Annotated in this window: 53 protein-coding genes (1 of these 53 running past the window's edge); 32 read left to right on the top strand and 21 right to left on the bottom strand. The window is 74.4% G+C overall.

The window, feature by feature from the left end:
* Positions 1-922 carry the 3' end of an acyl-CoA dehydrogenase gene (locus PH190_RS26310; RefSeq protein WP_274234502.1) on the top strand. 938 nt of this gene lie to the left of the window's left edge, so 922 of the gene's 1860 nt are visible here — the last part of the coding sequence; its start codon lies off the left edge, out of view; its stop codon occupies positions 920-922.
* A 47-nt stretch (positions 923-969) separates the two neighbouring features.
* Positions 970-1836: a DUF72 domain-containing protein gene (locus PH190_RS26305; protein ID WP_274234501.1), complete on the top strand. Its 867-nt coding sequence runs from the start codon at positions 970-972 to the stop codon at positions 1834-1836.
* A 3-nt stretch (positions 1837-1839) separates the two neighbouring features.
* On the opposite strand, the gene PH190_RS26300 is transcribed toward PH190_RS26305, so the two are convergent.
* The 5 genes from PH190_RS26300 to PH190_RS26280 all read right to left on the bottom strand — a co-directional run bounded on the left by PH190_RS26300 (position 1840) and on the right by PH190_RS26280 (position 9048).
* On the bottom strand, positions 1840-2643 hold the full coding sequence (locus PH190_RS26300; RefSeq protein ID WP_274234500.1) for a DUF1206 domain-containing protein: 804 nt from the start codon (positions 2641-2643) through the stop codon (positions 1840-1842).
* 74 nt (positions 2644-2717) lie between these two features.
* Positions 2718-4703 carry a VanW family protein gene (locus PH190_RS26295; protein WP_274234499.1) on the bottom strand — a complete coding sequence of 662 codons (1986 nt, stop codon included), beginning with the start codon at positions 4701-4703 and terminating at the stop codon, positions 2718-2720.
* On the bottom strand, positions 4700-5035 hold the full coding sequence (locus PH190_RS26290) for a GroES family chaperonin (protein ID WP_274234498.1): 336 nt from the start codon (positions 5033-5035) through the stop codon (positions 4700-4702). The genes PH190_RS26295 and PH190_RS26290 overlap by 4 nt, the downstream gene beginning before the upstream one ends.
* Positions 5036-5274: 239 nt before the next feature.
* On the bottom strand, positions 5275-6465 hold the full coding sequence (locus PH190_RS26285; protein ID WP_274234497.1) for an ATP-binding protein: 1191 nt from the start codon (positions 6463-6465) through the stop codon (positions 5275-5277).
* Between the two features lie 102 nt (positions 6466-6567).
* Positions 6568-9048 carry an Hsp70 family protein gene (locus PH190_RS26280; RefSeq protein WP_274234496.1) on the bottom strand — a complete coding sequence of 827 codons (2481 nt, stop codon included), beginning with the start codon at positions 9046-9048 and terminating at the stop codon, positions 6568-6570.
* 197 nt (positions 9049-9245) lie between these two features.
* Between PH190_RS26280 and PH190_RS26275 the strand changes: the two genes are divergently transcribed.
* The 5 genes from PH190_RS26275 to PH190_RS26255 all read left to right on the top strand — a co-directional run bounded on the left by PH190_RS26275 (position 9246) and on the right by PH190_RS26255 (position 16239).
* A complete protein-coding gene (locus PH190_RS26275) occupies positions 9246-9827 on the top strand; it encodes a histidine kinase (protein ID WP_274234495.1) in 582 nt (193 codons plus the stop codon).
* On the top strand, positions 9818-10483 hold the full coding sequence (locus PH190_RS26270; protein ID WP_274234494.1) for a response regulator transcription factor: 666 nt from the start codon (positions 9818-9820) through the stop codon (positions 10481-10483). The genes PH190_RS26275 and PH190_RS26270 overlap by 10 nt, the downstream gene beginning before the upstream one ends.
* A gap of 73 nt (positions 10484-10556) precedes the next feature.
* A complete protein-coding gene (locus tag PH190_RS26265; protein WP_274234493.1) occupies positions 10557-11879 on the top strand; it encodes a sensor histidine kinase in 1323 nt (440 codons plus the stop codon).
* Positions 11876-15577: an ATP-binding protein gene (locus tag PH190_RS26260; protein ID WP_274234492.1), complete on the top strand. Its 3702-nt coding sequence runs from the start codon at positions 11876-11878 to the stop codon at positions 15575-15577. Before PH190_RS26265 ends, PH190_RS26260 begins: the two co-directional genes overlap by 4 nt.
* A 167-nt stretch (positions 15578-15744) precedes the next feature.
* Positions 15745-16239 (top strand): hypothetical protein, encoded by a 495-nt coding sequence (locus tag PH190_RS26255; RefSeq protein ID WP_274234491.1) that lies wholly within the window; start codon positions 15745-15747, stop codon positions 16237-16239.
* A gap of 76 nt (positions 16240-16315) precedes the next feature.
* On the opposite strand, the gene PH190_RS26250 is transcribed toward PH190_RS26255, so the two are convergent.
* Entirely contained in the window at positions 16316-16984 is a 669-nt protein-coding gene (locus PH190_RS26250) for a TetR/AcrR family transcriptional regulator (RefSeq protein ID WP_274234490.1), read from the bottom strand.
* 87 nt (positions 16985-17071) lie between these two features.
* On the opposite strand from PH190_RS26250, the gene PH190_RS26245 reads away from it, so the two are divergent.
* Both PH190_RS26245 and PH190_RS26240 read left to right on the top strand, forming a co-directional pair.
* Entirely contained in the window at positions 17072-17608 is a 537-nt protein-coding gene (locus PH190_RS26245; protein ID WP_274234489.1) for an SCP2 sterol-binding domain-containing protein, read from the top strand.
* Positions 17609-17621: 13 nt separating this feature from the next.
* On the top strand, positions 17622-18833 hold the full coding sequence (locus tag PH190_RS26240) for an acyl-CoA dehydrogenase family protein (protein ID WP_274234488.1): 1212 nt from the start codon (positions 17622-17624) through the stop codon (positions 18831-18833).
* A gap of 58 nt (positions 18834-18891) precedes the next feature.
* Here PH190_RS26240 and PH190_RS26235 read toward each other — a convergent pair whose 3' ends face one another.
* Entirely contained in the window at positions 18892-19866 is a 975-nt protein-coding gene (locus tag PH190_RS26235; protein WP_274234487.1) for a GlxA family transcriptional regulator, read from the bottom strand.
* A gap of 121 nt (positions 19867-19987) precedes the next feature.
* Between PH190_RS26235 and PH190_RS26230 the strand changes: the two genes are divergently transcribed.
* Positions 19988-21118, top strand: a complete 1131-nt coding sequence (locus tag PH190_RS26230; protein ID WP_274234486.1) for an aminotransferase class V-fold PLP-dependent enzyme — start codon at positions 19988-19990, stop codon at positions 21116-21118.
* Between the two features lie 41 nt (positions 21119-21159).
* Here the strand turns inward: PH190_RS26230 and PH190_RS26225 are convergent, their stop codons facing one another.
* Complete coding sequence (locus tag PH190_RS26225) at positions 21160-22128, bottom strand: AraC-like ligand-binding domain-containing protein (protein WP_274234485.1); 969 nt, start codon at positions 22126-22128, stop codon at positions 21160-21162.
* Between the two features lie 163 nt (positions 22129-22291).
* Here PH190_RS26225 and PH190_RS26220 point away from each other — a divergent pair, with 163 nt between their 5' ends.
* A complete protein-coding gene (locus PH190_RS26220) occupies positions 22292-23152 on the top strand; it encodes an alpha/beta hydrolase (protein ID WP_274234484.1) in 861 nt (286 codons plus the stop codon).
* Positions 23153-23224: 72 nt separating this feature from the next.
* Here PH190_RS26220 and PH190_RS26215 read toward each other — a convergent pair whose 3' ends face one another.
* Positions 23225-23794, bottom strand: a complete 570-nt coding sequence (locus tag PH190_RS26215; protein WP_274234483.1) for a TetR/AcrR family transcriptional regulator — start codon at positions 23792-23794, stop codon at positions 23225-23227.
* Between the two features lie 88 nt (positions 23795-23882).
* Between PH190_RS26215 and PH190_RS26210 the strand changes: the two genes are divergently transcribed.
* Positions 23883-24335 (top strand): DUF1772 domain-containing protein, encoded by a 453-nt coding sequence (locus PH190_RS26210; RefSeq protein ID WP_274234482.1) that lies wholly within the window; start codon positions 23883-23885, stop codon positions 24333-24335.
* Between the two features lie 41 nt (positions 24336-24376).
* On the opposite strand, the gene PH190_RS26205 is transcribed toward PH190_RS26210, so the two are convergent.
* The 3 genes from PH190_RS26205 to PH190_RS26195 form a co-directional block, all read right to left on the bottom strand.
* Entirely contained in the window at positions 24377-24628 is a 252-nt protein-coding gene (locus tag PH190_RS26205; RefSeq protein ID WP_274234481.1) for a hypothetical protein, read from the bottom strand.
* A 283-nt stretch (positions 24629-24911) separates the two neighbouring features.
* A complete protein-coding gene (locus PH190_RS26200) occupies positions 24912-25091 on the bottom strand; it encodes a YegP family protein (RefSeq protein WP_274234480.1) in 180 nt (59 codons plus the stop codon).
* Between the two features lie 82 nt (positions 25092-25173).
* Positions 25174-25608, bottom strand: a complete 435-nt coding sequence (locus PH190_RS26195; protein WP_274234479.1) for a limonene-1,2-epoxide hydrolase family protein — start codon at positions 25606-25608, stop codon at positions 25174-25176.
* 103 nt (positions 25609-25711) lie between these two features.
* Between PH190_RS26195 and PH190_RS26190 the strand changes: the two genes are divergently transcribed.
* On the top strand, positions 25712-26920 hold the full coding sequence (locus PH190_RS26190; RefSeq protein WP_274234478.1) for an acyl-CoA dehydrogenase family protein: 1209 nt from the start codon (positions 25712-25714) through the stop codon (positions 26918-26920).
* A 51-nt stretch (positions 26921-26971) separates the two neighbouring features.
* On the opposite strand, the gene PH190_RS26185 is transcribed toward PH190_RS26190, so the two are convergent.
* The gene (locus tag PH190_RS26185) at positions 26972-28333 is read right to left on the bottom strand and encodes a cytochrome P450 (RefSeq protein WP_274234477.1); all 1362 of its coding nucleotides are present in this window, start codon (positions 28331-28333) and stop codon (positions 26972-26974) included.
* Between the two features lie 60 nt (positions 28334-28393).
* Between PH190_RS26185 and PH190_RS26180 the strand changes: the two genes are divergently transcribed.
* The 5 genes from PH190_RS26180 (at position 28394) to PH190_RS26160 (ending at position 36001) form a co-directional block, all read left to right on the top strand.
* A complete protein-coding gene (locus PH190_RS26180) occupies positions 28394-28855 on the top strand; it encodes an SRPBCC family protein (RefSeq protein WP_274234476.1) in 462 nt (153 codons plus the stop codon).
* A gap of 2 nt (positions 28856-28857) precedes the next feature.
* Entirely contained in the window at positions 28858-29394 is a 537-nt protein-coding gene (locus PH190_RS26175) for a metallophosphoesterase family protein (RefSeq protein ID WP_274234475.1), read from the top strand.
* A 353-nt stretch (positions 29395-29747) separates the two neighbouring features.
* Complete coding sequence (locus PH190_RS26170) at positions 29748-32651, top strand: glycosyltransferase family 2 protein (RefSeq protein ID WP_274234474.1); 2904 nt, start codon at positions 29748-29750, stop codon at positions 32649-32651.
* Positions 32648-34606: a radical copper oxidase GlxA gene (gene glxA / locus PH190_RS26165; protein WP_274234473.1), complete on the top strand. Its 1959-nt coding sequence runs from the start codon at positions 32648-32650 to the stop codon at positions 34604-34606. The genes PH190_RS26170 and glxA overlap by 4 nt, the downstream gene beginning before the upstream one ends.
* A gap of 171 nt (positions 34607-34777) precedes the next feature.
* The gene (locus PH190_RS26160; RefSeq protein ID WP_274234472.1) at positions 34778-36001 is read left to right on the top strand and encodes a glycoside hydrolase family 6 protein; all 1224 of its coding nucleotides are present in this window, start codon (positions 34778-34780) and stop codon (positions 35999-36001) included.
* Positions 36002-36082: 81 nt separating this feature from the next.
* On the opposite strand, the gene PH190_RS26155 is transcribed toward PH190_RS26160, so the two are convergent.
* From PH190_RS26155 to PH190_RS26145, 3 genes are all read right to left on the bottom strand, one after another.
* Complete coding sequence (locus PH190_RS26155; RefSeq protein WP_274234471.1) at positions 36083-36946, bottom strand: NAD(P)-dependent oxidoreductase; 864 nt, start codon at positions 36944-36946, stop codon at positions 36083-36085.
* Between the two features lie 9 nt (positions 36947-36955).
* Positions 36956-37534 (bottom strand): peroxidase-related enzyme, encoded by a 579-nt coding sequence (locus PH190_RS26150; RefSeq protein ID WP_274234470.1) that lies wholly within the window; start codon positions 37532-37534, stop codon positions 36956-36958.
* A 182-nt stretch (positions 37535-37716) separates the two neighbouring features.
* Positions 37717-38190, bottom strand: a complete 474-nt coding sequence (locus PH190_RS26145; RefSeq protein WP_274234469.1) for a hypothetical protein — start codon at positions 38188-38190, stop codon at positions 37717-37719.
* A 170-nt stretch (positions 38191-38360) separates the two neighbouring features.
* Between PH190_RS26145 and PH190_RS26140 the strand changes: the two genes are divergently transcribed.
* The 5 genes from PH190_RS26140 (at position 38361) to PH190_RS26120 (ending at position 42774) form a co-directional block, all read left to right on the top strand.
* Positions 38361-38699 (top strand): DUF3024 domain-containing protein, encoded by a 339-nt coding sequence (locus PH190_RS26140; RefSeq protein WP_274234468.1) that lies wholly within the window; start codon positions 38361-38363, stop codon positions 38697-38699.
* 37 nt (positions 38700-38736) lie between these two features.
* Positions 38737-39354, top strand: coding sequence for an NUDIX hydrolase (locus PH190_RS26135; RefSeq protein WP_274234467.1), 618 nt, complete (start codon positions 38737-38739; stop codon positions 39352-39354).
* A gap of 142 nt (positions 39355-39496) precedes the next feature.
* Positions 39497-41050 carry an asparagine synthase (glutamine-hydrolyzing) gene (asnB, locus tag PH190_RS26130; protein ID WP_274234466.1) on the top strand — a complete coding sequence of 518 codons (1554 nt, stop codon included), beginning with the start codon at positions 39497-39499 and terminating at the stop codon, positions 41048-41050.
* A gap of 86 nt (positions 41051-41136) precedes the next feature.
* Positions 41137-41967, top strand: coding sequence for an aldo/keto reductase (locus PH190_RS26125; RefSeq protein WP_274234465.1), 831 nt, complete (start codon positions 41137-41139; stop codon positions 41965-41967).
* Positions 41968-42141: 174 nt separating this feature from the next.
* Positions 42142-42774, top strand: coding sequence for a TenA family protein (locus tag PH190_RS26120; protein ID WP_274234464.1), 633 nt, complete (start codon positions 42142-42144; stop codon positions 42772-42774).
* Here PH190_RS26120 and PH190_RS26115 read toward each other — a convergent pair.
* Positions 42771-43163, bottom strand: a complete 393-nt coding sequence (locus PH190_RS26115) for an HNH endonuclease (RefSeq protein WP_274234463.1) — start codon at positions 43161-43163, stop codon at positions 42771-42773. The two genes, PH190_RS26120 and PH190_RS26115, sit on opposite strands and share 4 nt — an antisense overlap.
* A gap of 96 nt (positions 43164-43259) precedes the next feature.
* On the opposite strand from PH190_RS26115, the gene PH190_RS26110 reads away from it, so the two are divergent.
* The gene (locus PH190_RS26110; RefSeq protein WP_274234462.1) at positions 43260-43760 is read left to right on the top strand and encodes a hypothetical protein; all 501 of its coding nucleotides are present in this window, start codon (positions 43260-43262) and stop codon (positions 43758-43760) included.
* Between the two features lie 61 nt (positions 43761-43821).
* Complete coding sequence (locus PH190_RS26105) at positions 43822-45471, top strand: glycoside hydrolase family 13 protein (protein WP_274234461.1); 1650 nt, start codon at positions 43822-43824, stop codon at positions 45469-45471.
* 4 nt (positions 45472-45475) lie between these two features.
* Here the strand turns inward: PH190_RS26105 and PH190_RS26100 are convergent, their stop codons facing one another.
* On the bottom strand, positions 45476-46768 hold the full coding sequence (locus tag PH190_RS26100; RefSeq protein WP_274234460.1) for a DUF4032 domain-containing protein: 1293 nt from the start codon (positions 46766-46768) through the stop codon (positions 45476-45478).
* Positions 46765-47793, bottom strand: a complete 1029-nt coding sequence (locus PH190_RS26095; protein WP_274234459.1) for a LacI family DNA-binding transcriptional regulator — start codon at positions 47791-47793, stop codon at positions 46765-46767. Before PH190_RS26095 ends, PH190_RS26100 begins: the two co-directional genes overlap by 4 nt.
* Positions 47794-48028: 235 nt before the next feature.
* Here PH190_RS26095 and PH190_RS26090 point away from each other — a divergent pair, with 235 nt between their 5' ends.
* Genes PH190_RS26090 through PH190_RS26075 form a run of 4 tightly spaced genes read left to right on the top strand, consistent with a single transcriptional unit; the run spans position 48029 to position 52355 of the window.
* The gene (locus tag PH190_RS26090; RefSeq protein WP_274234458.1) at positions 48029-49330 is read left to right on the top strand and encodes an extracellular solute-binding protein; all 1302 of its coding nucleotides are present in this window, start codon (positions 48029-48031) and stop codon (positions 49328-49330) included.
* Positions 49330-50283, top strand: a complete 954-nt coding sequence (locus PH190_RS26085; RefSeq protein WP_274234457.1) for a carbohydrate ABC transporter permease — start codon at positions 49330-49332, stop codon at positions 50281-50283. Before PH190_RS26090 ends, PH190_RS26085 begins: the two co-directional genes overlap by 1 nt.
* Positions 50284-50286: 3 nt before the next feature.
* Positions 50287-51120: a carbohydrate ABC transporter permease gene (locus PH190_RS26080; RefSeq protein ID WP_274234456.1), complete on the top strand. Its 834-nt coding sequence runs from the start codon at positions 50287-50289 to the stop codon at positions 51118-51120.
* A gap of 2 nt (positions 51121-51122) precedes the next feature.
* Positions 51123-52355 (top strand): ABC transporter ATP-binding protein, encoded by a 1233-nt coding sequence (locus PH190_RS26075; protein ID WP_274234455.1) that lies wholly within the window; start codon positions 51123-51125, stop codon positions 52353-52355.
* 19 nt (positions 52356-52374) lie between these two features.
* Here the strand turns inward: PH190_RS26075 and PH190_RS26070 are convergent, their stop codons facing one another.
* Both PH190_RS26070 and PH190_RS26065 read right to left on the bottom strand, forming a co-directional pair.
* Complete coding sequence (locus tag PH190_RS26070; protein ID WP_274234454.1) at positions 52375-53343, bottom strand: hypothetical protein; 969 nt, start codon at positions 53341-53343, stop codon at positions 52375-52377.
* A complete protein-coding gene (locus PH190_RS26065; protein ID WP_274234453.1) occupies positions 53340-54710 on the bottom strand; it encodes a sodium:proton exchanger in 1371 nt (456 codons plus the stop codon). Before PH190_RS26065 ends, PH190_RS26070 begins: the two co-directional genes overlap by 4 nt.
* 212 nt (positions 54711-54922) lie before the next feature.
* On the opposite strand from PH190_RS26065, the gene PH190_RS26060 reads away from it, so the two are divergent.
* The 3 genes from PH190_RS26060 (at position 54923) to PH190_RS26050 (ending at position 57615) form a co-directional block, all read left to right on the top strand.
* On the top strand, positions 54923-55798 hold the full coding sequence (locus PH190_RS26060; RefSeq protein WP_274234452.1) for a mechanosensitive ion channel family protein: 876 nt from the start codon (positions 54923-54925) through the stop codon (positions 55796-55798).
* Positions 55799-55879: 81 nt separating this feature from the next.
* Positions 55880-56788 carry a serine hydrolase gene (locus PH190_RS26055; protein ID WP_274234451.1) on the top strand — a complete coding sequence of 303 codons (909 nt, stop codon included), beginning with the start codon at positions 55880-55882 and terminating at the stop codon, positions 56786-56788.
* 17 nt (positions 56789-56805) lie between these two features.
* Positions 56806-57615 carry a serine hydrolase domain-containing protein gene (locus tag PH190_RS26050; RefSeq protein WP_274234450.1) on the top strand — a complete coding sequence of 270 codons (810 nt, stop codon included), beginning with the start codon at positions 56806-56808 and terminating at the stop codon, positions 57613-57615.
* The last annotated feature ends 56 nt before the right edge of the window (positions 57616-57671 follow it).

The raw sequence follows: 57671 nt of genomic DNA, 5'->3' as shown, positions 1-57671 counted from the left end.
CACCGGCTACCTCAACGCGCTGGCCTACGCCAAGGAGCGCATCCAGGGCGCCGACCTCACCAAGCAGACCGACAAGACCGCTCCGCGCGTGCCCATCACCCACCACCCCGACGTGCGCCGCAGCCTCATGCTGCAGAAGGCGTACGCCGAGGGCATGCGCTCGGTGTACACGTTCACGTCGACCTACCAGGACGTCGTGCGGTTCGGCGAGGCACCGGAGGCCGACCGTGGCGCGGTCAGCGCCGAGGAGATCGCGCTGGCGGAGAAGGTCAACGACCTGCTGCTGCCGATCGTCAAGGGCGTCGGGTCGGAGCGGGCCACCGAGCAGCTCATCGGGTCGCTGCAGACCCTCGGCGGCTCGGGGTACCTGCAGGACTACCCCATCGAGCAGTACATCCGCGACGCCAAGATCGACTCGCTGTACGAGGGCACCACGGCGATCCAGGCGCAGGACTTCTTCTTCCGCAAGATCGTCCGGGACAACGGCCAGGCGCTCATGCACGTCGCCGGCCAGGTCCAGGCGTTCCTCGACGCCGAGGGCGGCAACGGGCGGCTCAAGGAGGAGCGCGCGCTGCTCGCGACGGCGCTCGGCGACGTCCAGGCGATGCTGGGGACGATGGTCGGGTTCCTGACCTCGTCGCAGGAGGACGTCACCAACCTCTACAAGGTCGGGCAGCACGCGGTCCGGTTCCTCATGAGCATGGGCGACCTGCTCGTCGGGTGGCTGCTGCTGCGCGGCGCCGAGGTCGCGGGCGCGGCGCTCGACGCCGGCGTCACGGGCCGCGACCAGGCCTTCTACGAGGGCAAGATCGCGGTGGCGCGCTTCTTCGCCCGCTCGGTGCTGCCCGAGCTCTCCAGCCGCCGCACGATCGTCGAGGGCGCCGACAACTCGATCATGGAGCTGGACGTCGCGGCATTCTGATCCGCACGTGAGCGGAATTCCCGGCCGGGACCGGGAATTCCGCTCACATGAGCGTGCGGATCGGGACCTCCGGATGGATCTACCCGCCCTGGCGGCGGGTGTTCTACCCGGAGGGCCTGGTCCAGCGTCGTGAGCTGACCTACCTCGCCGAGCGCCTCGACAGCGTCGAGATCAACGGCTCGTTCTACAGCCTCCAGCGCGCCTCGAGCTACCGCACGTGGGCGGAGCGCACGCCCGACGACTTCGTGTTCGCGGTCAAGGGCGGGCGCTTCGTCACGCACCTGAAGAAGCTGCGCGGCGTCGAGGAGGGGCTGGCCAACTTCTTCGCCTCCGGCCCGCTCGCGCTCGGCGCGAAGCTCGGGCCCGTCCTGTGGCAGCTGCCGCCGAACCTCGGCTACGACGCCGAGCGCGTCGAGGACTTCCTGCGCCTGCTGCCGCACACCACCACCGAGGCGGCCGCGCTGGCGGCGGGCCACACCGACAAGGTCCCGGAGCCGTGCACCGAGACCGACGCCGACCGCCCGCTGCGGCACGCGATGGAGGTGCGCCACCCGAGCTTCCGCGACCCCGCGTTCGTCGCCCAGCTGCGCCGGCACGGGGTCGCGCTCGTCGTCGCCGACACCGCCGGCACGTTCCCGCGCCTCGACGACGTCACCGCGGACCTCGTCTACGTCCGCCTGCACGGCGACACCGAGCTCTACGCCAGCGGCTACTCCGCGGCGGCGCTCGACGCGTGGGCGGCGCGCATCCGGGCCTGGGCGGCCGACGCGGCGACGCCGACCGAGGACACCGTCGCCCCCGACGACCCGCCGCCGCAGGCACCGGCGGGCCGCGACGTCGTCGTCTACTTCGACAACGACGTCAAGGTGCACGCACCGTTCGACGCGATGGCGCTGCGGGAGCGCTGCGCCTGACCCTCAGATGCGGCGGGCCCAGGCGTCGGCGCCGCAGTACACCCCGTACGACACGAAGCCGAGCGCGACGAGGATCAGCAGCCAGGGACCGAAGGGCTGGGCCGCCAGGGTCTTGAGCGCCGCGTCGAGCCCGCCGGCCTGTCCCGGGTCGGCGCGCACCGCGGCGACACCGAACAGCACCGCCATCACCGCGAACGCGATCGCGCGCAGCACGTGCCCGGCGATGCCGAGCCAGTACACGGGCTTCTGCAGGGCGCTCGGCAACCGCGACCAGGCGAGGTCCTCGGCGAACGAGCCGCGGATCCCCGTCCACGCCGTCGCCCCGGCGATCACGAGCACCACCAGCGCGACGCCGAAGACGATGAACCGGCCGCCGGGCAGCGCGAGCAGCCCGGCCGTCGTCTGCTGCGACCCGCCGCTGCTCGACCCCGAGGACCCCGTGACCAGGAGCTGGACGGCGACGAGGGCGACGAACAGGACGCCGACCGCGGTCGCGCCGGCCGCGATGCGGCGCTGGGTGCGGGCCCACCCGGTGGCCCAGCGGAACCCGGTGGCGGCGGCGAGGCCCTGCCAGATCCCGAAGGCGACGAGGCCGACGACGATGACGATGAGCACGACGAAGCCGAAGGGCTCGGCGGCGAGGGCGGCCACGGCGCCCTGCTGGTCGGCCTGCCCGCCGCCGCGTACCGCGATCTGGACGGCGATCACGCCGATGAGCAGGTGGACCAGGCCGTAGCCGGCGAGGCCCACGCGTCCGAGCAGCTCGACGGCGCGGTGCGGGGCCTCGCCCTCACCGTCGCCCTGCACGGAGTCACGGACCCGACCGGCGGTGCCGCCGGAGCCGTGGGAGTCGGTCGAGTCGGGAGAGCCGGCGGCCGCGGTCACTGGCCGTTGCAGGTGACGGTGGGCTGGGGTTCGTAGCGCACGGTGCGTGGTTCCCGGCGGACCTCGCCGGTACGCACGTCACGCAGGACCCGGGTGTCGGTGATCGTGAAGCCCTCGGAGCCCTGCGAGGCGGTGCACTCCGGGTTGCCGCCGAGATCGCGCGTGCCCGGCGGGATCGGGTTGCTGCGCGGCCCGGGCTCCGAGGTCACGTCGAAGCGCTTGATGCCGTAGAGCTGCACCGTGATCGACGACGGGGTCCACTGCGTGCGGATGTAGACCGGGGTGGGCCCGTCGTTGCCGAGCTTGAGGTCGATCGAGCCCTCGAAGACCGTCGCCTCGCGTCCTGCCGGGTAGCGGCTGATGTAGTAGCTGTGCTCCTGGTGCGCCACGTCGTCGAGGCCGGCGAAGTAGCCCGCGTTGTAGAGCGTCGTGGCGAACTGGGAGACGCCGCCGCCGACGCCGCGGCCCGGGGCCCCGTCGTCGATGATCCCGGCGGGCACGAAGCCGTTGGCCTCGTTGCGGGGGCTCGAGGCCTCGTTGAGGCTGAACACCGAGTTCGGCGCGATGACCTGACCGTTGACGATCTCGGCGACGCGGCGGATGTTCTGGCCCGAGTCGGGCTTGAAGCCGCGGGTGGTGAACTCGCCGATGATCTCGGCGGGGCCGAGGGCCTGCAGCGACTCGGTGGTCACCCGCGGCGGGGTGGTCGTGTAGACGGCGTTGATCGCGCGCCCGGTCGGGGGCGGCGGGGCGACCGGCTCGGCGCCCGGGGGCGTGAGCGGCGGGGTGAACACCGGCGGTGCCTCGCCGTCGGGACGTCCGAGCGCCTCGACGACGCCGCTGAACGTGCGCGGCCAGTCGATCTCGCGGCCGACGACCGCGGGCACGACCTCGGCGGTGGTGCCGGTGAACGCGAGCGTCGCGTCCTTGGGCTCGGCCTCGGTGGTCGAGAGCTGCGGCTCGACGGCCGCGATGGCCGCCGGCTGGTCGATGCCGGGCGTGAGCCCGCCCTGGCCGTCCGGGGTGAAGCGGACGAACGAGGTGATCGCGCGGGTGGTGACCGTGGCGTTCTTCGCGTCGCCGACGACCGTCAGCGGCCCGGCCACGGCCGGGCGGGCGAAGCCGTCGATGGCGCGCTGGATGCCCTCGGGCGTCACCGTCACCGGCGTCTCGGTGACCGGCAGCGCCACCGGCGCCGGGTCGAGCCAGTGGTCGATGACGGCCTGGCCCGCCGTGGCCCCGTCGACGACGGAGCCCGGCACCGACGGGACGGCGACCGGCTCGAGGCCCTCGTAGCGGATCGTGCCCTCGGCGACGGGGCGGTCGAGCTGCGGGCGGACGGCGTCGAGCGCCTGCCCGAGCGCGAAGCCGTTGACCCGCGAGACCGGCGCGACGTCGCGGGTGCCGAACAGCGAGGTCAGGCGCGTCCACGGGTTGAAGGGCTGCTCCCCGGCGCGGGCGATGGTGCCCTCGACGTCGAGCTCGAGGCCCGCGGCGCGCGGGTCGAGGGTGGCGCTGCTCGGGCCGGCCTGGAGGGCCACCGGCTCGGCGGCGCGCCCGGCGAGCTGGGTGCGCAGGGCCTCCTCGGCCTCGGGCTTGCTCATGCCGCCGATCTCGACCCCGGCGACGGCCACCCCGCGCGGCACGTCGGTGGAGGAGAAGAGCAGGTCGCCGACGTAGAGCACGGCGAGCAGGCCGACCAGGGCCGCGCCGATGAGCAGGGGGCGGCGGCGCCCGCCGTCGGACGACTCGTGCGCCCCGTGACCGGGGGGCGTCCCGTTCCCGCCCGACGCCTCGTCGGTCACCGGGATCCACGCGGTGCGCTCGGGGTCGGTCGTCGCGGCCGGCTCGGCGGGCGCTGCCGGGTCCTCCGCCATCGCGCGGGTGGGCTCGTCGAGCGCGCCCGACGGCTCGTCGTCCCGGACCGCCCCGTCGGTGTCGACGGTGGTCTCCTCGGGCGTGCGCCCGCCGGATGAGCTCACAGGTACAGCCCCGTCCCGCTCGAACTTCTCGTCGACTCGGTGGTCGCGCTCGCGACCGCGTGCAGGTCGCGCTCGCGGAGCACGACGAAGGAGCGCCCGGACACGTCGACCTCGAAGTGGTCGTCCTGGCCGTAGAGCACCCGGTCGCCCACCGCGACGCTGCGGACGTGCTGACCCGTGCCGTAGACCTCGCCCCAGACCAGACGCTTGGCGGGCTGGGCGGTCGCCGGGATCACGATGCCCCCACTGCTGCGCCGCTCACCCTCGCCCTGGACGGGGGCGACCATCACGCGGTCGTGGAGCATCTGGATCTCCAGCCTGGGATCCGACACGCCGGGATCGTACGGGGAGGCCCGGACGGGCCGGGGCGCAGGGCCGGATGCCCTCACCGGAGCTGACGAACAGCTCAGGGGCCGGACCAGGGGCCGGACAGGGCCCGGAACGTGGAAGGCCCCGTGGCCCTGCCAGGTCGGGGGTCCGGCAGCGCCACGGGGCTCGCCGGGGATGTCGGACGCCCCGCGGACGGTGTTACCGCACCCCGCACAGTTCACTCGTCCGGAGTAGGAGCGGTTCAGTCACGGCCCAGCAGGAAGCGCCCGAAGTGCGGGACGGTGAACGCGATCCAGCCGCGCTCGGCGGAGAACACCAGGCCCTTGCGCAGCAGGCTGTCGCGCGCCGGCGAGAGCGACGAGGGCTTGCGCTCGAGGTGCTTGGCCAGCGCGGCCGTCGTCACCGGCTCGTCGCGGCCCTCGGCGAGCTCCGCCATGCCCTGCAGGTACTCCCGCTCGGCCGGCGTCGCGCGCTCGTAGCGGGAGCCGAAGAAGCCCACCGCCAGCTCCGCGCCCGCCTCCGGCGCGGCCATGCGCACGTCGTCGGCGTCGATGGGGCTCTGCACCGCCGCGTCCCAGGCCGCCTTGCCGTAGGCCTGCACGAAGTAGGGGTAGCCGCCCGAGACCTCGTAGAGGGCGTCGAGCGCGGCGGGCGTGAGCTCGGCGTCCTCGCGCTTGGCGGGCACGGTGAGGGCGAGGTCGGCGTCGGCGCGGTCGAGCTGACCGATGTTCGCGTAGCGGAAGAGCCGCTCGGAGTAGGACTTCGACGCCGAGAGCACCGCGGGCAGGTGCGGCAGCCCGGCGCCGACGACGACGAGCGGCGCGCCGGACTGCGAGAGCTCGTGGCAGGCGGCGCAGAGCGCGGACACGTCGTCGACGCGCAGGTCCTGCATCTCGTCGATGAGCAGCGCGATGCCGACCCCGACGTCGGCGGCCAGCTCGGCGCACACCCCGAACAGCTCGACGAGGTCGATCTCGATGTCGCCGGAGTCCGCGCGGCCGGGGCGCACCGGCGCGTCGATGCCCGGCTGCCAGCGGTCCTTGATCTTGGCGTCGGACGGCGTGGCCTTGAGCGCGAACGCCTTGAGCACGCCGAGGGTCTCCTCGACCCGGTCGGGGGCGCGGTGGTGGACCGCGAGGTCACGCACGGCCCGGTGCAGCGCCGCGGACAGGGGCCGGCGCAGGTCGGCGTCCGGGCGGGCCTCGAGCTTGCCCGCGCCCCACCCGGCCCGCACCGCCATCGACCGCAGCTCGCCGAGCAGCACCGTCTTGCCCACCCCGCGCAGCCCGGTCAGCACGAGGCTGCGCTCCGGGCGCCCGCGCGCCACCCGTTCCAGGACGACGTCGAAGGCGTCGATCTCGCGGTCGCGCCCGGCCAGCTCGGGCGGGCGCTGGCCCGCGCCGGGGGCGTACGGGTTGCGGACGGGGTCCATGCCCACCTCCGAGGAGCGGTTCCTCGGAGCGTATGGGCCTCTCTAGCGCCCGCCCGATACCTCGCGAGAAACCGCGATCGGCGTGTCGCCGGAGAGACGGCCTCAGGTCAGGTCGAGCACCGCGAGCACGCCGCCCTGGATCGTCGACACGTAGCCGGTGCGCCCGTCCGGCGTGACGGCGATGCTGCTCGGGCCGGGCGGGGTCGGCAGGGTCGCGGTGACGGCCATCGTCCCGGCGTCGATCACCGAGACGGTGTTGCTGCGGTTGTCGACCGCGTAGGCGAAGCGGCCGTCGGCCGCCCACGTGATCTCCTGCGGCTTCGCCCCGACCGGGACCCGCGCGACGACCGTGTTCGTGGTGGTGTCGATCATCGTGACCTCGTCGCTGTCGTAGTTGACGTTCGCGACGAGCGGGCGGGTCGGGTGGACGGCGACGCTGTGCGGGCTCGTGCCCACCGGGACCTCGGCGACGACGGCGGAGGTGGCGGTGTCGAGGACCGACACGAGGTTCGACTCGTGGTTGGCGGTGTAGGCCCGCGTGCCGTCGCGCGAGAACTCCACCCAGTGCGGGTTGGGGGCGACCTGCACGTCGCGGACCAGCGTGTTCGACGCCGTGTCGATGATCGAGATCGAGCCGGAGTCGTGGTTCGGCACCCAGAGCCGCGACCCGTCGGGCGTCACCGCGGCGGCGAAGGGCCGGGTGCGGACGGGGATGGTGGCGACGACCTGGTTGGTCGTGGTGTCGAGCACCGAGACCGCGGCGATGGTGCGGGCGTCGTCGAAGACGCTGACGTAGACCCGCCGGCCGTCCGGGGCGAAGGTGACGTACTGCGGGGGCCCCGAGGTGATCGGGATGGTGGCGGTCACCGCGTTCACCGAGGTGTCGACGACGGTGACGACGCCGGCCGCCCGGTTGGCGACGTAGACCAGCCGGCCGTTCGGCGAGACCTGCGCGTACCCGGGCGTCGTGCCGACCGGGATCGGCGTGCCCAGGGTGGGGATCGGGACGCTCGGCACGATCTGCGTCGGCACCGGGGCCTCGGCCGCCTCCGACTGCCGCGTGCTGCCCCCGAGCAGCCGGTACCCCGCGACCGCGACGCCCACGAGCACCGCGACGACGAGCACGCCGGCGAGGAGCGCGAGGGCCCGGCGCCGGTCGCCGCCGCCCGGGCCGCCCGGCCGCCGCGGCGGCGGGGTCCCGGCGCCGGACCCGCCGCCGCGGCCCGCGGGCACGGCGGGCACGGCGATCGGGCCGGTCGGGGTCTCGTCGACGGCGGGCTCGTGTGTCCCGCCGGCGTCGCGCCGGGGCTCGGTGGTCGGGGAGCTGCCGGGCGACCTCGCGCTGATCGTGGTGGTGGCGCCCTCCGGCGGCGGGGCGACCGGGGCGACCGGGGCGACCGCGGTGGCGGCGGGCTGGGCGGTCTGGGCGGGCAGCGGGCCGGTGCGGGGACGGGCGGCCGCCCCGGCACCGGCGGCACCGCTGACGGCCCGCGCCGGGCGGGACGGGGCCGCGCCCGGGCGGCCGCCGCTCTCGGCGGCGGCGAGCGTCGCGGCGCCCAGGGCCACCGCGTACTTGGGGTGGGTGTCGACGAGGGTCGGTCGCCCGATCTCGGCCGCCACCATCTCCGCGACCAGCGGGATCCGCGACGACCCGCCGACGAGCAGGACCGCGCTGAGCTCCGCGGGGTCGACGTGGGCCGAGCGCAGGGTGCGGGTCAGCGCGCCGACCGTCGACTCGAGCGGCGCGCGGACCATGTCCTCGAACTCGGCGCGGGTGATCGTCACGTCGAAGTGGCGCCCGGGCAGGAAGACCGGCACGACGGTCTCGGTGTCGACCGAGAGCGCCTCCTTGGCCAGCACGCAGTCCTGGCGCAGGCGGGCGAGGGCGACCGAGGTCTGGGTGTCGCGGAGGTCGAGGTCGTCGAGCGCCCCGCCGGAGACGTGGTTGACGTGGGCGAGCACGGCCTCGTCGAAGTCGACGCCGCCGAGGCGCTCGATGCCCTCCGGCGAGCCCAGGATGTCGACGCCGCCGTCGCGGGCGCGCAGCACGGTGGCGTCGAAGGTGCCGCCGCCGAGGTCGTAGACCGCGAGGACCTCGCCCTCGCGCAGCTCGTGCGAGGAGGCGTAGTGCGCGGCGGCCGCGACGGGCTCGGTGACGGTCGGCGGGTTGTCCAGGCCCGCGAGCGACGGCACCTCCTCGAACAGGCCGCGCCGGAAGGGCCCCCAGTTGGCGGGGTGGGTCAGCAGCACGCGGTCGGGCTTGCCACCCTCGGTGTCGGTGACCTTGGTGAGGACGTCGCGCAGCAGCGCCGCGAGCAGGGTCGTGACCGGCTGCGACGTGCCCCCGAGCATCACCGGCGTGGGGTCGCCGAGGCGTCGCTTGAACTCGCGCCCGAGCCGGTCGGGGTTGCTGACCGCGCGGCGGGCGGCGGCGTCGCCGGTGATGAGCGACCCGTCCTCGCGCAGGTAGACCAGGGCGGGGGTGGCCACCGACCGGTCGCCCAGGCTGAACATCTCGACCTTGTCCCGGGCGATCGCGGCCGCCACGAAGGTCGTCCCGATGTCCACACCGAGGCTGTACACGGGGTGCCTCCTCCCGCTGTTGCTACGGATCGTAACGACTGTCGCCGAGAAAGCCGAGGACGATGGGCCGAAGGATCAGCGAGGAGGCCGATCCGGTCGCGGACGGTCGCGGGAGCGGCAGGGCAAGGGGGTAAACCCCACCTCGCTCTCGGGTGGGCACCCCTCACGCGCGGTGCGCGACGCGCCACGCTGTCCTCATGGCACCGGACCCGCTCCCCACGGTCCTCCCCGGCGGCCCCGACGACGCCTGGCACCAGCGCATGCGGCTGGAGCGCGAGCTGCACGACGGGCCCGCGCTGCGGCTCTCGGCGCTCGCCCTGCGCCTGGGCCTCATGAGCCACCGCTGCGAGGACCCCGCGCTCGCCGACGGCATCGGCGAGGTCCAGGACGAGCTGCACGCCGTCCTCGAGGAACTGCGCAACCTCGCCGGCAAGCTCTACCCGCCCCTGCTCGACGAGGCCGGCCTCGGGCCGGCGCTGCGCCAGGTCGCCGAGCACACCGACGCCCCGGTCGCGATCGTCGACTCCCAGGAGCGCTTCGGCACGGCCCTCGAGGGGGCGACGTACTTCGCGCTCGCCGAGTGCCTCGCCGCGCTGCCCGTCGGGGCGCCCGCGGTCGAGGTGGCCATCAGCCGCGAGGGCGACGAGCTGGTCCTCGCGGTGACCGGCGTGGAGCCCGACGCCACCGGGCGCCTGCAGGAGACCGCGCGCTCGCTCGGCGGGCGGACCGACGTGGGGGCCGCGGGCTCCGTGGTGACGGCGAGGATCCCGTGCGCGTAGCCCTGGCCGAGGACGGCGCCCTCTTCCGCGAGGGCCTGCAGATGCTGCTCGAGGCCGCGGGCCACGAGATCGTCGGCTCGGTGGCCGACGGCGACGCCATCGTCCGGCTGCTCGCCACCGAGCCGGTGGACGTCGCCATCCTCGACATCCGGATGCCCCCCGAGCCCGACGGCGGCCTCACCGCCGCCGAGCGCCTCCGCGCGCTCCACCCCGACATGGGGCTGCTCTTCCTCTCGCACTACGCCGAGTCGCACTACCTCATGCGCATCCTGGGCATCGGCACCGAGCGCGTCGGCTACCGGCTCAAGGAGAAGGTCGGCAGCGTCGACGTCCTGTCCGACACGCTGACCCGGATCGACAGCGGCGAGATCGTCATCGAGCCGGTGCTGGCGAAACGGCTGGTCGAGAAGCCGCAGGGCGACCGGAAGGGCCTCATCGCGGCGCTGTCGGAGCGCGAGGTCGACGTGCTGCGGCTGATGGCCGAGGGCCGCTCGAACAACGGCATCGCCGGCCAGCTGTTCGTGACGCCGAAGGCCGTCGAGAAGCACATCGCGAGCATCTTCGACAAGCTCGGGCTGCAGGCCGACACGGCGGCCCACCACCGTCGCGTGCTCGCGGTCCTGACCTACCTGCGCGCGCAGCGCGAGGACGGCTGAGGGCGGGGCGCGGGGCGACGAGCCCTTGACCCGCCCCTCGGGCGCCCTAGCCTCACGCCGGGGGAGGGGCGCGATGGACGGGACGGCGGGCACGGTCGGTGCCGCGCCCGGCCGCGCCCACCTCGCTCGGCCCCTGATCACCGCCGGTGTCGTGGTGCTCGTGCTCGGGGCCGTGGTCACCGCGTCGGCGCTGCTGCTGCCGCCCGGGCCCGCGACGGTGTGGGCGCCGTTCCTCGGGGCGGCGGTCGCCGTCGCCGTCCTGCGGCTCGGGGGCCCGGCGCTCGAGCGCCTCGCCGCCCGCCTCGACCCCCGGCCGGTCTCGCCGTACGCCGCCCTCGCCGCGGCCGGCGCCCGCAGCGGCGAGGAGTCGCTGGAGGCCGCCCTGGCGGGGCTCGCCCAGGTCCTCGCCGACGGCACCCGGGCGCGGCGGGCCGCGATCTGGCTCGCGGTCGACGACGGGCTCGCGCCGGTCCCGGGGCACGGCCGCGCGGACCCGGTCCCCGACCTCGCCGCCCTGCTCGCCCGCCCCGAGGTCGACCACGCCGTGCCCGTGCGCACCGGCGACGTGCTGCGCGCGGTGCTCGTGCTCGAGAAACCGGGGCAGGCGATCACGCCCGCGGACCGGCGCCTCGCGCGCGACGTCGCGGCCGGCGCGGGCCTGCTCGTCCGCGGCGCGCACCTCAACGCCCGGCTCGCCGCGCGGGTGGCGCGGGCCGACGACCTGGGCCGCGAGCTCACCGCGTCCCGCCGCCGCCTCACCCGCGCCCGCGACGCCGAGCGCCGGCGCCTGGTCACCGAGCTCGCGCACCTCACGACCGACCGCCTCGAGGCCCTGCGCGCGGCGCTCGACGAGGCCCGCGTCGCGCTCGACGCCGACGACGCCGACACCGCGGGGCCCGCACTGACCCGCGCGCTGGAGGGCCTCGAGGACCTCATCGACCGGTTCCGCGTCGTCGTGCGCGGCGTCTACCCGACGGTGCTGACCGCGCAGGGTCCCGTCGGCGCGCTGGAAGAGATGGCCGCCGACCTGCCCCGCGCCACCTCGATCGTCGGGCGGCTGCCCGAGCGCCTCGCGTGGGAGGTGGAGTCGGGGCTCTACTACGTCGCCGCCGCCGCGCTCGCCCACCTCGCGGAGCGCGCCGGCGAGGGTCCGGTGGAGGCGGTGCTGACCCACGAGGACGGCCGGCTGGCGGTGCTGGTGGGCGCGGTCGACGACGGGGGCGAGGAGGGGGTCGACGAGCTGCGCGCCGCGGTGTCCGAGGACGCCGACCGCCTCGCCGCCCTCGGGGGCCGGCTCCACGTGGAACGTGACCACGGACGCCTGCGCCTCGTCGCGTCCGTCCCCGACGCGCTCGAGCCGGTGATCGAGCCCGACGTCGTCGGGAGCCGGCCGTGACCGCGACGGCCGCCCCCGCCGAGGCGACGGCACCGGCGCGGACCGGCGGCGGGCCACGCCCGGCCACGCTCGCGTGGGCGGTGCTCCTGGGTCTGACCTCGCTGTTCGCGCTGGCGTGGCTGGGTCTCGGTGCGGTGGTCGCCCTCGCCCCCGTCGTCCCCGGGCTCGCCGATCCGGCCGCCGACCCGGGGAGCTGGGCCCGAGCGATCGCCGATGCCACCGCGCGCAGCGAGCCCGGCGGGCAGGCCGTCGTCGACTACGTCCTGAGCCTCGCCGCGATCGTCCTCGCCGTCGCCCTGCTGCGCCGCGCCCCGCGCTGGTGGGTCGCGCGCTGGCTGGTGGTGGCGCTGGTCGGGTCGGCGGGCGCGTTCAACCTGCAGGCCCACGCGGCGGCGGCCGCGGCGCGCGAGGCGGTCGGGGTCGAGATCGGCGGGGTGCACCAGGTCGTCCTGCACGGCGTCGCGTGCCTGGCCTACGTCGTCGCGCTCCTCCTGCACCCCACCGGCCGTCCGGGCGTCGACGCGGGGACCGCGAGCGGGCGCCTCGTGGTCGCCGGCGGGAGCGCGCTGCTGCTCGTGGTCGGGGTCGGGACGGCGCTGCTGCCGCACACGGTGAGCTGCGTGCTGTTCTTCGGCGCGGTCGTGCCCGGCGCGGGCCTGCTCGCGCTCACCCACCGGCAGCGCTCCGGCCGGCTCGGGGCCGAGCAGCGCACGCAGGTACGGCTCGTCGTCAGCGTCCTCCTCGCCGCGGCGGTGACGACGGCCGTGCTCGGGGTGATGACCGCGGTCCTGCTGGTGCTCGGGCGCGGGGGGCTCGAGCTGGTCGACCCCACCGCGCAGGGCGCCGACGCCCCCACCGGGCCCCTGTTCTGGAGCTCGCGGGTCGCGTCGGTGGCGATCGCCGTCGCCGTGCTGATCGCCGCCGACCGTGCCCGGCTCTGGTCGGCGGAACGGCGCTTCGGGCGCGGCCTGGCGGTGGCGGTGCTTGTCGTCGTCGCGGGCGGCACGGTCGCGGTGACCCAGGCCGCCCTGGCCGGAGTCGTGGGCGAGGCGGCCGCGCTGGTGCTCGCGGTCGTCGTCGGGGCGGCGCTGTTCCCGGTGCTCTCGGCGCGGATCGAGCGGGTCGTCGACCAGCTGCTCTACGGCCGGCGCCCCACCCCCTACAGCGCGCTCGCCGGGATCGTCGCGCTCACCGGCCCGAGTGACGAGGAGGGCCCGGACGTCGCGGCGATCGCCGAGGCCGTCGGCGTCGGGCTCGGCGCGCGCTGGTGCCGGCTGACCGTCACCCGGCCCGGCCTGCGCGACCGCACCTACCGCTGGGCCGCGGCGGGCTCGGAGGACGAGGACACGGACGACGGCACCGCGGACGAGGGGCTCGAGGTGACGGTCCGTCGCGGCGACGAGCGGATCGGCACGCTCGCCGTCGACCGCGGGGCGGGCGCCGGCCTCGACGCCGAGCGCCGGCGGCTGCTCGCCGACGTCGCCGACAGCCTCAGCCCGGTGCTCGAGGCCGGCCGGCTCGGCATCGACCTCGAGCGCCAGCTGCGCGCCGCCGTCTCCCACGCCGAGCAGATCGCGGCCTCGCGCCGCCAGGTCGTCGCCGAGATGGACCACGAACGGCGCACCATCGAGCGCGACCTGCACGACGGCGCCCAGCACCACCTCGTGTCGCTGCGGCTGGGCCTCGGCCTCGTCGAACACCACCTGCGCGCCGGGCGCCTCGAGACGGCGCGCGAGCGGCTCGCCGACGCCCTCGAGCGGGTCGCGACGACGGAGGCGACGCTCGCCGAGACCGCCACCGGCGTCTCCTCGCTCGTCCTCTCCGAGCGCGGCGTCGTGCCGGCGCTGGCCGCCGACCTCCACGGCGCCGAGCCCCCGGTCCGCCTGACCTCGGAGCTCGCCGACGACCGGCGCTTCGCCCCCGAGGTCGAGACGGCCGTCTACTTCTGCTGCCTGGAGGCGGTGAACAACGCCCGCAAGCACGCGCCGGGGGCGGCGGTGACGGTGTGGGTCGGCGAGGCGGAGGGCGTGCTGCAGTTCCGGGTCACCGACGACGGCCCCGGCTTCGACCCCGCGACGTCGGCCGGGGCGGGCGCGGGGCTGCGCAACCTGCGCACCCGCCTCCGGCGCGCCGGCGGCACGATCAGCCTCGACGCGGCGCCCGGGCGCGGCACCACCGTCGAGGGGCGGGTGCCGGTCGGGCCGGCCGACCGGTCCGGGCCTGCCGAGGCGGCTCCGGCTCCGGCACCGTCGCCGTTGCCGGAGCCCGAGCCGCCGGTCGAGGACGGGACCGAGGTCCTCGGGCCCTCGCTCCTGGACTCCCGCACCCTGACGCTGACGGGGTTCACGCTGGACGCCTTCCCGGCGTCGGCGGTCTCCGCCACCGCGACCACGACGGTGTACCGCCTGCCCGACGAGGCGCCGGGTGGTGAGCCGGGCGCGGCGGAGGCAGCAGGGCCTGGCGAGCCCGACGAGCCGACGACCGGCGAGCCCGGGCCACCCGAGTCGGCTGAGCCGGTCGACGACGAGCCGGTCGACGACGAGCCGGCCGTTGACGAGCCGGCCGCTGGGGAGCCGGCCGCGGGGGAGCCGGCAGCTGGGGAGCCGGCCGCTGGGGAGCCGGTGGCCGAGGAGCCGGCCGCGGAGGAGCCCGTCGAGGAGCCCGCGGGCGAGCAGCCCGCCACGGAGGAGCCCGTCGAGGAGCCCGCGGGCGAGCAGCCCGCCACGGAGGAGCCCGCCGAGGAGCCCGCGGCCGGGACGCCCGCCGTCGACGAACCGCCCGACGAGCCCGCCGACGAGGACCCGGGCCCCACGGCGCCCGCGCCGACGATGCCGCAGCCCCGCCGGGAGCCGGTCACCGCGCTCACGCCGCTGGCCGCGGTCCCGGCCCCCCGCGCGCCCCTGCGCGCGGTCCCGCCCGGCCCGCCGTCGGCGGGGCAGGTGCTGCTCGACCGGGTGCGCGAGATCCTCGACGAGGCCCGGGGCGTGTGGCCCGCGGCGGCACCACCGGGCGCGCGGGTCGCGGAGGTCCGCGCGCGGCTGGAGGGCCCGCTGCGCCTGACCGTCCGCTCCGGCGCCGCCCTGGCACCCGGCGTGACCCTGAGGGCGATGATCGGCGACCACCTCGCGCGCGGGGCGGTCATCGTCGACGATGCGCGACCCGACGGGATCGTGGTGCTCACCGGCACCGGGCACATCCCGCGCCCGCCCCTGCCCCACGCGCTGGTGCCCGCGGGGTCGCTGGGGTGGTCGGCGGCCGCGGTCGAGCGCCGCCTCGTGCTCCGCTCCGAGGTGCTGCGGGCGCGCACCGCCGTCGAGGCCCTGGAGCTCCTCCTGCGCGACGTCCCGCGCGACGTCCCGCGCGACCCGCGCACCGACCGGCTGCGCCACCGGCTCGAGGGCCTGCGGGTCGGGACCCACGCGCTGGTCGAGGTCGAGCTGCTCGCCCACCCGCTCCGCCTGGCGCCCGCCGACCAGGAACGGGCGGAGCGCCTGTGGGGCGGCGACGGCGACGCGCCCCACCGGCGCCTCGGGCTGCCGTCGACCGCCGACCCGGCCGCCCTGCGCGAGGCCGTCGCCGCGGAGCGGGGGTACTGGCAGCTCCGCCTCGCCCACCCCGGCGTGACCCGCGACCTGCGCGTCGCCGCCCAGGCCGCCCTGCGCACCTGCGACGAGCTCCGGGGCCGGCTCGGGCGCTGAGTGGGGGCTGAGTGGGCGGGGGCTGAGTGGGGGCGTGCCCTCCCCGTCCCGGGGGACAGCCCCCGCCGCTCGGGGGAGCGCTCCCTCGTGGCGTGGCTCTCCCGCGAGCAGGCTCCTGAGCAGCGAGAACAGGCCGCCCCGGCGGTCCGCGAGGTCGGGAGGCCACCATGACGTTGATCGCGAGCGCCCGACCCGAACCGGGGACGCGCGGCCCCCGCCGGGACCGGAGGTGGGCCGAGATCCTGTTCCGGGAGCACGAGGTCCGCCAGCTGTGGCGCGCCGCCGCGATCCGCGGCCGGCTGGCCGAGAAGGTCCACTCGCCCAGCGGCGCCACCCTGGTCGTCCCCGACCTCACGGCGATCCACCTCGGCCCGCCGCTGCGCTTCACGGTCCACCTGCGCCCCGCCCAGATCTGGGAGGACGCCCAGGAGGCCGGACGGCACCTGGCGAACGCGCTCGGCGTGCCGAACGTCCGGTTCACCGAGCTCGCGCCCGGGTGGATCGAGATCGAGGCCCCGACCGTGCCCGCCGAGACCGACGAGCCCACCGACTCCGCCACGGACGCGACGCCCGAATTGTCGCCGCGCCCGACGCGCCCGCTGTCCCCCGTCGTCGCGAACGCGCTCACGCGGGGGCACCACAGGGCGCCGACCAGCCGCTGACCACCCGCTCACCACCGGATCGGCGCCCTCGCTGCTCCTGAGCGGCGTGGGCGTCGATCGCGCCGTATCCGCCCGTCTAGCGCTCGTCCGAGACGGTCGCAGACACCCCGATGGCACCGCCGGTCAGCGCGTCGAGCCCGGGCCCGACGACGGCGACCAGCATGTCGGCGAGCACGTCGGCGGGCTCGACGTCGGGGTCGGTCCGGGCGGCCTCGCCGGCGTCGGGGTCGGTGAGCCACCAGTCCGCGAGGCCCTCGGCAGCACCGACGACGGTGTGCGCGTAGGGCAGCGCCACCGCGCGGGGCACCCCCAGGCCGCCGGCCATCAGGTCGGCGGCCTGCTCGACGATGCGCCGGCGCAGGGCGTCGACCTCGCCGGCGAACGGCCCCGTCGACGCCTGCCGGTAGAGCACGGTCCACCCCGCGCGCTGCATGGTCAGGGCGTGGAAGAAGGCGCGCAGGGCCCGGCGCAGGCGCACCAGCGGTGCCTCGCCGGGCGCCCCGGCCGCCGTCTGCACCGAGCGCAGCAGCCGCTCGGCCTCGCGGCGCAGGCAGGCGGCGAACAGCTCGTCCTTGCTGCCGCCGTGCGCGTAGACCAGCGGCTTGCTCACCCCCGCCCGCGCGGCGACGGCGTCCATCGACGCGCCGTGGAAGCCCTCCTCGGAGAACACGGCGACCGCGGCGTCGAGCACCTGGCGGCGGCGGACCTCCGGGGCCAGGCGGCGGCGCGGGGTCTCCGAGGTCACGCTTGCACCGTATCTACCGGCGCGTAAAGTATGGCGCGTTGGCGGGACCGCCAGTACCGGACACCACGACCACGCCGGAGTGAAGCCGTGCCCGAGAAGATCGACGTCAACGAGCTGGGTCGCAGTGTCGACCCCAAGTCGTTGTCCGACGAGCAGCTGGTCGACGCCCTGCGCGACGGCCTGGCCGACGGCGGGGGCAAGGACATCGATCCCTCCCTGTTCGCGCGGCTGGTCAAGAGCACCCGCAAGGGCCAGCTCGAGACCGTCATGTCCTCCGACGTCCGCCGTCCCGTGCTGGACGCCATCTTCGGGCGGATGGCCGAGTTCTACTCCTCGAAGGGCTCGAGCGCGAAGCGCCAGGTCGTGCACTGGCACATCACCGGCGCCGCGGACGGTGGCAGCGACAGCTACCAGACCGCCATGCAGCACGGCACCTGCGAGGTCTCCGAGCAGCTCGCCGAGGAGCCGCGCACCGAGCTGACGATGGACGGCACGCAGTTCCTCAAGGTGGTCACGAACAACGCCTCGCCGGTCACGCTGTTCATGACGCGCAAGCTCAAGGTGTCGGGCGACGTCGGGTTCGCGACGGCGCTGCAGAAGATGTTCACGATCCCCACGGCGTGACGGGAGACCCGCGATGACCTTCTCGATGGAGCTCTCCGAGGAGCACACCGACCTCCGCGACTGGGCCCACGGGTTCGCCGCCGACGTCATCCGCCCGGCCGCCGCCGAGTGGGACGAGCGCGAGGAGACCCCGTGGCCCGTCCTGCAGGAGGCCGCGAAGATCGAGCTCTACAACTTCGAGACCCTGGCCAGCTTCTGGGGCGACGAGACCGGCCTGTCCCTGCCGATCGTCAACGAGGAGCTGTTCTGGGGTGACGGCGGCATCGGGATGGCGATCTTCGGCACCACGCTCGCCGTCGCCGGCATCTTCTCGTCGGGCACGCCCGAGCAGATGGTCGAGTTCATCCCGCAGTGCTACGGCGACGCCGGCGACGTCAAGGTCGCGGCGTTCTGCTCGTCGGAGCCCGAGTCCGGTTCGGACGTGTCGGCCATGCGCACCCGCGCGACGTACGACGAGGCCAAGGACGAGTGGACGCTCAACGGCGCCAAGGCCTGGGCGACCAACGGCGGCATCGCCAACATCCACGTCGTGCAGGCGGTCGTCGACTCCTCGCTCGGCTCGCGTGGGCAGGCGGCGTTCGTCGTCCCGCCGAACACCCCGGGCCTCGAGACGGCCAAGAAGGTCAAGAAGATGGGGCTGCGGGCGTCGCACACCGCCGACGTCTTCCTCGACGACGTCAAGGTCCCCGGCTCCTGCCTGCTCGGCGGCAAGGAGAAGCTCGACGAGCGCCTGGCCCGCGCCCGCGAGGGCGTGAAGTCGAAGGGCTCGGCGGCGATGCAGACCTTCGAGCTCTCCCGCCCGACGGTCGGCGCGCAGGCCATCGGCATCGCGCGGGCGGCCTACGAGTACGCCCTCGAGTACGCCAAGGGCCGCGAGACCTTCGGGCGCCCGATCATCGACAACCAGTCGATCGCCTTCACGCTCGCCGACATCAAGACCGAGATCGACGCGGCGCGCATGCTCGTCTGGCGCGCGGCGTGGATGGGCCGCAACGGCGTGGCGTTCGAGGCCGGCGAGGGCTCGATGTCCAAGCTCAAGGCCGGCCGCGTCGCGGTGTGGGCCACCGAGCGGGCCATCCAGATCCTCGGCGGCGCCGGCTACTCCCGCGACCACCCCGTCGAGCGGATGCACCGCGACTCCAAGATCTACGACATCTTCGAGGGCACCGAGCAGATCCAGCAGCTCGTGATCGCCCGCGCCATCAGCGGACGGCACATCGCCTGACCCGCGGTCGGTGTCCTCGGCGACCTCCTCGCCGGGGACGCCGACCGGCCGGGAGCGGCTACCCGACCCCGACGTGGAAGCTCCGGCGGTACTGGGTCGGTGTGGTGCCCAGGTGTCGGGCGAAACCGGCACGCAGCGCGTCGGTGGAACCGAAGCCGGAGCGGGCGGCGACCGCGGCGACGGTCAGGTCGGTGGTCTCGAGCAGCTGCCGTGCGCGGTCGACCCGCTGGCCGTCGAGCCAGCGGTGAGGGGTGGTCCCACACGTCTCGTGGAACCGGCGGGCGAAGGTCCGGGGCGCGAGGTTCGCGTGGGCGGCGAGCTCGTCGACGGTCATCACGGCCGGGAGCCGATCGAGCGCCCACTGCAGCGTGTCCTGGAGCGTGGCGTCCTCGGCGCCCACGGCCATCGGCCGGCGGATGTACTGGGCCTGGCCGCCGCTGCGGTGCGGGGCGACCACCATGCGCCGGGCGATCTCGGCGGCGGTCGCGGCGCCGTGGGCGCGGCGCAGGAGGTGCAGGCCGAGATCGATCCCGGCGGCGGTGCCGGCCGACGTCGACACGGCGCCGGTGTCGACGTAGAGCGCGTCGGTGTCGAGGTGCACGCGCGGGAAGAGCCGGCGGAACTGCTCCTCCCAGCGCCAGTGCGTGCTCGCGCGGCGGCCGTCGAGGAGACCTGTCGCGGCGAGCACGAACGCCCCGCGACAGATCGCCATGATGTGGGCACCGCGGTCGTGTGCGGCGTGCAGGACGGCCCGCAGGTCGGGGGTGGGTCCACGCTCGGTCCAGGTGCCGGCGGGCAGCACGACGAGGTCGGCGCTGCCGACCCGGTCCAGACCCTCGGCGACCGAGACGGCGAAGCCCGCGGTGGTGGCCACCGGCCCGGGGGTGACGGCGGCGAGGCCGAACTCGTAGACCGGAAGTCCCTGGTCGGAGCGGTCGAGCCCGAAGAGCTCGCACGCCACGCCCAGCTCGAACGGTGCCACGCCGTCGTCGACGACGACCGCGACCGACTCGATCCGCAGGTGGTCCTCCATCGCCGACAGGGTGGCAGGAAGTGCGGCAAGGTGGACAGGCCTGCCACTCCGGTGCTGCCGAACACGCTGGTGGGATCGGTCGGTGCCCTCTTCCCCCGGACCGACGACCCCTCTGGGCGACGTGGCGGACCTCCGGGCCGCGTTCGACGTCCCCGACGAGGTGGCCTACTTCAACACGGCGAACCTCGCTCCGGTGCTGCACGCCGTGGCCGACGCCGGTCGGCGGGCACTGAGCCGACGAGGCCAGCCCTGGACGATCGGGCCGCAGGACTGGTTCACCGACGTCGAGACCCTGCGCGGCCTGGTCGGGCAGCTGCTCGGGAGCACCGCCGAGGGCGTCGCGCTCGTCCCGTCGACCAGCTACGGGTTCGCCGCGGTCGCGGCCAACCTCCGCGCCGAGCCGGGCGACCGGGTCGTGGTCCTCGCCGACGAGTACCCGTCGGGTGTGTACACCTGGCGACGGTTCGCGACCCGTCACGAGGCACGGGTGGTCACCGTGGTCCGGGCCGACGGACAGACCTGGACCGAGGCGATCCTCGACGCCGTCGACGAGCGCACCGCGGTGATCAGCAGCCCGCAGGTGCACTGGACCGACGGGACCTGGGTGGACCTCGCCGCGGTCGCGGACCGCGCGCGGGACGTGGGCGCGAGCCTGGTCGTCGACGCCAGCCAGAGCCTCGGTGCGGTCCCGCTCGACGTGGAGGCGCTGCAGCCCGACGCAGTGGTCAGCGTCGGGTACAAGTGGCTGCTCGGCCCCTTCGGCCGTGGCTACCTCTGGCTGGCTCCGGCGCACCGGGACGGGGAGCCGATCGAGGAGAACTGGATCGTGCGCGAGGGCTCCGAGGACTTCGCCCGCCTCACCGAGTACCGCGACGGGTACCAGCCCGGCGCGCGTCGCTTCGACCAGGGCCAGCGCACCCTGTTCGAGCTCACGCCGATGGCCATCGCCGCGGTGGAGCAGCTCCTGAGCTGGGGCGTCGTCAACATCGCCGCCGCCCTCCGCGCGACCACCGACGTGATCGCCGAGCGTCTGGGCCGGATCGACCTGCAGCCCGTGGCCCACCCGCGCGGGCCCCACGTGCTCGGCGTGGACCTCCCCGCCGGTGTCCGCGACGACGTCGTGCCCGCGCTCCGCGACGCAGGGTGTTTCGCCGCCGTCCGTGGCTCGTCGCTGCGCCTGTCGCCGCACCTCCACACCACCGGCGAGGACATCGACCGCCTCGTCGCGGCCCTCGCGACGCTACGGCGATAGTTCCTGACGACACGCCCGACGGACGAGCGGGTGACGACGGGTCAGCGCTCGTCGGTCGGGGCTCCCCGACGCCACTCCGCCGGGGTCAATCCGAAGGTCTGCCGGAAGACCCGGCCGAAGTGCGACGGGTCGACGAATCCCCAGCGACGCCCGATCGTGGCGACCGCCTGGTGGGCGTGACGCCGGTCCCGGAGATCCCGGCGGCACGCGTCGAGCCGTTGCTCCTGGATCATCGCCCGCAGGCTCCCGACACCGGCGTCCGCGAGGACGGCGTAGAGGTGCCGCACGGAGATGTGGTGGGCAGCGGCGATGCGGTGGGGGCCGAGGTCCCGCTCGTGGAGGTGGTCGCGCACGTACTGCGTCACCCGCAGGACGAGGGAGCCCTCCGACGAGGCGCGCGCCTGGTGGTCGGCACCGCCGTGCACCGCGAGCATGGCCCGGATCAGCTCGATGGCGGGTTCCGCCACACGGCGAGCGGCGTCGGGGTGGTCGAGGGCGTCCGAGGTGGCGAGCGTGCCGAAGAACGAGCCGACCGCCGGCGCGAGCGGGTTGGTGTCCCCGCCGATCCGGACCGCCAGCAGCGGCGTCAGACGTCGATCGGGGAGGGCCAGCGCGTCGCGGGGGATGCGGACGTAGTGCAGCTCGGTGAGTTCCCGGTTCTCCACCGTGTACGGGCGGGTGCTGTCGTAGACCGTCATGTCCCCGGGTCGCAGCACGGCCCGGCTGCCGCCCTGCTCGACGACCGTCGTCCCGGCGGTCTGCACGGCGAGGAAGAGCTGCGGTTCGTGGTCGCGGCGCACGAGTGCCGGCGTGCGGTGGAGGGCGTTCGCGCTGGAGCGTGCCGACGAGACGTTGACGCGGCCGGCCTGCCCGACACGGAACCGGACATCGATGTCCGCCGGGTTCGGGGCGAACGTCATCTCGACGGGCAGCACGCTGGACCAGATGGTCTCGTAGAGGAAGTCGACGCGATCGCGGGCGGGCACGTCCTCGATGCTCAGAGACAGCACGTGACCAACTCCTGATGAGGGGTGAGCGTCCCCGGCCTCGAGACGCTGCGGGGCCGTGTCCTGCACGGATGGCACAGCGTCGTGCGCAACCAGCTCACTCGAAGGTCTCACGCGTGTCCATGGTCGGACCACCGCACCCGGTTCGACCAGCAGGAGGAATCCCATGACGGAGACGACGCTCTCGCCCACGCAGGGCGAGCAGCAGGAGATCGAGCGAGCGAACGCGTCGGGCAAGCAGCCGGTGGTGTTCGTCCACGGCCTGTGGTTGCTGGACTCCAGCTGGGACCGGTGGGCGGCGCTGTTCGAGGACGCCGGCTACGTCGCCGTGACCCCGGGCTGGCCCGACGACCCGCTCTCGGTCGAGGAGGCCCACGCGCACCCCGAGGTGTTCGCCGGCAAGAGCGTCGGCGACGTCGCCGCCTACCAGCAGATGATCATCGAGCGGTTGGACCGCAAGCCCGCGCTGATCGGGCACTCCTTCGGCGGGGTGCTCGTGCAGATCCTGGCGGGACGAGGCCTCTCGGCCGCGACCTGCGCGGTCGACCCGGCGCCGTCCCGCGGCGTGCTGCCCCTCCCGGTGGCCGCGCTCAAGGCGGCGTCGCCCGTGCTGGCGAACCCGGCGAACCGGCACCGAGCGGTGACGCTGACCTTCGACCAGTTCCGGTACGGCTTCGCCAACGCCGTGTCCGAGGACGAGGCCCGCGAGCTCTACGAGCAGTTCCACGTCGCGGGCTCCGGCATCCCTCTCTTCCAGGCGGCCTTCGCCAACCTCAACCCCGCCACCGAGGTGAAGGCCGAGAAGACCCGCGACGACCGGGGTCCCATGCTCGTCGTCTCCGGCGAGCTCGACCACCAAGCACCCCACGCCATCGCCGAGGCCACCTACGAGGCCCAGCGGCGCAACGAGCACTTCCCCACCGAGTTCACCGAGATCCCCGGCCGCGGCCACTCCTTGACGATCGACTCGGGCTGGGAGGAGGTCGCCCGCACCTGCCTCGACTTCATCAGCCGCTTCGTGAAGTAGCTCGGCGAGGTCGAGCCGTGGTCGACGCCGGTCACGGGGGGCAGTCCCCGTGGCCGGCCGCCCCGGCGCCGACTACCGCGCGCCGGCGGCGAAGCGGACCCCGAGGTCGGCCACGCGTAGGGCCCGGTCGCCCGGGCGCATGCGGCCGGCGCGCTCCAGCAGGCCGATGCCGTGCAGGGCGCTCCAGAACACCTCGGTCGCCGCGCCCCGGTCGGCGTCACCGATGGCCTCGGCCAGGGTGTCGAACCCGGCGCGCAGCTCGGGCGGGGTGTCCTCGCGGGCGAACCGCGCGTCGATGGGCTCCTGGAACATCGCCTCGTAGACCGCGGGGTGCTCGCGCCCGAAGTCCAGGTAGGCACCGGCCACGGCCTCGACCGCCCGTGGCCCGCGCTCGGTGCCGAGCGCGGCGCGGCACCGCCGCGCGAGCTCGACGAAGCCCTCGAGCGCGACCGCCGACATGATCTCCGACTTGCCGCCGGGGAAGTGGCTGTAGAGCACCGGCTGCGTGTAGCCGATGGCGTCGGCGAGGTGCCGGGTCGTCACGGCCGACCAGCCGTCGGCATCGGCGCGCTCGCGCGCGGCGGCCAGGATGTCGCGGCGGCGCTCCGCGGTGCGCCGCTGCCGCGTCGTCTGCTCCGGCACCGTGCTCCTCCCCTTGCCGTGAGGTTCGTGCGCGGCCTAGTCTAGCAAAGCTAGAAAACCTAGCAACGCTAGAAAGAGGTGTCGTCCCATGACATCCGTCCTCGCGGTCGTCACCGCGACCGTCATCGGCCTCATGGTCGGCGTCGAGTTCGCGGTGGCCGCCGTCCTCAACCCGATCCTGTTGCGCCTCCCGGCGGGCGCGTCCCTGGCCGGTCGCGCGGACGGCGGGCGCGTGCTGGGTCGCGTCATGCCGTGGTGGTACGTCGGCTCCCTCGTCCTCACGGCGGCCCTGGCCGCCGCCACGTGGGGCACGCCGGCCGCCGCCACGGCCCTCGTCGCGGGCCTGCTGCTGGCCGTCAGCGTCGTGCTGTCGATCGCCCTGCTGGTGCCGATCAACAACCGCTCGCGGACGTGGACCGCCGAGCACCACCCCGACGACTGGCGGGAGCAGCACCGGCGGTGGGACCGGCTGCACCTCGGCCGCGTCGCGCTCATCGTCGCGTCCTTCGTGCTGGTCCTCGTCGCGGCGACGACGCTCTGAGACGACGCTCCGAGACGACGCTCCGAGACGACGCTCCGAGGTCAGATGTCCCAGCTCCGGCGCGGTCCGCGCTGGCTCGGGATGCTGACGGGGTGGTGCCGGGCGATCCGCACGTCGGCGGTCAGCTCGCCCGCCGCGGCGAGGGCGCGGCGCCGGCGGTCGGCCTCGCGGTGGGCCGCGCCGAGCGCGTACGGGCCGTAGGCGTCGCGAAAGCGACCCACCGGGTCGACGACGACCACGAGGTACTCGGCACCATCGCGACGGTCCTCCCCGGCGTGGGCCTGTCCGTCCATCCACTCCCCCTGACGCAGCCGCGGCGCGGCGGACGAGGTCCGACGGGTCGCCGCGGTTCCGTGCCGGCCGCGGCGGTGCGTACGGCCACACGGGTGACGTTGGGGTGGGGATATACCCCCACCGGCGGGGTGGACGGAACCTGACGAGGCATCTGGATGCGTTGAGACGACAGGTTCGTCGTTGAACGTCCAGGACGGCGGCCGGCCGGGTCGTGGCGGGTCCGGTCGGGCGGGGTTCCGCGGCCCGACCGGACCTGCAGCGCCTCCGAACGGGGGCGGACCGCTAGACGGTCTCCTCGATCGGGGCGCCGTCGGCGGCCTTCTGGACCGACTCGCAGCCCTTGCGGGCCGCCGACTTGGTCTCGTAGGCCTCCCCGGAGGCGACGATCTGGCCGTTGCCGGCCTTGAGCCGGAACCGGTACTTCCCGGCCTTGTCCTGGTACACCTCGAACTTGCCCGCCATGACTTCCTCCGCTCGATGCTGAACGTGCTGGCGAGCGCGGACGTTAGTACGAACGGACGCACGCCGGGGGCATCCGCCCCGGTCAGGGGCGTCGACTCGGCACCAGTGACCCCAGGGCCCGCACCGCGCCGGTGACGAACGCGCCGGTGACGGCGGCCCAGTCGAAGTAGTCGCGCCACAGCGTGATGGCGCCGTCGTGCACCTCGAAGGTCCCGCACACCCAGAACGAGGTGCGCAGGCGCCCGATCTCGATGGTGTCGGTCCGCTCGGTCAGCACCACGGGGCCGTCGGCGGCGATCCGGTGGTTCTCGGCGCGGAAGCCGGTGGCGCGGCGCGTGAGCTGCTCGAGCACGCGCCGGGTCGGCCCGATCCCGCGCGCCGGGGGCAGCGACACGTTCTCGTAGACGACGTCGGGGCTGAGGTGGGCGCACGCCGCGTCGAGGTCGAGCCGCTCGAGGTCGGCGAGGAACGCGCGCACCACGGCGGCGGGCTCGGCGGGCTCGGTGGGGGTGGACATCGGCGGACTCCTCGACGGGTGGCGTGGCGATCACGGTGACGGGGAACGGAAGAGCACCGGGCGGGGACCGCGTGAGGGCCCGGCCCCCGGGCGAGGAGTCTCCATGACGGCCGACAGCAGCGTGGACAGCCAGGGACCGCTCACCGAGGCCCTCGGCACCGATTTCTTCTCGGTGCGCCGCCGGTTCACCGAGGCGCAGTGGGACACCTTCATGGCCGTGCGCCGCTACGTCGACCGCGTCGTCAGCCCGGCCGCGCCGGCGGCGTGGGACGCCGCGGAGATGCCGTGGGAGGTCATCAAGGGGTTGCCCGACCTCGGCATCGTCGGCGACGACATCACCGGATACGGCTGTCCCGGCTTCGATCCGCTGACCTGCGGGCTCGTCGCGATGGAGCTCGCCCGCGGCGACGGCAGCCTCGCGACCTTCCACGCCGTGCAGTCGGGGCTGGCGATGAAGTCGATCGCGATGCTCGGCTCCGAGGAGCAGAAGCAGGAGTTCCTGCCCGCGATGGCGCGCCTGGAGCTCGTCGGCGCCTTCGGGCTGACCGAGCCCGAGCACGGGTCGGACTCGGTGTCGCTCGAGACGTCGGCCCGCCGCGACGGGGACGACTGGGTGCTCGACGGGCGCAAGCGCTGGATCGGCAACGGCAGCATCGCCGGCCGGACCGTGGTGTGGGCGCGCGACGTCGAGACCCGCGCGGTGCTCGGCTTCCTCGTCGACACCACCACCCCGGGCTACGAGGGCTCGGTGATCCCGCGCAAGGGCTCGATGCGCTCGGTGTGGCAGGCCGACATCCGCCTCGACGGCGTCCGGGTGCCCGAGCGCGACCGCCTGCCCGGCGCGGAGAGCTTCAAGGACACCGGTCGGGTCCTCGCGACGACGCGGGGCACCTGCGCGTGGATGGCGCTGGGCCACGCCACGGCCGGCTACGACGCCGCGCTGCGCTACGCGCTGGAGCGCAAGCAGTTCGGCAAGCCGCTGGCCGGGATGCAGATCGTGCAGGAGCGCCTGGTCCAGATGCTCGCCGAGCTGACCGGGATGCAGCTCTACTGCATGCAGATCGCGAAGCTGGCCGAGGACGACGACCTCGCCCCGACCATCGCGGGCCTCGCGAAGATGAACAACACCCGCAAGGCGCGGTGGGTGCTCTCCCACGCCCGTGACCTGCTCGGCGGCAACGGGATCCTGCTCGACAACCACGTGGTGCGGCACATGGCCGACATCGAGTCGATCCACACGTTCGAGGGCACCGAGACGATCCAGACCCTCATCGTCGGCCGGGAGATCACGGGGCACAGCGCCTTCACCTAGGTGCGCTCCGCCCTCGTGAGCAGAAAGAAGTGCCGGAGCACTCCTTTCTGCTCACCTGCGCGGTAGCGCACCGGCCGGCTCGAGGTGCACGGGCAGCTCGGCGTAGCCGCGCAGGATGCGGGTGGGACGACGGCGGGGCGGTCCGGCCGGGGCCAGGCGCGGGTGGCGCTCGAACAGCGCCCGCAGCGCCACCTCGCCCTCCATCCGCGCGAGCTGCGCGCCGAGGCAGAAGTGCGGGCCGCTGGAGAACGCGAGGTGCTCCTTGGCGTTGGCCCGCGCGACGTCGAAGACGGCGGGGTCGGGGAACACCTGCGGGTCGCGGTTGGCGCCGGCGAGCACGGTGACGACGAGGTCCCCCGCGGGCACGGGCTCGCCCGCCACCTCGGTGTCGACCTTCGCCCGGCGCGCGGTGCGCTCCACCGGCGGGTCGAAGCGGAGCACCTCGTCCACCGCGTTCGGCCACAGCGACGGGTCGGCGGCCAGGAGCTCGCGCTGCTCGGGGTGGGCGAAGAGCTGGGTGGTGCCGTTGCCGATGAGGTTGACGGTGGTCTCGAACCCCGCGGCGAGCACGAGCAGCGCCGTCGACACGAGCTCCTGCTCGGTCAGGCCCGTCCCGTCGTCGTCGACCTCGCCGACCAGGCCGGAGAGCAGGTCGTCGCCGGGCTCGCGGCGCAGGCGGCGCAGGTGGTTGCGCATCCAGTCGTGCAGCGCGGCGAGGTTGCGCTCCATGGACGCGTGCGCCTGGCGCGTGAGCCCCATGTCCAGCGAGGTGGCCGCGCCGTCGCCCCAGGCCAGGAACTGCTCGCGCATCGAGGTCGGCACCCCGAGCATCTCGCTGATGACCGTGACCGGCAGCAGGCTCGCGTAGCGGGCGACGAGGTCGACCTCCTCGCCCGCGCGCACGTCGCGGTCCATGGCGTCGAGGAGCTCGGTGGCGATCTCGCCGGTCCGCTCGCGCAGGGCCGCGACCCGCCGGGCGGTGAAGGCGCGGCTGACGAGCTTGCGGTAGCGCGGGTGGTCGGGCGCGTCGACCGCGAGCATCGAGGGCGGGTCGATGGGCCCGGGGTGGCGCGTCGGCCCGGCCAGCGCGAGCGCGGCCTTCGCCGGCGCGGGCACGACCTGGTTGGGGTGGGTGACGCCGAAGTCGTCGCTGCGCAGCACCGTCGTCGCGACGTCGTGGTGGACCGTGAGCCGCGCGAAGGCGCCGGCCGCGAAGGGGTGGGACCTGCGCAGGCGCTCGTAGTGCGGGAACGGGTCGGCCTGCATGACCGGGTCGAGCAGGAGGCGCGCGTCGGGGTTGCCGGCGCGGACCTGGCGGCGGATCGCGGCGCGCATCAGCCCGTGGGTGGCGCCCCAGCGCAGCGTGGTGCCCAGCGGTGAGCGGGCGACGGACGAGGGCAGCGACAGGGCCACGGCGGCCTCCGGAGGTCGACTCGGTACGTTGTCGTACCACGCGGACCATACTCGGAGTATGTGTTCGTCGTCCAGGGTCGCGGCGGGTACGTCCCCGGCGTGCAGACGACGCTCCGCGCCACCGGCCCGCTCCCCGCCGACGCGGCGTGGGAGCGCTACGCCGACCTCGACCGCTGGCCGCACTGGGCACCGCAGATCTCGGGCGTCTCCGTCGACGCCGTGGCCGGCGGGCAGCCCCGGCGGCTGCACGAGGGCCTGCGCGGCACGGTGCGCGCGGCGGGGGTGGTGCACGTGCCGTTCGAGGTCCTCGCGGTGGACGAGGCGGCGCGCACCTGGTCGTGGCGCGTGCGGGTCGGGCCGGTCCGCCTGCACCTCGACCACGGCGTCGAGGAGCCGCGCCCCGACGACGGCCCGCACGTGCGCTCGCGGACCTGGCTGCGCACCACCGGCCCCGCGCTCGTCGTCCTGCCCTACGCCCCGCTCGCGCTGGTGGCGCTGCACTCGCTGCTGCTGGAGCGGTAGCCGTGCGCCTCCTGCTCACCACCGACACCCACCTCACGCCGCGCTACCCGAACCGCGCGCTGCCCGCCGAGCTCTGGGAGCAGATCGACGCGGCCGACGTGGTCGTGCACGCCGGCGACTGGATGGACCCCGCGCTCCTCGACGCCGTCGAGGTGCGTTCGGCGCGCCTCGTCGCCTGCTGGGGCAACAACGACGGCGACGACCTCCGCGCGCGCCTGCCCGAGACCGCCGTCGCCGAGGTCGGCGGGCTGCGCCTGGCCGTCACCCACGAGACCGGCGCGGCGCAGGGGCGCGAGCAGCGCTGCGACGCGCGCTTCGGGCCCGGGGGCGACACCCCGGTCGACGTCCTCGTCTTCGGTCACAGCCACATCCCGTGGGACACGACCACCCCGGGCGGCGTGCGGCTGCTCAACCCGGGCTCGCCCACCGAGCGGCGCCGCCAGCCCGCCTGCACGTACATGACGGCCGAGATCCGCGACGGCGTCCTGTCCGCCGTGCGCACCCACGAGCTGCCACCCGGTGCGCCTCGCAGTAGGTGACGTACTACCGTGCGTCATCGGCCACGGACGGGTGCTGTTGGGTGAGTGGAAGGCCCGACGCCCCCCGATCGGGCCAACGATCGGCGAGGATGCTGGTCGTGGGCCACGGGTCGGTGGACGACCCGTCCCCCTCGGTGAGCACGGTGGGTGATGCGCTTACCGTTTCCGGGGCCGGTGGAGCACCAGCGGTCCCTGGGGACGACCGATGACCCGGACGGGAGGACGGCGCGTCGGCGGTACCGCTCCCTCGCGAGCCCGCGGGGGTGTGACGACGACGGGAGGCTCGTGACGATCACCGCTGCGGTGCTGTGGGTGCTGCCGGTGGCATCGCGGGGATCGAGACGAAACCGCCGATGACCCTTCTTGCCGAGCGACCCCCGGACGAGGTCGACGAGTCCGAACTCGTCGTCGGCCGTCGTATCCAGGAGTTCTCCCAGCTCGCCGGGCCGATCCGTGAGCCCGACCCCGCCGACGGCCCGTACCGCGTGGCCTACCGCGGTGTCGACGCCGTCCACGGGCGCGGACGCGTCGCCCGGTCGCTGCTCGTCGCCGGCCTGAACTTCGCCTTCGAGGCGCTCTTCTTCCTCTGGCTGCTGCACCCGTCGCACCGCCCACCGGTCTTCGGATCGACCTTCGCGATCTACGCGAACTGGGTCGTCATCGGCTCGATCGGCCTCATGGAGCTCCTGCGGCTGATCAACGTGCTGTCGCTGTCGCTGGCCTCGGTCATCGCGCGCGACCCGGTGCCGGTGCCGCCCGAGCCCGACCGGCGCATCGCCTTCCTCACCACGATCGTCCCCAGCAAGGAACCGATCGACGTCGTGCGCGGCACGCTGCAGGCGGCGCTGCGGATCCAGTACGACGGCATCCTCGACGTCTGGATCCTCGACGAGGGTGACGACGACGAGGTCAAGGCCATGTGCCGCGAGCTCGGCGTCAACCACTTCACCCGCAAGGGCATCGCGAAGTACAACCAGCGCAAGGGCGCGTTCAAGGCCAAGACCAAGCACGGCAACTACAACGCCTGGGTCGCCGAGCACGGCGACTCGTACGAGGTGTTCCTGTCGGTCGACCCCGACCACGTGCCGCTGCCGAACTACGCCGAGCGCATCCTGGGCTACTTCCGCGACCCCGACGTCGCCTTCGTCGTCGGCCCGCAGTGCTACGCGAACGACGAGACGTTCGTGACCCGCGCCGCGGAGTCGCAGCAGTTCCCGTTCCACTCGCTGATCCAGCGCGCGGCCAACCGCTACAACGCGGCCATGCTGGTGGGCACCAACAACGCCGTGCGCATCAGCGCGCTGCAGGGCATCGGCGGCCTGTCGGACTCGATCACCGAGGACATGGCCACCGGCCTGAAGTTCCACGTCCGCCGCAACCCGCTCTCGGGCCGGCGGTGGAAGTCGGTCTACACCCCCGACGTGCTCGCCGTCGGCGAGGGCCCGTCCTCGTGGGGCGACTTCTTCAGCCAGCAGATGCGCTGGTCGCGCGGCACGTTCGAGGTGCTGCTCAAGGAGATGTGGCTGCGGCTGCCCCGCCTCTCGCCGGGCCGCGCCCTCCACTACATCCTCATCACGACCTTCTACCCGTCGATGGCGATCGGGTGGGTGCTCGGGGCGGTGAACGCCTGCCTCTTCCTCGCCCTGGGCGTCCAGGGCGTGGTCGTGCCGGTCCAGCTGTGGCTGGCGCTCTACATCGACGCGACGGCCTTCCAGCTCTGGGTCTACCTGCGCAACCGCCGCTACAACGTCAGCCCCTACGAGGCCGAGGGCTCCTCGGGCGTCAAGGGCATGCTGATGTCGATCTTCGCGTCGCCGATCTTCGCGGCGTCGCTGATCGCGACGATCCTGCGCCTGCCCGCGAAGTTCGTCGTCACGCCCAAGGGCCTGTCGTCGAGCGCGGACCACATCCTGACCTTCCGGCGCCACCTGCAGTGGGCGGCGCTGCTCACCGGCGCGATCGTGCTGGCGATCATCCAGGGCTACGCGACGCCGGCGGTGCTGCTCTGGCCCGCGGTGGCGCTGGTCGCCTGCCTCGCCCCGCCGGTGCTCTGCCTCGTCGAGCGCATCGTGGGCCGCCAGCCCGCGATCGACCCCGCGCCGGTGCTCCCCGACGGCCGCTCCGGGGTCACCACCGAGACGCTCGAGCGGGCGGCCCTCGACGCCCTGCTCGCCGCGGGGAGCACGACCCGCCGCTCCCCGCGCCGGGGAGACGACGGCGCCGCGCGCCCGCCGCTCGAGGGCGACCTGCCCCCGGGCTGGGTGCGGACGTCGGCGCTGGCGCGCCGCGAGCGCGAGGAGGCGCCGGCCACGGAGCTGGAGGGCCGCCCGGCCCCGGGTGGTCGTCGCCGTCGCCGCGAGGACGGGCCGTCGATCGACCCGGCCCCCTCGCCCGTGCCCCGCACGCGCCGTCCGGCAGCCGGTCAGCCCGGCCAGCCGGCCCATCCCGGGCAGCCGGCCCATCCCGGGCAGCCGGCCCAGCCCGGCCAGCCGGCCCAGCCCGGCCAGCCCCAGCCTCGGCCGGCGGCCCACCCGGGGGCCCAGCCCGGTCAGCCGGGCCAGCCGCCCGTGCCCCCGCCCGGCCCGCGCCCGGCGGGTCGCCCGCCGGTGCCGCCGCCGGGCCAGCAGCCCGTGCCGCCACCCGGCCAGCCCGGTGTCCAGCCCGCTCAGCCCGGTGTCCAGCCCGGCCAGCAGCCGGCTGCCCGGCCGCGTCCGGCCGCGACCCCGCCCGGGACGCCGCACCCGCGCCCGACGCCCACCCCGCGGCCCGGGCCGAGCCCGTTCGCCCCGCCCGGCCAGCGGCCCGGGGAGCGCCCCGGCGAGCGTCCGGCGGCCGCCGAGCAGGGCGGGCGCTACGTCGCGCCCGCCGCGGAGCACCAGGACCCGGCGCGTCCGGGCGCGCCGCGTCCCACCCCGGCGCCCGCCCCGACCCCGCGTCCCGGTGCCGGGCGCGGCACCACGCCGCGACCCGGTCCGCGCCGCGAACGGCCCCCGATGCTGCTCTCGTCGGCGGCCGAGCTCGAGGCGGACGGTGTCCAGCCGGTGATCCCGGTCTCGGCGGGGTCTAGCATCGGTAACGAAACAGCAAAGCGGCCCGACGAACGACACGGTGGGACCCGCGCGCCCGATGCCGTGTCCGCGAACGCCCCGACGGTCGCGGTGCGCGTGGTGGCGCTGGCCGCGGTGGCCGGTCCCTCCCGGCCGACACCCGCGGGGGTGTCACCGGACCTCGACGGGCGACGGACGGAGGCGAGTTGATCGAGCAGGGACTGACCAGACGGGTCAAGCGCTTCCTGCTCCTCGTCATCGTCCCGGCGGTCATGCTCGGCGTGAACGTGCCGCCGGCGTGGTCGTGGATCTCCGAGCTCCGGCACCAGCGGCTGATCAACAGCCAGGAGTACAAGGAGAAGTTCGGCAAGTGGGACGTCGTCGAGCTCCCCGACGACCAGAAGGTCAACGCGATCCACGCCGCGGTCCTCCCGACCGGGCGCATCCTCCTCATCGCCGGCTCCGGCAACAAGGAGGACATGTTCAACGCGGGGACCTTCAAGAGCCTCGTGTACGACCCCGCCACCGGGCGCAGCCGCGTCGTCCCCACCCCGGACGACATGTTCTGCTCGGGCCACACCTTCCTGGCCTCGGGCAACCTGCTCGTCGCCGGCGGCACCCAGCGCTACGAGCGCCTCGACGGCGCGGTCACCAACGCCGCCGGCGGCGTGACGGTCAAGAACGAGAACCCGGACGCGCCGGTGCGCTCGTTCCCGGCCGGCACGGAGTTCCGCTCGCCGGAGGGCCTGGTCTACCGCTCGACCCACCCGTTCGAGGTCAAGCCGGCGACGAAGGTCGCGACCCGCCGGGGCGCGACGGTGACCGCCAGCGAGACGGTCGTGTTCGCCGAGGCCGTGGAGCCGGGCCCGCGCTACGTCGCCGTCGGGCCGCGGCAGTACGTGATCAACGGCGTGCCGCCGGGCGAGGAGCAGAACCTCTACGCCCTCGGGCAGGGGATGACCCTGGAGAAGCAGGACTACCAGGGCATCGAGGAGACCTACGAGTTCAACCCGTACACCGAGGCCTACGAGCGCGTGGGCGACATGGTGTTCAAGCGCTGGTACCCGACGCTGACCGGTCTGGCCGACGGCACCGTGATCTCGGTGTCGGGCCTCGACGGCACCGGCGAGGTCCTCAACGGCCAGAACGAGATCTACGACCCGGCCACCCGGACCTGGACCGAGCGCAAGGACCTCACGCAGTACTTCCCGACCTACCCGGCGCTGTTCCAGACCGCGCGGGAGGACGTGCTCTTCTACTCGGGCGCCAACGCCGGCTACGGGCCCGCCGAGCAGGGCCGCGTGCCCGGGTTCTGGAACCTGCGCAACAACGTCCTGACCCCGATCCCGGGCATGCGCGACCCCGACCTGCTCGAGACCGCGGGGTCCGCCTGGGCGGGCCCGGTGCAGGAGCAGCGGGTCGCCGTGGTCGGCGGCGGCGGCGTCGGGGAGAGCCCGCGCTCGTCGGCGCGCATCGACACCATCGACCTCGACAGCCCGAACCCGACCTGGCAGCCGGGGCCGATGCTGCCGGAGGGCACGCGCTACCCGAACCTGACGACGCTGCCCGACGACACGATGCTGATCAGCAACGGGTCGCGGGACTACCGCGGCAAGGGCGCCTCGGACAACCACAACGCGCGCATCTACCGACCGCAGACCAACACGCTGGACTACGCCGCGGACCCGCAGGTGGGGCGCAACTACCACGCGGCGAGCCTGCTGCTGCCCGACGGCCGGGTCATGACGGTCGGCTCGGACCCGCTGTTCAACGACGCCGCCGGCACCATCCCCGGCACCTTCGAGCAGCGCATCGAGATCTTCACGCCGCCCTACCTGTTCAAGGGCCCGCAGCCGACGATCGCGGACTCGCCGCCGACGGCCCCGCTGGGCGACACGCTGACCGTCGCCACGCCGGACGCCCCGCGCATCGCGACCGCCCGCCTGATGGCGCCGATGGCGTCCACGCACGTGACGGACACGGGCCAGCGCTCGATCGCCCTGGACATCACGAAGCGCGACGGCGGGGTGTCGTTCACGGTGCCCGAGGACCCCACGATCGCTCCGCCCGGGCGCTACATGCTCTTCCTCGTCGACGACCGCGGCGTGCCCTCGGTGGCCAAGTGGGTCGAGATCCCGGCGCCCGGGCCGCTGGAGGAGACGTGACGTCCGTCGCGGCCCGACGGCCCGGGGCGTCGCCGACGGACCGGGAGGCGGGCCTGCACCGCCGAGCGGCCGCCGGGCCGCGACGGGCGGTGCCTCCCCCCACACGGGCGCCACGGGGTGGCCTGAGAGCCTGGGGCCGGATGGACGAACAGGCCCGGGGGTGGCTCGACGGTGGCACGTGATGGACGGACGACGCGGGGCGAGGCGGGACCGGTCACCCCGGACGCGCCGCGCGGCGCGACGCAGCCGCCGGAGCCGGCGACCCAGCCCATCCCGGTCGCGTCGGGTGCCCCGACCGAGCGGGTGGAGCGCCGCCGGGAGCCGGCCGACGCCCCCGTCCCCGGTGATCGTCGCGAGCGCCGTGCCGCGGCGCGCCGCGGACCGACTCGCGGCTGGGTCGTCGCCGGGGTGGCCGCCGCGGTCGCGCTGGTGACGGCGGTCGGCATCGCGGCCTGCGGCACGAGCTCCGACGGCGGCGGCGACGCCGGCGGCGCGCCGGTCGCCCCGGCCGCCTCCGAGTTCTGGGTCGACCCCGCCTCCTCGGCGGCGCGCCAGGTCGAGGCGTGGCGCGCCGAGGGCCGCAGCGACGAGGCGACGGCGCTGGAGAAGATCGCGCGCCAGCCCGTCGCCATCTGGCCGACCGGCGAGACCGGCGGCGTCGAGGGCGAGGTCGCGGGCGTCGTCTCGCAGGCCCGCGCCGCGGGACGCACCCCGGTGCTCACCGCCTACAACATCCCCAACCGCGACTGCGGCCTGTACTCCAGCGGCGGCGCCGAGAACGAGGACGCCTACCGCGAGTGGCTGGGCGCCTTCGCCCGCGGCATGGGAGGCAACCGCGCGGTCGTGATCCTGGAGCCGGACGCCCTGCCCCAGACGCTCACCAACTGCGAGGGCGAGGGCGAGCAGGAGGGCCGCGAGGAGCTGCTCGCCGAGGCCGTCCGGACGCTGACCCGGGCCGGCGGCGAGGTCTACATCGACGCCGGCAACCCGGGCTTCGTCACCAACGTCGACGAGCTCGCGGGCGGCCTGCGCACGAGCGGCGTCGGCGAGGCGGCGGGCTTCGCGCTCAACGTCTCGAACTTCATGACCACCGACCAGGTGCGCGCCTACGGCGACCGCGTGTCCGACGCCGTGGGCGGCGCCCGGTACGTCATCGACACCAGCCGCAACGGCAACGGCAGCTACGAGGGCCCCGAGCAGCCGACGTGGTGCAACCCGCCGGGGCGGGCCCTGGGCGCCCCGCCGACCCGCGACACCGGCTCCCCGCGCGTCGCGGCGTTCCTGTGGGTCAAGGAGCCGGGCGACTCCGACGGCGACTGCCGCGGCGCCCCGGCGGCCGGCGAGTTCTGGCCGCAGTACGCCCTGGACCTGGCGAACAACACCCCCGGCGACTAGCGACCACCGGACAGCGCCGACGGGTCGAGCACGGATCCCGACGGATCAGGGCGACGGGCTGCCCGTCGTGGCGCGAGGCGACTAGTAGGCGTGGACGACGGCGGCCATGTCCTCGCTGCCGTGGCCGCCGTCGGAGGCGACGCCGAGGCGGTCGCGGACGGCGGTGGCGAGCGTGGCGTCGACGCCGGCCTCGCGCAGGGCCTCGTGGATGAGGTCGGTGTCCTTGATGACGCCGTCGAGCTCGAACGAGGGCGTGTAGTCGCCGTCGATCATCGCCTTGCCCTTGAGCTGCACGTACGGCGCGTTGACCGCGCCGCCGTCGACGGCGTCGAGGAACTGCTGCGGGTCGAGGCCGAGCCCGCGGGCGAGCGCGATCGACTGGGCGATGCCGTTGACCATGACGCCGATCCAGGCGTTGATCGCGAGCTTGAGCCTGCTGGCGTCGCCGACCGTCTCGCTCACCCACTGCGTCCGCACGCCGATGGCGTCGAACACCGGCTGCACGGTCGCGCGCAGCGACGACGGTCCGGAGGCGAGCACCACGAGCTGCCCGTTCTCCGCCGGCGCCTTGGTGCCGAGCATCGGGGCGTCGAGGAAGTCGACGCCCGCGTCACGGGCCAGCGCGGCGAGCCGGTCGGTCCCCTCGATCCCCACCGTGCTGGTCTGCACCCACACCGCGCCGTCGCGCATCCGCCCGAGCACCGGCTCCATGGTCCGCGCCACCGCGTCGGTGTCGAAGAGCATGGTGATGACGACGTCCGCGTCGGCGACGGCCTCGGCGGCGGTCTCCGCGACGCGCGCGCCGTCGTCGGCCAGGGGTGACGCCTTCTCGGTGCTGCGGTTCCACACGGTGACCGCGAGGCCCTCGCGCAGCAGGCTGCGGGTCATCCCCGCGCCCATGATCCCGGTGCCGAGCACGGCGACGGACGGACCTGCATCGCTCATGCCCGCGGCCTACCCCCGCGGTTCGCGGCCCATGCCGAAGAACTCCGCGTTGGGCTGCAGCGCGGTGAGGTGGGCGAGCCGGTTCGACATGGCGAACAGGGCCGTGATCGCGCCGACGTCCCAGATCTCCTCGTCGGACAGCCCGGCGTCGCGGGCGGCGTCGAGGTCGTCCTCGGACAGCGACGCGGAGTCCAGCGCGAGGGCCAGCGCGAGGTCGACGATGGCCCGCCGGCGCGGGTCGAGCGACGCGCCGTAGGGGTTGATGCCGACGTGGTCGGCGAGCTCGGGTTCCTTGCTGCGGATGCGCAGGATCGCGCCGTGGGCGACGACGCAGTAGGTGCAGTGGTTGGCGCCGGACGTCGCGACGACGACGAGCTCGCGCTCGGCCTTCGACAGCGGCGACTCCCGCTCCATGAGCGCGTCGTGGTAGTCGAGGAACGCCCGCAGCTCGGCGGGCCGGTGGCCCAGCGCCCGGAAGATGTTGGGCACGAACCCCGAGCGCTCGGCGATCGCGCCGACGCGCTCGCGCAGGTCGTCGGGGAGGTCGTCGAGCTCGACGACGGGGAAGCGGCTCACGGCATCGGTCACCCGCCGCACGGTAGGACCGGGATGTCGACGCGGCCAGGGGTGGCGGCGCCCGGGCAGCGAGGGACGCCTCCGCTGCGTGGGACGCCGCGAGGGACGCCTTCGCTCCCCACCCCCGAGACCCCGCGGGTGCACCCCCGCGAGCGCATCCAACGAGCGCCCCCCGGCGAGTGCACCCAGCGAGCTCAGCCCGGCGGGCGGAAGGTGATGCCGCAGCGCTGCTGGGTGACCTCTTGGATGCGCGCCACCGCCGGGCCGGCCTCGCGCTGCAGGCGCTCGAGCTCGGCGCGGTCGATGCGGGTGGGGTCGCCGCCGGTCTCCGCGAGCGAGGTCAGCGCCTGGTCGGTCAGGGCCTGGACCGTGCGCCACTCGGCGGCGATCTCGGGAGGGGCGGTGGCGACGAGGTCCGCGACCTGGCGGCGGGCGGCGTCCGAGGACGGCATCACCCCGCCGGCGCCCGCGCCGGGCGCCGCCTGCTCGGCCTGGACGCGGGTGACGGCGTCGCAGTAGGGCTGCACCGCCGGGTCGGGTGTCGCGGGCGCGGCGGCGGACGGCGGGACCGACGCACCCGGGGTCCCCGGCGCCGGCGAGCCACCGCAGGCCGCGACGCCCAGCGCGAGCCCGAGCCCCGCCACCGTGCCGACCACGACGCGGCCCACCCGAGAACCCGCTCGAGAACCCACGGCCGTCACCTCTCCTCGCGCTGCTCGTGCGCATGCTGGCAGGCGGGCCCGCCCACCCCCGGACCGGGTGGTGAGCACGCCTCGCCCGGAGGGGCGTGGCGCGGGGCACTCCCGGCCCAGCGGGCGCACGTGTCACAGTGAGTCCCGTGCAGGTCGCCGACGAACACCGCGCGCTCGTGCGCCAGTGGTGTGCCCGCCGCGTGCCCGCGGAGCAGCGCGACCAGCTGCGGATCTCCTACACCGAGCGGGCCGGGCGCATCACGATCTCGGCCCGCCGCGCCCCGGTGTTCCCCGAGCTCGGCACCGGCTGGACCACCGAGCCGCTCGCCCAGCTGCGTCTGCTGCCCGACGAGGAGCGGTGGATCCTGCTCTGGCCCGACTCGAGCGGCCGCTGGCACCGCTACCCCGACGAGTCGAAGGCGAGCTCGCCGGCCCCGTTGCTCGACATCATCGACGCCGACCCGACGGGCATCTTCTGGGGATGATCCGCCCGACGAGCCCCGCCCCGACGAGCCCTGCCCGATGAGCCCGGCCACCGCGGCCGAGGTCGCCGCGCGCGTGCGCACGCACGACCGCGACGACCGCGTCGCCGCCCACCGGCCCGACCTGCGCGCCGCGGCCGTCGCCGTCGTCGTCCTCGACGACCCGCAGCGCGGGCCCGGGGTGCTGCTGACGCGCCGCACCTCGCGGCTGCGCGACCACCCCGGCCAGTTCGCGCTGCCCGGCGGGTCGGTCGACCCGGGCGAGGACGTCGTCACCGCCGCGCGCCGCGAGCTCGACGAGGAGCTCGGTCTGCGCCTCGACGCCGACACGGTGCTGGGCCTGCTCGACGACTACCCGACGCGCTCGGGTTTCGTGATCACCCCGGTGGTGATGGCCGCCGCGGGCGTCGTCGCCGACCTGCGGCCCTCGCCCGACGAGGTCAGCCAGCTGTTCCACATCACCCTCGACGAGCTCGACGTCGAGCCGCTGTTCCACGAGATCGAGGAGTCGCCGCGGCCCGTCGTGCAGATGCCGCTGGTGGGCCACTTCATCCACGCGCCGACGGCGGCGGTGCTCCTGCAGTTCCGGGAGGTGGCGCTCCACGGACGCACCACCCGCGTCGACGGGCTGGAACAACCGGTGTTCGCCTGGCGTTGAGTGACGCGCGTGTGAGGGATCGTTAAAGAGCGGTGACACAGGCGACGGTTTGATGCGCAGTCGCGCGTCCGATGGTTGTCTGGAATGTGCTCTACGGCCCGACCGTGGTCCAGTCGAGAACACTGAGGATGTGGGACGCACCGTGTGCGGAATCGTCGCGGCGTACGGAGAGATCGATCCTGACAAGTGCGAGCGGATGCTCGCCCGCATCCACCACCGGGGGCCGGACGACACCGGCCGGGTGCAGCTGGAGAACGCGTGGCTCGGCCACCAGCGTCTCTCGATCATGGACGTCACCGGCGGCAAGCAGCCCATCGCCGACGACACCGACTCGGCCTTCGTGGTCGGCAACGGGGAGATCTACAACCACGAGGACATCCGCGACGTCCTCTCCGAGGTCCGGTTCGCGACCGACTCGGACACCGAGTCGGCGTTCCGCCTGGTCCTGCGCGACGGCTCGGCCGCCCTCCACGAGGTGCGCGGCATGTTCGCCCTCGCGATGGCCCACACCGACGGTCGCGGCGCCGTCGCCCGCGACCCGATCGGCATCAAGCCGCTGTACTGGGCGCGCCTCGACGGCGTGACGATCTTCGCCAGCGAGCTGCGCGCGTTCGACCCCGAGGACCAGCCCTTCGTCGAGGCCTTCCCGCCCGGGCACGTCTGGACGCCCGGCGTCGCCGGCGACGTCGCCGAGGGCGCGATGGTCCGCTTCGCCGACGCGGTGCCGGTCGAGGTCCGTCCCGCACGCCTGGCGCCGGACAAGCAGTGGACCGAGGAGGACCTCGGGAACATCCGCGACGTGCTCTCCGACTCGATCCGCCGCCACATGATGAGCGACGTCCCCGTCGGCGTCTTCCTCTCCGGCGGGCTCGACTCCGCGATCGTCGCCGCCGTCGCGGTCAAGGTCGCCGACGAGAAGGGCGAGCGCCTCCCGACCTTCGCGGTCGGCACCGAGGGCTCGGCGGACCTGCTCGCGGCCCGCGCGGTCGCCGAGTACCTGGGGACCGACCACCACGAGATCGTGCCGACCGCCGACGACCTCGAGTCCGCGCTCGACGAGGCCGTCACGGTCATCGAGCACTTCGACCCGGCCCTGGTGCGCTCGGCGGTGCCGAACCTGCTGCTCGCCCGCGAGGCGGTCAAGCACGTCAAGGTGGTGCTCACCGGCGAGGGCGCCGACGAGCTGTTCGCCGGCTACGAGTACGTGCACAGCGAGGAGTTCTCGACGCCGGACACCCTGCAGGCCGAGCTCGTGCGCTCGATCGAGATGCTCCACGAGCTCAACCTGCAGCGCTGCGACCGGGCGACGATGAACTACGGGCTCGAGGCGCGCGTGCCGTTCCTCGACGCGACCGTGATGCGCGAGATGCTGGCGCTGCCCGCCGAGTGGAAGCTCAAGATCCACGACCGCGTGGAGAAGCAGCTGCTGCGCGAGGCGTTCGACGGGATGGTGCCCTACGACATCGTCTGGCGCGGCAAGGAGCAGTTCGGCGACGGCTCCGGCGCCAAGGACGTGCTCTCCGCGCTCGTCGAGAAGGAGAAGACCAAGGAGGGCGCGCAGGACGCGGAGCCCCCCGCGGTCGAGCACGGCTGGGCGCTGCGCAGCGACGAGGAGATCGCCTACTACCGGACCTGGCACCGCTCGTTCGGGGGCGTGCGCCCGGACCGCACCCTGGGCGCGTTCGCGACGGCGTGATCGGTGGGCGCCCGCCCCGTCGACGGGGCGGGCGTCACCGTCCGTCCGGTGGTTGAGTTCCGGACCACCCGGGGTATCCGCCGGTCATGAGCGATGTCCCCGGTATCGAGCTGAACAACGGCGCGACGATTCCCCAGCTGGGGTTCGGTGTGTTCCAGATCGACCCGTCGGACACGGCGGACACGGTGCAGCAGGCGTTCGACGCCGGCTACCGGCACATCGACACCGCCCAGATGTACGGCAACGAGGCCGAGGTCGGCGAGGCGATCGCGAAGTCGGGCCTGCAGCGCGACGACCTCTGGATCACGACGAAGTGCAACAACTCGAACCACGGCCGGCTCGACGCGCAGACGGCGCTCGACGAGAGCCTGCAGAAGCTCGGCCTCGACTTCGTCGACCTCTACCTCATCCACTGGCCGCTGCCCGGCAAGGACCTCTACGTCGACACGTGGAAGGGCTTCGAGGAGGCGCACGCCGACGGCAAGACGCGCACCATCGGCGTCTCGAACTTCCAGCCGCACCACCTCGACCGGCTCCTCGAGGAGACCGACACGGTGCCGGCGATCAACCAGATCGAGCTGCACCCGCACATGCAGCAGGCCGCGCTGCGCTCGTACCACGAGCGCCACGGCATCCGCACCGAGGCGTGGAGCCCGATCGGCCAGGGCAAGGGCCTGCTCGACGCCCCGGAGCTCGACGAGATCGCGCAGGCGCACGGCAAGAGCCCGGCGCAGGTCGTGCTCCGCTGGCACGTCCAGATCGGCAACATCATCTTCCCGAAGTCGGTCACCCCTGAGCGCATCCGGGAGAACATGGCGATCTTCGACTTCGAGCTCTCCGACGAGCAGATGCAGAAGATCGAGGGGATGGAGAAGGCCGAGCGCATCGGCCCCGACCCCGACGAGTTCGACCGCTAGGACACGTTTCCCCGGCCGCCCCCCGCGCGGCCGGGGCGCCCCCGCGGCCCGGTCATCGGCGGAAGCCCCCGCCCGCCGATGACCGGGCCGTGCCATGTGCACGGGGTCGTGCCAGCCTGGCGTCCACACTGGCGCCAGACATCAGGAAATCCGCCGGCTCACGAGGAGGTCGGGGTGGGCTTCGCCGACGAGCAGCGCGCCGCGACCGCGCGCACGTGGAACGCGGCCGTCGGGCACCGCTTCGTCGAGGAACTGTGGTCGGGCCGGCTCGACGACCACGTGCTCGCGCGCTACCTCGCCCAGGACGCCCTGTTCCTCGACCGCTTCGTCGCCCTGCTCGGCGCGGCCGTCGCGTCGGCGGACCGCACCCCGCCGCGCATGGCCATCGCCCGCCAGCTCGGGCTGGTCGCCGGCGACGAGGACGACTACTTCGGCCGCGCGTTGACCCGTCTCGGCGCCACGGCCCCGGTCGACCCGCTGCCCCCGACGCGGGGCTTCCTCGAGCTCATGGACGAGGCGCGCTCCTCCGGCTCGTACGCCGAGGCGCTCACCGTGCTCCTCGTCGCGGAGTGGCTCTACCTCGACTGGGCGTCGCGCCCCGAGCCGTCACCGCGCGACTGGCTGCACGCCGAGTGGATCGACCTGCACCGCGGCTCCGCGTTCACCGCCTGGGTCGAGCTGCTGCGCACCGAGACCGACCGCGTCGCCGCCGACGCCGACCACGCCACCCGCGAGCGCATGGCCACCCTGTTCGCCCGGGCCGTCGACCTGGAGCTCGCCTTCTTCGACGCCGCGTACGGGGACTAGGCCGCCGCCGGGAACCGCTTGCGCAGCCGGCGCAGCTGGGCGTCGAGGTGCGGGCGCGCCCGGCGCTGCCCGCCGCGCTCGCCGATCGCCGCCACCAGCGACACCAGCACCCGCTCGAGCCGCGCCGCGTCGGGCGTCCACCCGCGGCGTTCGCACTCCTCGAGCCACTCCACCGCGCCACGGTGCCCGCGCTCGCCGTTGCACCGGCGGCACGCGGCGACCTCGTTCTCCAGCCACGACGGGCCGCCCTTGACCTTGGGCACCACGTGGTCGGTGGTCGCCCCGACGCCCCCGGTCAGCGGGCGCGCACACCACAGGCACGTGTCGCCGTCGCGCTCCTGCGCGGCGACGAGCCGCTCGCGTCGCCCGGGCTGCCGCATCTCCTCCATGGTGCCACCGGATGCGCGCTCCGGTGGGGCATGTGCCGGGGCGGTGGGTGCCGACGGCGGAGTGTCCAGCCCCCGATCCGGGCCTAGCGTCAGGCCGTGATGACCACCAACGGCACCGCCCCCCGCCCGTCCTCCGTGAGCGGCCCGATCCTCGGCGAGGCCGCCCGCCGCATGCTGCCCGTGATCGCCGGTCGCCTGTTGGCCGCCGTCGTGGACCGTGCGGTGGAGAAGGTGGACGACCTCGCCGACCGGCTCGGCGAGCGCAGCGGCAGCCCGCGCCCGCGCGAGGAGTCGTCCGGGGCGGATGGCTCGTCCGGCCGCGCCGGCGCGGCCGTCGCGTTCCTCCTCGAGCAGGCCCGCGTCTTCCTCGCGTTCGTGGTGCGCATCGCGGCGCAGGCGCTCGAGGCGCTGCGCCGGGCCACCGAGCGGCTGCGGGCCCGCCGCGCGCCCGAGGGCATCGACGAGGCCCCGTCGCCGGAGGAGATCCTGGACGACGCCGACGACCTCGACGACGAGTACGTCGACGAGGACGAGGACGAGGTCGGTGACGAGGACGAGGACGACGACGTCGAGGTGCGCGCCACGGCGAACGCCTGATCGGGCGGCCATCGGGCATCGTGGAGGGTGAGCCGTCCACGATCGATCCAGGAGTCGCCCGGTGACCGACACGCCCTCCGACACGCCCTGGTGGCGCGAGGCCGTCATCTACCAGGTCTACATCCGCAGCTTCGCCGACGCCGACGGCGACGGGATCGGGGACATCGCCGGGATCCGCGAGAAGCTGCCCTACCTCGCCGAGCTCGGGGTCGACGCGCTGTGGATCAACCCCTGGTACGCGTCCCCGCAGGCCGACGCGGGCTACGACGTCGCCGACTACCGGGCCATCGAGCCGGCCTACGGCACCGTCAGCGACGCCGAGAAGCTCATCGTCGACGCCCACGAGCACGGGCTGCGCCTGATCCCGGACATCGTCCCCAACCACACCTCCGACCAGCACGTCTGGTTCCGCGCGGCGCTGGCCGACGAGCCGGGCGCGCGGGACCGGTACGTGTTCCGGCCCGGCCGTGGTCCGGACGGCGCCGAGCCGCCGACCAACTGGCGCTCCCACTTCGGGGGACCGGCGTGGACGCGCGTCGAGGACGGGTCCTGGTACCTGCACCTGTTCGACCCCGGCCAGCCCGACCTGAACTGGGCGAACCCGGAGGTCGCCGCCGAGTTCGAGGCGGTCCTGCGGTTCTGGTTCGACCGCGGCGTCGACGGGTTCCGCATCGACGTCGCGCACGGGCTGGTCAAGGACCCCGACCTGCCCGACCTCACCGACGCCGCCGACCAGCTGGGGCGCAGCTACCCGCCCGGCGGGCACCCGTACGTGGACCGCGACGGCGTGCTCGAGATCTACGAGGCGTGGCGGCGGGTGGCCGACGAGTACCCGGGCGACCGCATGTTCGTCGCCGAGGCCTGGACGCCGGCCCCCGACCGCCTGGCCCGCTACGTGGCCCCGGGCCGCCTGCACACGGCGTTCAACTTCGACTACCTCGTCGCGCCCTGGGACCCGGCGGCGCTGCGCGAGACGATCGACACCACCACCGGCCGGCTGCGCGAGGTCGGCGCGTCGGCGACCTGGGTCCTGTCGAACCACGACGTCGTCCGCCACCCCAGCCGCTACGGGCGCCCCACGCGCGAGGTCGAGGAGGTCCCGACGTCGACGGTGGCCCGCGACGACCGCACCGACGTCGCGCTGGGCGCCCGCCGCGCGCGGGCCGCGCTGCTGCTCGAGGCCGCGCTGCCGGGCGGCATGTACGTCTACCAGGGCGAGGAGCTCGGGCTGCCCGAGGTCGAGGACATCCCCTCCGACGCCCTCCAGGACCCGACCTGGCGGCGCTCCGACTACACCGTGCGCGGGCGCGACGGCTGCCGCGTGCCGCTGCCGTGGTCGGCGACCGACGGCGCGTCGACCGGCTTCAGCCCGGAGGGCGCGGACGCGCCGTGGCTGCCCCAGCCCGCCGGGTGGGACGCCTACGCGGCCGACCGGCAGCAGGGCGACCCGGACTCGGTGCTCGAGCTCTACCGGACCGTCCTGCGCCTCCGGCGCGCGGACCCGGCGCTCGGTGACGGGGAGCTGGCGTGGGTCTCCGCGCCCGGCGACGCCGTGCTGCACCTGCGCCGCGAGCCCGGGTTCGCGTGCGTCGTCAACCTCGGCGCGGAGCCCGTCGACCTGCCGGCGCACGACGAGGTCCTGCTCACCAGCGTCCCGCTCGAGGACGGCCGGCTGGGCGCGGACGCGGCGGTGTGGCTGCGGGTGTCCTGAGCGGTCACCACTCCGGCGGCACGTCCGGCACCGCGGGGTCGGCCTCGACGACGGGGAGGTCCGACGCGGTGTCGACGACGACCGAGCGCGCGGCGGAGTCGGTCGGCGCGCGCTCGGCCAGCGCCTCGAGGGCCCGGTCGGTGCCGACGTCGGCGCCGGCCTGCTCGGAGAGCAGCCACCGGACCTCGAGCAGGTCGCAGTAGGCCTGCACGGCCGTGCCGACGTGGCGGACCGCGGCGTGGGCGCGGCGCATCCCCGGGGTCAGGACGTCGTGGAGCCAGCTCGCGATCGCCTGGTCCTCGGTGATCCGGCGTTCGGGATGCTCGCGGGCGATGGTGCGCTGGTGGGCGCGCAGGTCGCCGAGCAGGATGCGCGCCTGGCCCTCGCCCACCTGCAGGCCCGTGAGCTCGCGCAGGTAGCGGGCGTGGTGGGTGCGCTCGCCGACGGCCACGCGCAGCCGCACGACCCCGCCGTCGGCGTCGTCGGCGGGGGCGAGGCTCACCTCGTCGACGACGTAGCCGAGGTCGTTGAGCTCGCGCACCGTCCCCTCGACGCGGTAGCGGTCGCCGAACGCGAACTGCGCCTGGCCGTGCAGCACCTCCCACAGCGCCTCGTAGCGCGCCGGCAGCCCCATCGCCTCCTCGATGAGCTGCGGCTCGATCTCGGGCGGGCGGCCCAGGCTCGCGGCCAGGTCGGTCATCCCGGCGGCGACGTTCTCGACGAGGATGTCGAGGTCCATCGCGCGCTGGCCGTCGGACAGCGCGGGGTGGACCTCGCTGGTCTCGGCGTCGACGAGCCAGGCCTGGAAGAGCTGGCCGTCGCGGGAGAACAGGGTGTTCGCGAGCGAGCAGTCGCCCCAGTAGACGCCGTGGCGGTGCAGCTCGACGAGCAGGCCGACCATGGCGTCGAACAGCCGGGACCGCTGCGCGGGGCGGTTCGGGGGCAGGCGCGCGATGAGCCGCCGGTACTGCCACGACCCGGTCAGGTAGCGCGTGAGCAGGATCGAGCAGTCGTGGTCGGGCTGGGTGACGAGCCCGGCGGGGCGCACGGCCGGCAGGCCGGTGGCCTCGAGGTGGCGCAGGACGTCGAACTCGCGGCGCGCGATCCGCGGCGGCAGCTCCTTGAGCGCCCAGAGCGTCCCGTCGACCTCGACGAACCGCACGAGGTGGCGACTCGGCCCGACCGGCAGCTCGCGCAGGGGCACGGTCTCCGGCGACCAGGAGGCGAGGGGCCTATCCCACGGCAGGGCGATGAGCCCGGGGGAGGGGGCGCGCAGGCGCAGGTCCGGTGCGGTCATCGGGGGGCTCCCGGGGGCGAGGTGGTGCCGCGCAGCACGAGACGGGTGGGCAGGAGCTCGGCCGGCGGCACCCCGTCCGCGAGCTCCCCGCGCAGGCCGGCCACGACGAGCTCGCCGGCGCGGCGGCCCTGCGCGCGGACGGGCTGGGCGACGGTGGTGAGGTCGGTGAGCGCGGCCAGGGGGTGGTCGTCGACGCCGATCACCGACAGGTCCTCGGGGACGCGCAGACCCGCGCGGCGCAGGGTGCGGATCGCGCCGAGGGCGGTCTCGTCGTCGTGGGCGAACACGGCCGTCGGCGGGGAGCGCAGCCCCAGCAGGCGCGCCATCCCGTCGGCGCCGCCCTCGCCGCCCCAGGGCACGGTGACGACGAGGTCGTCGTCGGGCGGGATCCCGGCGTCGTCGAGCGCGGCGCGCCAGGCGGAGGTCCGCCCGTCGGGATCGGGGGCGAGGCGCCCGACGTCCTCGACGGCGATCATCCCGATGCGCCGGTGCCCGAGGTGGATGAGGTGGTCCATCGCCTGCCGGCCGGCGACGTGGTCGTCGACGCCCACCGACGGGTACGACGCCACCCGCCCGCCCGCGGCGACGACGTCCACGCCGAGCGAGGCGAGCCGGGCGTGCTCGATCTCGTCGACGGCGAAGGCGAGCACGACCACGGCGTCCACCTTGCGCCGCGCGGGCAGCCGGGCGAAGAACGCGGCGCGCTCCTCGGGGCCGCCGACGCGGAAGAGCACGAGGTCGAGGTCGGCGGCCCGCAGCGCCGCCTCCAGGCCCTCGAGCAGCTCGCCGAAGAACCAGCGCGACGGGTGCGGGACGAGGACCGCGACGCGCCCGGTCGGCCCGCCGGCGAGCCGCGTGGCCTCCGGGGACGCGACGTAGTCGAGCTCCTCCGCGGCCTCGCGGACCCGGGCGCGGGTGGCCGCGGCGACGTGCGGGTGGTCGCCGAGGGCCCGGGAGGCGGTGGCCGTCGAGACCCCGGCGCGGCGGGCGACGTCGTCGAGGGTGATCCGCGGCGGGCCGGGCACGGGTGTGGACGCCCTCGTCCCCCGCGTGTCCCCGGTCACAGCCGTGCAGCATGGCACCGACCCGCAAGCGCTTCCAGGGCTGCTCGGACGGCCAGGGCCGGAGGAGCCAGCCAACTGCCCCAGACGTCCCACAGCCACCGTCCGGTCGCTCTCGGTGCTTGACTTGTGAGACCCGCATCACCACGCTCCCACCGCAAGCGGTTCCAACACGTGTGGGTGCCGGGAGGGGAGACGGATGCGCCACCAACGACGGCGGCTCACGGCCGTGGCCGTCGCGGTCGCGGTGATCGCGGCGCTGGCCGCCGCGTGCAGCTCGGCGCCGCCGGGCCCGCCCGTGCTCACGTGGTACATCAACCCCGACGACGGCGGCCAGGCCGAGATCGCCGCGCGCTGCACCGCGGCGTCCGGCGGGCGCTACAGCATCGTGACGTCGACCCTGCCGCGGCAGGCCTCCGAGCAGCGCCAGCAGCTCGTGCGCCGCCTGGCGGCGAACGACTCGTCGATCGACATCATGAGCATCGACCCGCCCTACGTGCCGGAGTTCGCGCAGGCCGGCTTCCTCGCCCCGATGCCGCCCGCCGTCGAGGCGGCCGCCCGCGAGGACCGCGTGCCGAGCTCGGTCGAGGCGTCGACCTGGCAGGGCCGTCTCGTCGCCGTGCCGTTCTGGGCCAACACCCAGCTGCTCTGGTACCGCAAGTCCGCGGTCGCGCAGATGGGCCTGGACATGAACCGGCCGGTGACCTGGGACCAGATCATCCAGGCCGCCTCGCGGGCCCGCACCCAGATCGCCGCGCAGGGCACGCGGGGCGAGTCGCTGACGGTGTGGGTCAACGCGCTCATCGAGTCCAGCGGCGGCTCGATCATCACCAACGTCGGCGAGGAGAACCCGGAGCTCGTCCAGCTCGGGCTGAACGCCCCGCCCGGTCTCGAGGCGGCCCGCGTCCTGCAGACCTACGGGGCCGCCGGCGTCGCGCCGCCCGGGTTCCCGACGTCCGACGAGGACACGAACGCCGAGTCCTTCCAGTCCGGCTCCGCCGCGTTCATGGTCAACTACCCCTTCATCTGGGGGAAGGCGAAGTCCGCGGTCGAGGAGGGCACGCTGCCGCAGTCGGTGCCCGACGACTACGGCTGGACGATCTACCCGCAGACCCTGCCGGACCGGCCGAGCGCGCCGCCGCTGGGCGGCATCAACCTCGGGGTGGGCGCGTTCAGCAACCACCCGGACCTCGCCTACGACGCGACCACCTGCATCACGAGCCCGGAGAACTCCGCGTACTACTTCGTCTCCAACGGCAACCCGTCGTCGCGCATCTCGGTGTTCAGCGACCCGGAGGTCGTCGCGGAGTTCCCGATGGCGCCGACCATCCGCGACTCGCTGACCCAGGCCGCGCCCCGCCCGCAGACCGCGTACTACGCCGAGGTCTCCGGCGGTATCCAGCGGACCTTCCACCCGCCGGACGCGGTCGTGCCCGGCCCGACCAACGAGGCCGCCACGGCCCTCATCACCGCGGTGCTGAGGAAGGAGGCACTCCTCTGATGAGCGCCACCCTGGACCGGCCCACCAGCGCGGTGGACCCCACCCGCGACGGCGGGCTGAACGAGAAGACGAGGGCCGAACGCCGGCTCGGCTGGTACCTGGCCGGTCCCGCGTTCGTCGTGATGCTGCTGGTCACGGCGTACCCGATCGTCCAGGCGGTCTACGACTCGCTGTTCGACTACCGCCTCACCGACCCGGAGAACTCCTCGTTCGTCGGGCTCGGCAACTACGGGGTCATCCTCACCGACTCGGTGTGGTGGACCTCGTTCGGCGTCACGGCCTTCATCACCGTCGTCACGGTGGCCGTCGAGCTGGTCCTCGGGTTCGGGCTGGCGCTGGTCATGCTCAACGCCCTGCGGGGCCTGCGGCCGGTCCTGCGCACGGTGATCCTCATCCCCTACGCCGTCATCACCGTGGTCTCCGCGTTCGCGTGGCAGTTCGCGTTCAGCGTCGACTCCGGCTTCGTCAACTCGTGGTTCTCCTGGGTCCCGGGGGTCACGGCGGACACCGACTGGTTCGGCACGCAGGGCCTGTCGCTGTTCGTCATCTGCCTCGCCGAGATCTGGAAGACCACGCCGTTCATCTCGCTGCTGCTGCTCGCGGGCCTCGCGCAGGTCCCCGACGTGCTGCAGGAGGCGGCCAAGGTCGACGGCGCGACGTGGTTCCAGCGCCTGCGGCGGGTGACGCTGCCGAACATGAAGGCGGCGATCATGGTCGCCGTCCTGTTCCGCACCCTCGACGCGTTCCGGGTGTTCGACTCGGTGTTCGTCATGACCGCCGGCGCGAACGGCACCGAGACGGTCTCGTTCCTGGCCTACCGGCAGACGATCGAGCGCGTCGAGATCGGGCTCGGGTCGGCGGTGTCGGTGCTGCTGTTCCTGTCGGTGGTGCTGATCAGTGCCCTGTTCATCAAGGGCTTCAAGGTCGACCTGTCCCAGGCGCGAGGGGAGTAGCCGGTGTCCACCCGCGAGAAGGTCGGCTGGGGTATCGGCGGCCTGATCATCATCGTCTACTGCCTCTTCCCGGTGGCGTGGATCATCTCGCTGTCGTTCAAGTCGTCGGACGACATCGCGAACGGGCAGTTCCTGCCCACCGCGTTCTCCGGCGAGAACTACGAGCAGATCCTCGTCGGCGACGCGGCGGGGCTGTTCCTGCCGGCGCTGGTGAACTCGTTCGGCATCTGCCTCATCGCGACGTTCATCTCGTGCCTGCTCTCGATGTTCGCCGCGTACGCGATCGCGCGCCTGGAGTTCCCGGGCAAGAAGCTGATCCTGTCCACCGCGCTCGCGGTCGCGATCTTCCCGGTGATCTCGATCGTCACGCCGCTGTTCAACCTGTGGCGCCAGATCGGGCTCTACAACACCTGGCCCGGCCTGATCATCCCGTACCTGTCGCTGACGTTGCCGATCTCGATCTGGACCCTGTCGGCCTTCTTCCGCGAGATCCCGTGGGAGATGGAGCAGGCCGCGCAGGTCGACGGGGCGACGCCGTGGCAGGCGTTCCGCAAGGTGATCGTGCCGCTGGCCGCGCCGGGCGTGTTCACCACGGCGATCATCGCGTTCTTCCTCGCCTGGAACGACTTCGTCTACGGCATCTCGCTGACGTCGACCGAGGCGGCCCGTCCGGTGCCCGCGGCCCTCGGTCTGTTCTCGGGTGCCTCGCAGTTCGAGTCACCGAACGGGCCGATCGCGGCCGCCGCGGTCATCGTCACGATCCCGGTCGTGCTCCTCGTCCTGCTCTTCCAGCGACGCATCGTCGCCGGTCTCACCAACGGCGCCGTGAAGGGATAACCATGGCCTCGATCGAGATGAGCCACATCGTCAAGCAGTACGGCGACGGCTACCCCGCCGTGAACGACGTGAGCCTCGACATCGCCGACGGCGAGTTCATGATCCTGGTCGGACCGTCGGGGTGCGGGAAGTCGACGCTGCTGCGGATGATCGTCGGGCTCGAGGACATCACCTCGGGCGACATGGTCATCGCCGGCGACCGGGTCAACGACAAGGCGCCGCGCGACCGCAACCTGTCGATGGTCTTCCAGAACTACGCGCTCTACCCGCACCTGAGCGTCTACGAGAACATCGCGTTCCCGCTGCGGCTGGCGAAGGTGCCCGACGAGGAGGTCCGCAAGCGCGTCGAGGAGGCCGCGAGCGTCCTCGAGCTGAAGGAGCACCTCCAGCGCAAGCCCGCCAACCTCTCCGGCGGCCAGCGCCAGCGCGTCGCCATGGGCCGGGCGATCGTGCGCGCCGCGGACGCGTTCCTCTTCGACGAGCCGCTGTCCAACCTCGACGCCAAGCTGCGCGGGCAGATGCGCACGGAGATCGCGCGCCTGCAGCGGCGCCTCGGGATCACGACGGTCTACGTCACCCACGACCAGACCGAGGCCATGACCCTCGGCGACCGCGTCTGCGTGCTGCGCAAGGGCGTGATCCAGCAGGTCGCGTCGCCGCGCGAGCTCTACGAGCAGCCGGTCAACCTCTTCGTCGCCGGGTTCATCGGCTCGCCGCCGATGAACTTCCTGCCCGCCACGGTCGAGGGCACCGCGCTCTCGACGCCGTTCGGGCAGGTCGAGCTGGGTCAGGAGCGCGCCGAGAAGGTCAAGGGCCACGAGCTGCTGCTCGTCGGCATCCGCCCCGAGTACTTCGAGGACGCGAGCCTCGTCGACGAGGCCAAGAAGCCGCACGGGTCGACGTTCACCGCGCGCGTCGACGTCACCGAGTGGCTCGGCGACGCGCAGTACGCCTACATCCCGTACGAGGCGCCGGAGGAGGTGGCCGCGCAGCTCAAGGAGCTCTCCCGCGAGCTGGACTCCGACCAGCTCCGGACCCAGGCCGTCGTGTCGATCGACTCCACCAGCCGCATCCGCGAGGGCCGCGAGGCCGAGTTCTGGCTCGACACCCGCAAGATCCACGTCTTCGACCCCAAGACCGGGGAGAACCTCACCCGCGACGCCGAGGCCGGCCGCAAGCTGACCGAGATGGCCGCCGAGGACCGGGTCGACCAGGTGGAGCGGGCGAAGGTCTGAGCGGTCTGAGCCGGCGGGCTCAGAGACGGTGCCAGGCCTGGGCGAGCTGGGAGGCGATCGGCGTGATCACCCGGCGGTCGTTCCAGTAGTACGGGTGCGCGAGCGGTGTCGCGCCGAGGGGCCAGGGGCCGACGGTGACGCGTCGGTCCTCGGTCACCGCCTTGGCCCACAGGTCGCTGAGCGGGCGCAGCGGCGAGGAGATGACGTCGTCGGGGTCGTAGACGTTGACCCACTCGCCGCGCTGCCGGGGATGCCACGCCCCGAACGAGGCGCTCGGGACCTGCAGCGGCACCCCGAAATCGGGGTGGCGTTGCGCCCACAGGGCCAGGGGGCTGCCCAGCGTGTAGAACCAGCCGAGGGTCTCGCCGCGCTCGAGCGGGGTGTCGCCGAGGATCCCCCGGGCCGCCCGGCTGAGCGGGGTCCCGGCCGGCACGCCCTGCAGGTCGTAGAGGAAGTCGCTGGACACGACGCTGCCGAGGCTGTGCCCCAGGACCGCGAGCGGCGCGTCCGGGCCCGCCTTGCGCGCCAGCTCGTGCAGCGACGCGGCGAGGATGGCCTGGACCTCCTCGTAGTGCCCGGTCCCGTCGGTGCCCGAGTGGTAGGCCACGGCGTCGCCGAGGTAGTGCACGATCAGCCAGCGCAGCGTGGGGAAGTGGGCGTCGCCGAAGCCCGGCAGCCAGCGCAGGCCGGCCGTCGACGCCGCCGCGAGCAGCGCCAGCGTCGAGCCCTGACTCGCCTGCGCCGCGAGCTTGTCGAGCATCGTCACCAGCCACCGTGACCCCTGGCCGGCGATGCGGTCGCTGAGCTGCTCCTGGCCCTCCTCGAACACCGGCGCCCAGAACGCGGGCTCCATCACCAGCGCCTCCGACGCCGGGACGCCCGCGATGCGCTCGAACTCGTCGCCGATGAGCGCCATGGCGCGGTCGGCGTACTGGTCGCCCGCGCTCTCGACGCCGTGGACGAGCAGGACGGCCAGACGTGTGCTCACTTGGTGCTCGACCCGGCCGTCTCGGTCAGCTGCGCGTACGGCGTGCGCAGCCCGTCGCGGACGAGCCGCACCAGGGCGTGGCGCTGGCGGACGAACAGCACGATCGCCGCGCCGAGGTAGACACCCGAGAGGATGAGCAGCTCGAGCTCCTGCAGCGGCGGTGGCAGCGTCGCGGCGAGCACGAACTGGGCCACGAAGAGCCCGAGCAGGCTCAGCGCGCCCCACACCGTGATCGAGAGCGTGACGAGGAGCGCGACCGCGAACAGCGACTGCGCGGCGGTGATGAGCAGCTCCTCGCGCTGCACGGTGTCGACCGGCAGGCCGTTGAGCGACCCCGCCGAGAGGGCGAACACGATCGGCAGCGTCCCCACGAGCAGCGACCACTGGTTGACCTTCGACGACACCAGGGTCGCCAGCGCGTCGGTGGTCTTGAGGCGCCAGGCGTAGAGGCCGGCGACGAGCAGCTCGGGCGCCTCGGAGGCCAGCGGGGCGAGCCACTGGACGAGGAAGAACTGGCTGATGCCGAGCTCGGTGCCGGTCTGCACGAGCGAGTCGGCGAACGGCTCGGCGCACAGCACGATGATCACCGCGGCGACGACGAAGAACCCGATGTAGCCGGTCCGGCGCTTGCCGGCGTCCATCCGCCCCACCCACGCGGAGGGGCCGATGAGGTCGGGGTCCTCGGCCGGCGCCTTGGCCACCCGGATGCTGTAGAGCACGAAGATGCCGACGAGGACGACCGTGTCGACCAGGGTGATGCTGACGCGCAGCGGCAGGGTCAGCGAGTAGACCGTCGCGAGCAGCAGGAAGACCAGCGGCACGGCGTCGGTGCGCTGCAGCGTCACGCGCGTCGCGTGGCCCTCGCGGTGGGACGTGCCGGCGCCGCCCTCCTGGCCGGCGTCGGCGCCGCCGCGGCGCAGGCGGATTGCGGCGAGCAGCACGACCAGCGCCCACCCGACACCGACGAGGATCCGGTTGGCGCCGGTCATGTTGGCCAGCGCCAGGCCGCAAGGGGACTGCTCCGTGGAGCCCGGCGGCAGGCACGTCGGCCCGTACTGGGCGTACGCCTCGCCGCCCTGGATGGTGAAGACGAAGTCGACCGCGTACTCGGGCAGCACCGCGACCAGCGCGAGCAGCGCGATCGCCAGCCCGGCGGAGATGTCGACCTGCGCCGCCTCGGCGGCCCACGACAGCAGGAACGCCGCGCCGACGATCGCGACGCCGTAGAGCAGCGCGTCCACGGGGTGGGACAGCGAGATCCCCGCGATGTGCAGCACGAGCCCCGGCACCGCGACGGCCACGGCGACCGCGACCAGCAGGGGGGATCGGTCACCGCGACGGGCCGTGCCCGCGCTGCTGGACGTCATGTCCGGTTCTCTACCCGCCACCCGACTCCCACACCCGTCCGACGCGCCGATCACATCGATCACACGTCCGCCCGCCACGGCGTACCTCCGAGCGGCCCCGGACCGGCGGGCCGGCCGGGCCTGTGCGCACCGGGTTTGCTGCGAGTCGGGGTCCTGCGGCACGGTGGCGCGCCGGCAACCCGTCCCGCTCCCCGCTCCCCGAGGTGGTCGCCGTGCCGTTCACCCCTGCCCTGAGCCTCGACGGGCTCGTCCACACCGGCGTCGCCGTCGCGGTCATCGTGCTGGTGGCCGTCGTCCTGCGCTTCGTCGTCAACCGCGTCATCGGGCACGTGGCCGCCGGCGCCGGCGTGCCCGGCCTGCTCTCGCTCGTGCGCCGCCGCCGCGGTGTCTCCGACGCCGACCGGATCGAGGCCTTCGGGTCCGCGCGGCGGGCGCAGCGGGCGCGGACCGTCGGGTCGGTGATCCGCAACGCGGCCACGATCCTGATCTTCGGGACCGCGTTCATGATGGTGCTCGGCCAGTTCGGCGTGAACCTCGCGCCGGTGCTCGCCTCGGCCGGCGTCCTCGGGCTCGCGATCGGGTTCGGCGCGCAGAACCTCGTCAAGGACTTCCTGTCGGGCATCTTCATGCTGCTCGAGGACCAGTACGGCGTCGGCGACCACGTCGACCTCGGCGACGCGATCGGCACCATCGAGCGGGTCGGGCTGCGCACGACGACGGTCCGCGACGTCACCGGCATGGTCTGGTACGTCCGCAACGGGACGATCGAGCGCGTCGGCAACGGCTCGCAGGACCACGCCGTGGCCGTCGTCGACCTCCCGCTGGCGATCGACACCGACGTCACCCGCGCCGCGACGATCGCCGAGGCGGCCGCGGTGGCCGGCATCGACGAGCACGGGCACGGCGCGGACGTGCTGGAGAGGCCGCAGGTGCTCGGGGTCGAGTCGCTGTCCGCGTCGGGCCTGACGCTGCGGCTGACCGCGCGGACGAAGCCCGGTCGGCAGTGGGCGGTCCAGCGTGCGATGACCGAGCGGGTCGTCGCGGCGCTGCGGGCCGACGAGGTGGTGCTGGCGCCCGCCGGGGCCTGAGGAGGTCCCGAGATGTGATCTGTGCCGTTCCGGCGGGTGTCGGACGCGCGGATCACACATGGCCGGGAGCACGATCAGGTGGTGATCGCTGGTCGCCCTCGCCGCGGGACCCGGCTCGCCGCCACGGTGCTCGTCGCCGCCTCGCTGGCCGCCGGATGTGCGATGGGCGGCCCGCCCCCGCCGGCCGCGGCGCCGGTCGTTTCCCCGCCGCCCCGGCCGGCCGTCGTGCCGCCGCCGGCGGCGAGCCCGGCCCCCGCGCCGTCCCGGGCCCGGGCGGCCGTCGACGCCACCGCGGCGGCGGCTCAGGAGCGCGGTGGTGTGACCCTCGGCGTGGCCGTCCTCGACCGCACGACGGGACAGACGGCCGCCAACGACGAGGGCGCCACCCCGCTGCGGGCGGCGTCGGTGGCCAAGCTCTTCACGATCGTCGACATCCTCACCCGCCGGGAGGCCGGTCAGCTGACGACGACGCCGGACGACGAGGACCGTTTCCGTCGGGCGCTCAGCCTCAGCGACGACGACGCGATGAACGCGCTGTGGTCGACCTACGGCGGCCCGGCGGGCATCGACCGGGTGGCGTCGATGCTCGGTCTCGCGGAGACCAGCCCGCCGGCGGACACGTCCCAGTGGGGCGAGGTCCGGACCTCGGCGCGGGACGTGGCCGCGCTCTACGCCTTCGTCACCACCCGGCTCGCGCCCGCCGACCATGACCTCGTGATGCAGTCGCTCGCGGACGCGCCGTCCACGGCCGCCGACGGGTTCGACCAGGGCTTCGGCCTGCTCGATCCGACCCGGCGCGGCAGCGCGGTGGCGAAGCAGGGGTGGCTGTGCTGCATCGGGTCGAGCGTCGACCTGCACTCGGCCGGTTTCCCGGACGCCGACGGGCGCTACGTCGTCGTGCTCCTGTCCAACCAGCCGCGCGGCTACGACGCCGCCCGCACGCTGCTCGACGACGCGGCGGCGGCGGCCCGCGATGCCCTCGCCGGCTGACCCCTAGTCTCGCGCGGGTGGAGAGCCTCGCCCAGATCGACGACTGGCCCGTCGAGCACGCCGCGGCCGGGGTGGTGGCGGCCGACGGGACGGTGCGCGGCACCCGCGGCCCGACCGACCGGCGCTTCCCGCTGGCGTCGGTGACCAAGCCGCTCGTGGCCGTCGGGGCGCTGGTGGCGGTCGAGGAGGAGGCGATCACCCTCGACCAGCCCGCCGGGCCGGAGGGGTCGACGGTGCGCCACCTGCTCGCCCACACCTCGGGGCTGGCGTTCGGGGAGCACCGCGCGGTCGCCGAGCCCGGCACGCGGCGGCTGTACTCGTCGGCGGGGTTCGAGGTGCTGGCGACGACGATCGAGGAGGCCACCGGCATCGGGTTCGCCGACTACCTCCACGAGGCCGTCCTCGCCCCGCTCGGCATGGCGTCGACGACCCTCGACGGCTCGCCGGGCCACGGCGCCACGTCGACCGTCGACGACCTGCTGCGCCTCGCCGCCGAGCTCCAGGCGCCGCGACTCCTGCACCGGTCGACGCTCGACGAGGCGACGTCGGTGGCGTTCCCGGGCCTCAACGGCACGATCCCGGGCTTCGGGCACCAGAAGCCCAACGACTGGGGGCTGGGGTTCGAGCTGCGCGACGGCAAGTCGCCCCACTGGACCGGGGCGACGAACTCGGCGCGGACGTTCGGGCACTTCGGCCAGTCGGGCACGTTCCTGTGGGTGGACCCGGACGCCGGTCTCGCGTGCGTGGCCCTCACCGACCGCGACTTCGGTGACTGGGCCAAGGCCGCCTGGCCGCCCCTCGCCGACGCCGTCCTCGCCGAGGGCTAGCTGTACTCGGCCAGGACGTTGGTGACGGTGGCTGACGGCGTGGCGAGTTGAGGCAG

This window comes from Actinomycetospora straminea, from assembly GCF_028737255.1.
Classification (GTDB): domain Bacteria; phylum Actinomycetota; class Actinomycetes; order Mycobacteriales; family Pseudonocardiaceae; genus Actinomycetospora; species Actinomycetospora straminea.
This window is presented reverse-complemented; position numbering and strand designations above follow the sequence as displayed.

What these genes read in the sequence shown, in the direction of transcription:
- PH190_RS26090 (WP_274234458.1), top strand. Translation starts at nt 48,029, where the DNA reads ATGCGCCACCAACGACGGCGGCTCACGGCCGTGGCCGTCGCGGTCGCG.
- PH190_RS26125 (WP_274234465.1), top strand. Translation starts at nt 41,137, where the DNA reads ATGAGCGATGTCCCCGGTATCGAGCTGAACAACGGCGCGACGATTCCC.
- PH190_RS26285 (WP_274234497.1), bottom strand. Translation starts at nt 6,465, where the DNA reads ATGGACCCCGTCCGCAACCCGTACGCCCCCGGCGCGGGCCAGCGCCCG.
- PH190_RS26170 (WP_274234474.1), top strand. Translation starts at nt 29,748, where the DNA reads ATGACCCTTCTTGCCGAGCGACCCCCGGACGAGGTCGACGAGTCCGAA.
- PH190_RS26235 (WP_274234487.1), bottom strand. Translation starts at nt 19,866, where the DNA reads ATGGAGGACCACCTGCGGATCGAGTCGGTCGCGGTCGTCGTCGACGAC.
- PH190_RS26205 (WP_274234481.1), bottom strand. Translation starts at nt 24,628, where the DNA reads ATGGACGGACAGGCCCACGCCGGGGAGGACCGTCGCGATGGTGCCGAG.
- PH190_RS26115 (WP_274234463.1), bottom strand. Translation starts at nt 43,163, where the DNA reads ATGGAGGAGATGCGGCAGCCCGGGCGACGCGAGCGGCTCGTCGCCGCG.
- PH190_RS26195 (WP_274234479.1), bottom strand. Translation starts at nt 25,608, where the DNA reads ATGTCCACCCCCACCGAGCCCGCCGAGCCCGCCGCCGTGGTGCGCGCG.
- PH190_RS26275 (WP_274234495.1), top strand. Translation starts at nt 9,246, where the DNA reads ATGGCACCGGACCCGCTCCCCACGGTCCTCCCCGGCGGCCCCGACGAC.
- PH190_RS26265 (WP_274234493.1), top strand. Translation starts at nt 10,557, where the DNA reads ATGGACGGGACGGCGGGCACGGTCGGTGCCGCGCCCGGCCGCGCCCAC.
- PH190_RS26220 (WP_274234484.1), top strand. Translation starts at nt 22,292, where the DNA reads ATGACGGAGACGACGCTCTCGCCCACGCAGGGCGAGCAGCAGGAGATC.
- PH190_RS26240 (WP_274234488.1), top strand. Translation starts at nt 17,622, where the DNA reads ATGACCTTCTCGATGGAGCTCTCCGAGGAGCACACCGACCTCCGCGAC.
- PH190_RS26075 (WP_274234455.1), top strand. Translation starts at nt 51,123, where the DNA reads ATGGCCTCGATCGAGATGAGCCACATCGTCAAGCAGTACGGCGACGGC.
- PH190_RS26305 (WP_274234501.1), top strand. Translation starts at nt 970, where the DNA reads ATGAGCGTGCGGATCGGGACCTCCGGATGGATCTACCCGCCCTGGCGG.
- PH190_RS26085 (WP_274234457.1), top strand. Translation starts at nt 49,330, where the DNA reads ATGAGCGCCACCCTGGACCGGCCCACCAGCGCGGTGGACCCCACCCGC.
- PH190_RS26100 (WP_274234460.1), bottom strand. Translation starts at nt 46,768, where the DNA reads ATGACCGCACCGGACCTGCGCCTGCGCGCCCCCTCCCCCGGGCTCATC.
- PH190_RS26255 (WP_274234491.1), top strand. Translation starts at nt 15,745, where the DNA reads ATGACGTTGATCGCGAGCGCCCGACCCGAACCGGGGACGCGCGGCCCC.
- PH190_RS26065 (WP_274234453.1), bottom strand. Translation starts at nt 54,710, where the DNA reads ATGACGTCCAGCAGCGCGGGCACGGCCCGTCGCGGTGACCGATCCCCC.
- PH190_RS26200 (WP_274234480.1), bottom strand. Translation starts at nt 25,091, where the DNA reads ATGGCGGGCAAGTTCGAGGTGTACCAGGACAAGGCCGGGAAGTACCGG.
- PH190_RS26135 (WP_274234467.1), top strand. Translation starts at nt 38,737, where the DNA reads ATGAGCCCGGCCACCGCGGCCGAGGTCGCCGCGCGCGTGCGCACGCAC.
- PH190_RS26210 (WP_274234482.1), top strand. Translation starts at nt 23,883, where the DNA reads ATGACATCCGTCCTCGCGGTCGTCACCGCGACCGTCATCGGCCTCATG.
- PH190_RS26190 (WP_274234478.1), top strand. Translation starts at nt 25,712, where the DNA reads ATGACGGCCGACAGCAGCGTGGACAGCCAGGGACCGCTCACCGAGGCC.
- PH190_RS26155 (WP_274234471.1), bottom strand. Translation starts at nt 36,946, where the DNA reads ATGAGCGATGCAGGTCCGTCCGTCGCCGTGCTCGGCACCGGGATCATG.